Origin of the sequence: Blastococcus sp. CCUG 61487, from assembly GCF_005222955.1 — a bacterium.
In the GTDB taxonomy this organism is placed as follows: Bacteria; Actinomycetota; Actinomycetes; order Mycobacteriales; family Geodermatophilaceae; genus Blastococcus.
Map to the genome: position 1 here is coordinate 1 of NZ_LWUA01000278.1, position 57,671 is coordinate 57,671.

Annotated in this window: 50 protein-coding genes and 1 tRNA gene (1 of these 51 running past the window's edge); 43 read left to right on the top strand and 8 right to left on the bottom strand. The window is 73.4% G+C overall.

The genetic code is table 11. The features are described 5' to 3' along the window. Positions 1–528 (top strand): SPFH domain-containing protein (locus A6V29_RS18150; RefSeq protein ID WP_137161613.1); only part of this gene is annotated, 528 nt, incomplete at its 5' end. Between the two features lie 129 nt (positions 529–657). Next, complete coding sequence (locus A6V29_RS18155) at positions 658–1,236, top strand: hypothetical protein (protein WP_137161614.1); 579 nt, start codon at positions 658–660, stop codon at positions 1,234–1,236. Between the two features lie 25 nt (positions 1,237–1,261). On the opposite strand, the gene ileS is transcribed toward A6V29_RS18155, so the two are convergent. Beyond that, positions 1,262–4,444 (bottom strand): isoleucine--tRNA ligase, encoded by a 3,183-nt coding sequence (gene ileS / locus A6V29_RS18160; protein WP_170977951.1) that lies wholly within the window; start codon positions 4,442–4,444, stop codon positions 1,262–1,264. Positions 4,445–4,538: 94 nt separating this feature from the next. Between ileS and A6V29_RS18165 the strand changes: the two genes are divergently transcribed. The 12 genes from A6V29_RS18165 to A6V29_RS18220 all read left to right on the top strand — a co-directional run bounded on the left by A6V29_RS18165 (position 4,539) and on the right by A6V29_RS18220 (position 18,186). Beyond that, the gene (locus tag A6V29_RS18165) at positions 4,539–5,768 is read left to right on the top strand and encodes a DUF4032 domain-containing protein (RefSeq protein ID WP_137161615.1); all 1,230 of its coding nucleotides are present in this window, start codon (positions 4,539–4,541) and stop codon (positions 5,766–5,768) included. A 252-nt stretch (positions 5,769–6,020) separates the two neighbouring features. Then, positions 6,021–7,271 carry an extracellular solute-binding protein gene (locus A6V29_RS18170; protein ID WP_249933326.1) on the top strand — a complete coding sequence of 417 codons (1,251 nt, stop codon included), beginning with the start codon at positions 6,021–6,023 and terminating at the stop codon, positions 7,269–7,271. Beyond that, positions 7,268–8,230, top strand: coding sequence for a carbohydrate ABC transporter permease (locus tag A6V29_RS18175; protein WP_137161616.1), 963 nt, complete (start codon positions 7,268–7,270; stop codon positions 8,228–8,230). Before A6V29_RS18170 ends, A6V29_RS18175 begins: the two co-directional genes overlap by 4 nt. Then, on the top strand, positions 8,230–9,063 hold the full coding sequence (locus A6V29_RS18180; RefSeq protein ID WP_137161617.1) for a carbohydrate ABC transporter permease: 834 nt from the start codon (positions 8,230–8,232) through the stop codon (positions 9,061–9,063). The genes A6V29_RS18175 and A6V29_RS18180 overlap by 1 nt, the downstream gene beginning before the upstream one ends. A 49-nt stretch (positions 9,064–9,112) precedes the next feature. Continuing rightward, positions 9,113–10,393, top strand: coding sequence for an ABC transporter ATP-binding protein (locus tag A6V29_RS18185; RefSeq protein ID WP_137161618.1), 1,281 nt, complete (start codon positions 9,113–9,115; stop codon positions 10,391–10,393). 140 nt (positions 10,394–10,533) lie between these two features. Beyond that, positions 10,534–11,055 (top strand): signal peptidase II, encoded by a 522-nt coding sequence (gene lspA, locus A6V29_RS18190; protein ID WP_249933327.1) that lies wholly within the window; start codon positions 10,534–10,536, stop codon positions 11,053–11,055. Positions 11,056–11,104: 49 nt separating this feature from the next. Next, positions 11,105–12,040, top strand: a complete 936-nt coding sequence (locus A6V29_RS18195) for an RluA family pseudouridine synthase (protein WP_137161620.1) — start codon at positions 11,105–11,107, stop codon at positions 12,038–12,040. A gap of 10 nt (positions 12,041–12,050) precedes the next feature. Then, on the top strand, positions 12,051–12,836 hold the full coding sequence (locus tag A6V29_RS18200; protein ID WP_137161621.1) for a CPBP family intramembrane glutamic endopeptidase: 786 nt from the start codon (positions 12,051–12,053) through the stop codon (positions 12,834–12,836). Between the two features lie 8 nt (positions 12,837–12,844). After that, on the top strand, positions 12,845–13,300 hold the full coding sequence (locus A6V29_RS18205) for a GNAT family N-acetyltransferase (protein ID WP_249933328.1): 456 nt from the start codon (positions 12,845–12,847) through the stop codon (positions 13,298–13,300). A gap of 133 nt (positions 13,301–13,433) precedes the next feature. Then, entirely contained in the window at positions 13,434–16,997 is a 3,564-nt protein-coding gene (dnaE, locus tag A6V29_RS18210) for a DNA polymerase III subunit alpha (protein ID WP_137161622.1), read from the top strand. 76 nt (positions 16,998–17,073) lie between these two features. Then, positions 17,074–17,721 carry a hypothetical protein gene (locus A6V29_RS18215; RefSeq protein WP_137161623.1) on the top strand — a complete coding sequence of 216 codons (648 nt, stop codon included), beginning with the start codon at positions 17,074–17,076 and terminating at the stop codon, positions 17,719–17,721. Positions 17,722–17,778: 57 nt separating this feature from the next. Further along, positions 17,779–18,186: a VOC family protein gene (locus A6V29_RS18220; protein WP_137161624.1), complete on the top strand. Its 408-nt coding sequence runs from the start codon at positions 17,779–17,781 to the stop codon at positions 18,184–18,186. A 12-nt stretch (positions 18,187–18,198) separates the two neighbouring features. Here the strand turns inward: A6V29_RS18220 and A6V29_RS18225 are convergent, their stop codons facing one another. Then, positions 18,199–19,029, bottom strand: a complete 831-nt coding sequence (locus A6V29_RS18225; protein ID WP_137161625.1) for an LON peptidase substrate-binding domain-containing protein — start codon at positions 19,027–19,029, stop codon at positions 18,199–18,201. Between the two features lie 107 nt (positions 19,030–19,136). Between A6V29_RS18225 and hisD the strand changes: the two genes are divergently transcribed. From hisD to A6V29_RS18250, 5 genes are all read left to right on the top strand, one after another. Beyond that, positions 19,137–20,441 (top strand): histidinol dehydrogenase, encoded by a 1,305-nt coding sequence (gene hisD, locus A6V29_RS18230; protein ID WP_137161626.1) that lies wholly within the window; start codon positions 19,137–19,139, stop codon positions 20,439–20,441. Between the two features lie 5 nt (positions 20,442–20,446). Further along, positions 20,447–21,550: a histidinol-phosphate transaminase gene (locus tag A6V29_RS18235; protein WP_249933336.1), complete on the top strand. Its 1,104-nt coding sequence runs from the start codon at positions 20,447–20,449 to the stop codon at positions 21,548–21,550. Positions 21,551–21,555: 5 nt separating this feature from the next. Further along, positions 21,556–22,164: an imidazoleglycerol-phosphate dehydratase HisB gene (gene hisB / locus A6V29_RS18240; RefSeq protein ID WP_137161628.1), complete on the top strand. Its 609-nt coding sequence runs from the start codon at positions 21,556–21,558 to the stop codon at positions 22,162–22,164. A 3-nt stretch (positions 22,165–22,167) separates the two neighbouring features. Then, the gene (locus A6V29_RS18245) at positions 22,168–22,350 is read left to right on the top strand and encodes a hypothetical protein (protein ID WP_137161629.1); all 183 of its coding nucleotides are present in this window, start codon (positions 22,168–22,170) and stop codon (positions 22,348–22,350) included. 67 nt (positions 22,351–22,417) lie between these two features. Beyond that, positions 22,418–22,780: a nuclear transport factor 2 family protein gene (locus A6V29_RS18250; RefSeq protein WP_212719588.1), complete on the top strand. Its 363-nt coding sequence runs from the start codon at positions 22,418–22,420 to the stop codon at positions 22,778–22,780. Positions 22,781–22,857: 77 nt separating this feature from the next. Here the strand turns inward: A6V29_RS18250 and A6V29_RS18255 are convergent, their stop codons facing one another. Beyond that, a complete protein-coding gene (locus A6V29_RS18255) occupies positions 22,858–24,096 on the bottom strand; it encodes an HNH endonuclease signature motif containing protein (protein ID WP_137161630.1) in 1,239 nt (412 codons plus the stop codon). Between the two features lie 172 nt (positions 24,097–24,268). Here A6V29_RS18255 and hisH point away from each other — a divergent pair, with 172 nt between their 5' ends. Next, entirely contained in the window at positions 24,269–24,901 is a 633-nt protein-coding gene (hisH, locus tag A6V29_RS18260; protein ID WP_137161631.1) for an imidazole glycerol phosphate synthase subunit HisH, read from the top strand. A gap of 74 nt (positions 24,902–24,975) precedes the next feature. Then, positions 24,976–27,306: a M28 family peptidase gene (locus A6V29_RS18265; protein ID WP_137161632.1), complete on the top strand. Its 2,331-nt coding sequence runs from the start codon at positions 24,976–24,978 to the stop codon at positions 27,304–27,306. Between the two features lie 13 nt (positions 27,307–27,319). Here the strand turns inward: A6V29_RS18265 and A6V29_RS18270 are convergent, their stop codons facing one another. Continuing rightward, complete coding sequence (locus tag A6V29_RS18270) at positions 27,320–27,919, bottom strand: nitroreductase family protein (protein ID WP_137161633.1); 600 nt, start codon at positions 27,917–27,919, stop codon at positions 27,320–27,322. A gap of 65 nt (positions 27,920–27,984) precedes the next feature. Between A6V29_RS18270 and A6V29_RS18275 the strand changes: the two genes are divergently transcribed. Genes A6V29_RS18275 through hisF form a run of 4 tightly spaced genes read left to right on the top strand, consistent with a single transcriptional unit; the run spans position 27,985 to position 30,420 of the window. Beyond that, positions 27,985–28,497: a DinB family protein gene (locus tag A6V29_RS18275; protein WP_137161634.1), complete on the top strand. Its 513-nt coding sequence runs from the start codon at positions 27,985–27,987 to the stop codon at positions 28,495–28,497. A 35-nt stretch (positions 28,498–28,532) separates the two neighbouring features. Further along, the gene (priA, locus tag A6V29_RS18280) at positions 28,533–29,264 is read left to right on the top strand and encodes a bifunctional 1-(5-phosphoribosyl)-5-((5-phosphoribosylamino)methylideneamino)imidazole-4-carboxamide isomerase/phosphoribosylanthranilate isomerase PriA (protein ID WP_137161635.1); all 732 of its coding nucleotides are present in this window, start codon (positions 28,533–28,535) and stop codon (positions 29,262–29,264) included. Next, complete coding sequence (locus A6V29_RS18285; RefSeq protein ID WP_137161636.1) at positions 29,261–29,653, top strand: RidA family protein; 393 nt, start codon at positions 29,261–29,263, stop codon at positions 29,651–29,653. The genes priA and A6V29_RS18285 overlap by 4 nt, the downstream gene beginning before the upstream one ends. Continuing rightward, positions 29,650–30,420, top strand: coding sequence for an imidazole glycerol phosphate synthase subunit HisF (gene hisF, locus A6V29_RS18290; RefSeq protein WP_137161637.1), 771 nt, complete (start codon positions 29,650–29,652; stop codon positions 30,418–30,420). The genes A6V29_RS18285 and hisF overlap by 4 nt, the downstream gene beginning before the upstream one ends. Here the strand turns inward: hisF and A6V29_RS18295 are convergent. Then, a complete protein-coding gene (locus tag A6V29_RS18295) occupies positions 30,413–31,024 on the bottom strand; it encodes a TIGR03085 family metal-binding protein (protein ID WP_137161638.1) in 612 nt (203 codons plus the stop codon). The two genes, hisF and A6V29_RS18295, sit on opposite strands and share 8 nt — an antisense overlap. 137 nt (positions 31,025–31,161) lie before the next feature. On the opposite strand from A6V29_RS18295, the gene A6V29_RS18300 reads away from it, so the two are divergent. From A6V29_RS18300 to A6V29_RS18375, 16 genes are all read left to right on the top strand, one after another. Next, on the top strand, positions 31,162–32,916 hold the full coding sequence (locus tag A6V29_RS18300) for an ABC transporter ATP-binding protein (protein WP_249933329.1): 1,755 nt from the start codon (positions 31,162–31,164) through the stop codon (positions 32,914–32,916). Then, complete coding sequence (locus A6V29_RS18305) at positions 32,913–34,745, top strand: ABC transporter ATP-binding protein (RefSeq protein WP_170977952.1); 1,833 nt, start codon at positions 32,913–32,915, stop codon at positions 34,743–34,745. Before A6V29_RS18300 ends, A6V29_RS18305 begins: the two co-directional genes overlap by 4 nt. Before the next feature lie 23 nt (positions 34,746–34,768). Next, complete coding sequence (locus A6V29_RS18310) at positions 34,769–35,185, top strand: hypothetical protein (protein ID WP_137161640.1); 417 nt, start codon at positions 34,769–34,771, stop codon at positions 35,183–35,185. Between the two features lie 65 nt (positions 35,186–35,250). Further along, on the top strand, positions 35,251–36,912 hold the full coding sequence (locus tag A6V29_RS18315; RefSeq protein ID WP_137161641.1) for an FAD-binding dehydrogenase: 1,662 nt from the start codon (positions 35,251–35,253) through the stop codon (positions 36,910–36,912). A 67-nt stretch (positions 36,913–36,979) separates the two neighbouring features. Continuing rightward, entirely contained in the window at positions 36,980–37,684 is a 705-nt protein-coding gene (locus tag A6V29_RS18320) for a hypothetical protein (protein ID WP_137161642.1), read from the top strand. A gap of 26 nt (positions 37,685–37,710) precedes the next feature. Further along, positions 37,711–38,100, top strand: a complete 390-nt coding sequence (gene hisI / locus A6V29_RS18325) for a phosphoribosyl-AMP cyclohydrolase (protein WP_137161643.1) — start codon at positions 37,711–37,713, stop codon at positions 38,098–38,100. Beyond that, the gene (locus tag A6V29_RS18330; RefSeq protein WP_137161644.1) at positions 38,097–39,590 is read left to right on the top strand and encodes an anthranilate synthase component I; all 1,494 of its coding nucleotides are present in this window, start codon (positions 38,097–38,099) and stop codon (positions 39,588–39,590) included. Before hisI ends, A6V29_RS18330 begins: the two co-directional genes overlap by 4 nt. Then, entirely contained in the window at positions 39,587–40,240 is a 654-nt protein-coding gene (locus tag A6V29_RS18335; RefSeq protein WP_137161645.1) for a Trp biosynthesis-associated membrane protein, read from the top strand. Before A6V29_RS18330 ends, A6V29_RS18335 begins: the two co-directional genes overlap by 4 nt. Positions 40,241–40,395: 155 nt before the next feature. Continuing rightward, positions 40,396–41,205, top strand: coding sequence for an indole-3-glycerol phosphate synthase TrpC (gene trpC, locus A6V29_RS18340; RefSeq protein WP_137161646.1), 810 nt, complete (start codon positions 40,396–40,398; stop codon positions 41,203–41,205). A 17-nt stretch (positions 41,206–41,222) separates the two neighbouring features. Then, positions 41,223–42,569: a tryptophan synthase subunit beta gene (trpB, locus tag A6V29_RS18345; protein ID WP_137161647.1), complete on the top strand. Its 1,347-nt coding sequence runs from the start codon at positions 41,223–41,225 to the stop codon at positions 42,567–42,569. Positions 42,570–42,646: 77 nt separating this feature from the next. Then, positions 42,647–43,447 carry a tryptophan synthase subunit alpha gene (gene trpA, locus A6V29_RS18350; RefSeq protein WP_137161648.1) on the top strand — a complete coding sequence of 267 codons (801 nt, stop codon included), beginning with the start codon at positions 42,647–42,649 and terminating at the stop codon, positions 43,445–43,447. Then, positions 43,444–44,370 carry a prolipoprotein diacylglyceryl transferase gene (gene lgt / locus A6V29_RS18355; RefSeq protein WP_137161649.1) on the top strand — a complete coding sequence of 309 codons (927 nt, stop codon included), beginning with the start codon at positions 43,444–43,446 and terminating at the stop codon, positions 44,368–44,370. Before trpA ends, lgt begins: the two co-directional genes overlap by 4 nt. 388 nt (positions 44,371–44,758) lie before the next feature. Further along, positions 44,759–49,429 (top strand): glutamate synthase large subunit, encoded by a 4,671-nt coding sequence (gene gltB / locus A6V29_RS18360; protein ID WP_212719593.1) that lies wholly within the window; start codon positions 44,759–44,761, stop codon positions 49,427–49,429. Further along, complete coding sequence (locus A6V29_RS18365) at positions 49,422–50,924, top strand: glutamate synthase subunit beta (RefSeq protein ID WP_137161650.1); 1,503 nt, start codon at positions 49,422–49,424, stop codon at positions 50,922–50,924. Before gltB ends, A6V29_RS18365 begins: the two co-directional genes overlap by 8 nt. Before the next feature lie 45 nt (positions 50,925–50,969). Continuing rightward, positions 50,970–52,385 (top strand): pyruvate kinase, encoded by a 1,416-nt coding sequence (gene pyk / locus A6V29_RS18370; protein ID WP_137161651.1) that lies wholly within the window; start codon positions 50,970–50,972, stop codon positions 52,383–52,385. Beyond that, positions 52,382–53,257, top strand: a complete 876-nt coding sequence (locus A6V29_RS18375) for an acyl-CoA thioesterase (RefSeq protein ID WP_249933330.1) — start codon at positions 52,382–52,384, stop codon at positions 53,255–53,257. Before pyk ends, A6V29_RS18375 begins: the two co-directional genes overlap by 4 nt. Before the next feature lie 18 nt (positions 53,258–53,275). Here the strand turns inward: A6V29_RS18375 and A6V29_RS18380 are convergent, their stop codons facing one another. Continuing rightward, entirely contained in the window at positions 53,276–54,772 is a 1,497-nt protein-coding gene (locus A6V29_RS18380) for a pyridoxal-dependent decarboxylase (protein WP_249933331.1), read from the bottom strand. A gap of 217 nt (positions 54,773–54,989) precedes the next feature. Next, a tRNA-Leu gene (locus A6V29_RS18385) sits at positions 54,990–55,063 on the bottom strand. A gap of 72 nt (positions 55,064–55,135) precedes the next feature. On the opposite strand from A6V29_RS18385, the gene A6V29_RS18390 reads away from it, so the two are divergent. After that, a complete protein-coding gene (locus A6V29_RS18390; RefSeq protein WP_137161652.1) occupies positions 55,136–55,759 on the top strand; it encodes an ANTAR domain-containing response regulator in 624 nt (207 codons plus the stop codon). 185 nt (positions 55,760–55,944) lie between these two features. After that, positions 55,945–57,276, top strand: a complete 1,332-nt coding sequence (locus A6V29_RS18395) for an ABC transporter substrate-binding protein (protein ID WP_137161653.1) — start codon at positions 55,945–55,947, stop codon at positions 57,274–57,276. Between the two features lie 154 nt (positions 57,277–57,430). Here the strand turns inward: A6V29_RS18395 and A6V29_RS18400 are convergent, their stop codons facing one another. Further along, positions 57,431–57,671 carry the end of an ABC transporter ATP-binding protein gene (locus A6V29_RS18400; protein WP_212719595.1) on the bottom strand. 617 nt of this gene lie beyond the right edge of the window, so 241 of the gene's 858 nt are visible here — the last part of the coding sequence; its start codon lies off the right edge, out of view; the stop codon is at positions 57,431–57,433.

Here is a 57,671-nt window from a genome sequence, read left to right on the forward strand (position 1 = left end):
CCGCCGGCCCCCGCGCCCGCTCCCGCCGCGCCGCCGGCCCAGCAGCCCCGCGAGGACGACAGCGCCCGGGCCTCCCGGATGCTCGCGCTGGCGACCGAGACCGCGGACCGCTACGTCAACGAGGCCAAGACCCAGGCCGAGCAGATGCTCAGCGGGGCCAAGGCGAACAGCGAGCGGCTGATGAACGACGCGCGCGCCAAGAGCGAGCAGATGGTGGCCGAGGCCAAGCACCGCGCCGACGCGATGATCGGCGACGCCCGCACGCGGGCCGAGACGATGGAGCGCGAGGCGCGCGCCAAGGCCGCGGCGCTGGACCAGGACGCGGAGCGGCGCCACGTCGAGGTGATGGGCAGCCTCGAGGAGAAGCGCTCCAACCTGGAGCGCAAGATCGAGGAGCTCCGCACGATGGAGCGGGAGTACCGCACCCGCCTGCGGTCGTTCCTCGAGTCCAACCTGCGCGACCTCGACAGCCGCGGCTCGGCCGAGCCCGCCTCGAACGCGCGGCAGAACCAGCACGCCACCGCGTAGCGCGGGGCCGTGGAGCACGGCCGTCGCGACAGGCCCCCGGACGACGTCCGGGGGCCTGTCGCACGTCCGGGGACGGCGCGGGCGCGCTGGCCGGCGCGGGCGAGCCGCCGTGCCCCTATCCTCCGAGGCGTGATCCTGGGTGCGGCCCTGTTGCTGCTCGTCGGTCTCGGGCTGTTCGTCGCCGGCGTGCTCACCGGTGAGACGGCCTTCTACTGGTCGTGCGTGGGCGCTTGCGTGGTCGCGGCGGTCCTGCTGGTCATCGCGCGGGTCCGGATGGCGCCCGACCGGCCGGCCCGGAACCCGGCGAAGGACGCCGTGCCCGCAGGAGCGCCACGGCAGCCCGGCGGCAGCACCGCGGCCTCGGCCACGTCGCCCCCTGCCACGACGCCGTCCTCACCCCCCGCCACGTCCCCGGCCACGACGCCGGCCTCGACCGCCGCCGATCCGGTGGAGGCGGGGGAGCCCCCGGTCGAGGAGGTCGAGGTCACCGACCTGCTCCTGGTGGTCGACCTCCAGGACGAGGTCCTGGTCGTCGACGAGCACCCGCGCTACCACGTGGCCGGCTGCCGGCACCTGACCGGCCGGACGACCATCCCGATCCCGCTCGACGAGGCGCGCACCGACGGCTTCACGCCCTGCGGCGTGTGCCGTCCCGACGCGACGCTCGCCGCCCAGGTGCGCGCCCGCAAGCAGGCGACCGAGGACTGAGGCCCCCGGGCCCGACCCCTGGGCGCTACCCGGCGCGGGCGATCCGCATCTCGAGTCCGGCGGGCAGGCCCTCGACGACGGCGGTGTCCCCGTCGGCCGCCTCGGTGCCCGCGAGCACCGTCGTGGCGAGCACCTCGCGGGCGAGCTGGTCCCCGTGCTCGGTCAGCGCCCGGCGCAGCTGCTCGTCGTCGGTGCCCCACCACAGGCGGATCCGGTCGGTGACCTCCAGGCCGCTCTTCTTGCGGGTCTCCTGGACGGCGCGGATGACCTCCCGCACCAGCCCGGCCCGCTCCAGCTCGGGGGTCAGCGTCAGGTCCAGCGCCACGGTGAGCCCCGTGCCGCTGGCCACCGTCCACCCCTCGCGTGGCGTCTCGGTGACGATCAGGTCGCCGTCCGCCAGCGTCACCGGGGCTCCGTCGACATCCACGGTGGCCGTACCGGCGCGGTAGGCCGCGGTCAGCTCCGCCGGGTCGGCGGCGGCGACCGCCTGGGCGACGGCCTGCACCTGCTTGCCCAGCCGGCGCCCCACCGCGCGGAAGTCGACCTTCACGCTCACGTCGACGAGCTCGCCGACGGCCGACAGCTCGACCAGCTCGGTCACGTTGAGCTCGTCGGCGACCTCGGCCACCAGGTCGCGGGGGAGCTGCGCCCAGCCGGGGGCGGCCACGGCGGCCCGGGCCAGCGGTTGCCGGGTCCGGACCTTGGCGCCGGTACGCGCCGACCGGCCCAGCTCGACCAGCCGGCGGACGAGGTCGACCTGCGCCACGAGGGCGTCGTCCCGGGCGTCCTCGTCGACAGAGGGCCAGGCGGCCAGGTGCACCGAGTCCGGTGCGTCCGGCCCCAGCCCGGGCAGCACGGCTCGGCTCCAGACCTCGTCGGTCACGAACGGGGTGAACGGGGCCATGAGCCGGGTCAGGCCGTCGAGCACCTCGTGCAGGGTGGCGAGGGCGGCGGGGTCGCCGTCCCAGAAGCGCCGGCGGGACCGGCGGACGTACCAGTTCGACAGGTCGTCGACGAACCCGGCGAGCAGCCGGCCGGCGCCCTGGGTGTCGAAGTCCTCCAGGGCTCCGGTCACGCCGTCGGTGACCGCCGCGAGCCGGGCCAGCGCCCAACGGTCCAGCAGCGGCCGCTCGGCGCGCGCGGGCGCGGGCGTGGCGCGCGGGTCCCAGCCGTTGGCCTCCGCGTAGAGGGTGAAGAAGCTGGCCGTGTTCCAGTAGGTGAGCAGGACCTTGCGGACCACCTCGGACAGCGTCTCGTGCCCGACCCGGCGGGCCGACCACGGAGAGCCGCCGGCCAGCATGAACCAGCGGACGGCGTCCGCGCCGTGCCGGTCCATCAGCGGGATCGGCTCGAGGATGTTGCCCAGGTGCTTGCTCATCTTGCGGCCGTCCTCGGCCAGGATGTGGCCCAGGCACAGCACGTTCTCGTAGGAGCTCTGCTCGAACACCAGCGTGCCGACGGCCATGAGCGAGTAGAACCAGCCGCGGGTCTGGTCGATCGCCTCGCAGATGAACTGCGCCGGATAGGCCGCCTCGAACTCCTCCTGGTTCCGGAACGGTGCGCCCCACTGGGCGAACGGCATCGAGCCGGAGTCGTACCAGGCGTCGATCACCTGCGGCACGCGCCGGTAGGTGCCCTCCTCGCCGGGCACCGTGAAGGTCACCTCGTCGATGAACGGCCGGTGCGGGTCCAGGCCGGAGAGGTCGCGCCCGGTCAGCTCCGACAGCTCGGCGAGCGAGCCGACGACGACCATGCGCTGCGGGTCGGCGTCGTTGCGCCAGATCGGCAGCGGGGTGCCCCAGTACCGGTCGCGGGACAGCGCCCAGTCGACGTTGTTGTTCAGCCAGTCCCCGTAGCGCCCGTGCTTGATGCTCCCGGGGTACCAGTTCGTCTTCTCGTTCTCGGCGAGCAGCTGGTCCTTGATCGCGCTCGTCCGGATGTACCAGGACGGCTGCGCGTAGTACATCAGCGGCGTGTGGCACCGCCAGCAGTGCGGATAGCTGTGCTCGTACCGCTGCTCGCGCCACAGCAGGCCGCGGGCCTGCAGGTCCTCGACCAGCGCGGGATCGGCGGCCTTGAAGAAGTGCCCGCCGACGAGCGGGACGTCGGCCAGGAAGTGCCCCGTCGAGTCGATCGGGACCACCACGGGCAGGCCGTAGCTCCGGCAGACCGCGAGGTCGTCGGCGCCGAAGGCGGGGGACTGGTGCACCAGGCCCGTGCCGTCGTCGGTGGTCACGTAGTCGGCGAGCACGACGAAGTGCGCGTCCTCGCCGGCCGGGAACTCGACCAGCTCGAACGGCCGCTGGTAGTGCACCCGCTCCCAGTCCCGGCCGGACGTGCGGGCCAGCACCTCGACGTCGTCGAGCTCGCCGAAGACCGCGCCCAGCAGCGGCTCGGCGACGACGAGCGTGTCCTGACCCCGCCTCGCGACCACGTAGGTGACGTCCGGGTGCACGGCGACAGCGGTGTTGGAGGGCAGCGTCCACGGCGTCGTCGTCCAGATCAGCAGGTCGGCCCGGCCGGCCCACTCGCCGCTGGTCACCGGCATCCGCACGTAGACCGAGGGATCGGTCAGCGTCTCGTAGCCCTGGGCCACTTCGTGGTCGGAGAGCCCCGTGCCGCACCGCGGGCAGTACGGCGCGACCCGGTGGTCCTCGACGAGCAGGCCCTTGCGGTGGATCTGCTGGAGGGACCACCAGACGCTCTGGACGTAGCTGGAGTCCATCGTCCAGTAGGCGGTCGACATGTCGACCCAGTAGCCCATCCGGCGGGTGAGGTCGGAGAAGGCGTCGACGTGCCGGACGACGGACTCCCGGCAGCGGGCGTTGAATTCGGCGATCCCGTAGCGCTCGATGTCGGGCTTGCCCGCGAACCCGAGCTCCTGCTCGACCGCGATCTCGACCGGCAGGCCGTGGCAGTCCCAGCCGGCGCGACGGGGCACGTGCCAGCCCCGCATCGTCTTGAACCGGGGGAAGACGTCCTTGAACGCGCGCGCCTCGATGTGGTGCGTGCCCGGCCGGCCGTTGGCGGTGGGCGGACCCTCGTAGAAGTTCCACTGCGGCTTCCCGGCCGACGCCTCCAGGCTGCGGGCGAAGACCTTGTCGGCCTCCCACCGCTCCAGGATCTGCCGCTCGAGAGCCGGGAGGTCGACCTGCGGGGGCAGCGCGGAGAACGGGCCGGTGGCCGAGGGTGAACTCACGGGATCCATTCTCCCCGAACCGGCAACCGGGTTCGCACGCCGCACCTCGCGGCCGGTGCCCTTAGGATCCCCGCGAGGGCGTCGACCCCCGGAGGAGGGCCTGATGCGCTATCTCTTCCGCCCGCCGGCCACCGAGGCGGCCGGCCTGCTCAGCCTCCCGTGGCACCAGCCACTGGAGGAGTGGGACCCGGATCTGCTGCTCGACGTGCCCCAGCGGGGCATCTCGCGGCACGTCGTCAGGTTCGTGGCGACCGAGGGGCGGGTCTACGCGCTGAAGGAGATCTCCGAGCGGCTGGCCCGGCACGAGTACGCGCTGCTCACCGAGTTCGAGGCCGAGGGGCTGCCCGCCGTCCACGTGCTCGGGATCTGCGTGGACCGGCCCGACCACCAGGAAGCGATCCTGGTGACCCGGTACCTCGAGTACTCCATGTCCTACCGGTGGCTGTTCTCCCGCCCGCAGGGCGAGCACTCGACCGACAAGCTGCTGGACACGATGGTGGTGCTGCTCGTGCGGCTGCACCTCGCGGGCGTCTTCTGGGGCGACTGCTCGCTGTCGAACACGCTCTTCCGGCTCGACGCGGGCGCGTTCACCGCCTTCCTCGTCGACGCGGAGACCGCCGAGCGGTACCCGTCGCTGTCACCGGGCCAGCGCCGCTACGACGTCGACCTGGCGCGCGAGCGGGTCGGGGCGGAGCTGCTGGACCTGCAGTTCGGCGGCCTGCTGCCCGAGGGCGTCGACCCGATCGCCGCCGCCGACAGCCTGCCGCCGCGGTACGAGGCGCTGTGGGACGAGGTCACCCGCGAGGAGCTCATCGACCCCTCCGAGCAGCGGTACCGGGTCGCGGAGCGGCTGCAGCGGCTCAACGACCTCGGCTTCGACGTCGGCGAGGTGGAGCTGATCACCGGCGACGAGGGCACCCGGCTGCGCGTCGAGACGCGGGTGTCCGAGCCCGGGCACGACCGCCGGGAGCTGTTCCGGCTGACCGGGTTGGAAGTCCAGGAGCGGCAGGCGCAGCGGCTGCTCAACGACATCCGTGCCTACCGCGCCTACCTCGAGCAGCGGGACGGCCACCCGGTCTCGGACACCTTCGCCGCCCACCGCTGGCTGGCCGAGGTGTACCAGCCCGTCGTCGACGCGATCCCGCCCGAGCTCGCCGGCCGCCTGGCGCCGGCGCAGATCTTCCACGAGGTCCTCGACCACCGGTGGTTCCTGTCCGAGCGCGCCAAGCGCGACGTCGGGACGACGGAGGCCGCCCGCTCCTACTTCGAGCACGAGCTGCCCAAGACGCCCAGCGAGGTCACCACCCCGTCGGTGATGATCCGGCGCCGCTGACCGGATCGTCCGCCGTTCCCGCGGTGACGTCGGAAGACGTTCCGGTAACGGATGGATAGCGCCATGATTTGCGGGTCGTTGTGTGCTGCATCACGCTTCGGGGGCGGCGGCGACGGACCGCCGCCCCGGACGGAGCGGACGGAGGCGATGACCGTGCGGATGGCGGGGAGCCGGAGCCCTGGCGGAGGTCGGTACGGGGCGCTCCCGCCACCGGGCCGACGCCGGTCCCGCCGGGCGTTGGCGGGCACGGCGGTGTCGTTCGTCGCGGCGTCGGTCCTGTCCGGCTGCGGCGGGGGCACCGGCGGGTCGACGCTGGTCTGGTACACCAACCCCGACTCCGGCGGCCAGGCCGAGATCGCCCGGCTGTGCACGGAGGAGTCCGGCGGCGCCTACCGGATCGAGACCTCCCAGCTCCCGCGCGAGGCGTCGCAGCAGCGCGAGCAGCTCATCCGCCGGCTGGCGGCCAACGACAGCTCCATCGACCTGATGAGCCTGGACCCGCCGTTCATCCCGGAGTTCGCCCAGGCGGGCTTCCTCGCCCCGGTGCCGGACGGCGTGGCCGACCGGGTCACCGAGGACGTCGTGCAGAGCGCGATCGACGGCGCCATGTGGGACGACGAACTCGTCGCCCTCCCGTTCTGGGCCAACACCCAGCTGCTGTGGTTCAAGAAGTCGGTCGCCGAGGCCGCCGGCCTGGACATGGACCAGCCCGTCACGTGGGACCAGCTGGTGGACGCGGCCGAGCAGCAGGGCACGACGATCGCGGCGCAGGGCGCCCGGGCGGAGTCGCTGACGGTGTGGCTCAACGCCCTCATCGAGTCCGCGGGCGGGTCGATCATCGAGGAGAACTCGACCGACCCCGAGCAGATCCAGCTGGGGCTGGCCTCGGACGCGGGCATCCGCGCCGCCGAGGTCATGCGGCGGGTCGCGGAGGTGACCCCGCCGGCGTTCTCGACGGCGAACGAGGACGCCAACGCCACCGACTTCGAGCAGGGCGACGCCGCCTTCATGGTCAACTGGCCGTTCGTCTACCCCCGGGCGCTGGGTGCCGTGGAGGCCGGGACGCTCGACCCGTCGGTGCCCGAGGACTACGGCTGGGCGCTCTACCCCCGGGTCGACGAGGACGAGGAGAGCGCTCCGCCGCTCGGCGGGATCAACATCGCCGTCGGCGCCTTCAGCGAGAAGGTGGACGCGGCCTACGAGGCAGCGGAGTGCATCGTCTCGGCCGAGAACCAGGCGCGGTACTTCGTCAGCGACGGCAACCCGGCGGCGCACCGCGCGGCCTACGAGGACGAGGACGTGCTCGAGGCGTTCCCGCAGGCCCCGCTCATCCGCGACTCCCTCGAGCTCGCGGCTCCCCGCCCGCAGACGGTCTACTACAACGAGGTCTCCGGCGGCATCCAGCGCGAGTACCACCCCGTGAGCACGATCGACCCGGAGCGGACCCCCGAGTCGGCCGCCGAGCTCATCAGCGCCGTCCTCCGAGGGGAGCAGCTGCTGTGACCACCACGACGCTTCCGCCGAGCGAGAAGACCGAGCCGGTCTCGTCACCACCTGGGGGGCTGAGCGACAAGTCGAAGGCCGAGCGACGCCTCGGCTGGCTGCTCGCCGGCCCGGCGTTCGCGGTGATGCTCGCCGTCACCGCCTACCCGATCGCCCAGGCGGTCTACGACTCGCTGTTCTCCTACCGGCTCACCAACCCCGACGAGCGGGCGTTCACCGGGCTCAGCAACTACTGGGTGGTGCTGACCGACCCGCTGTGGTGGCAGGCGCTGGGCGTGACCCTGCTCATCACGGTCATCACCGTCGTCGTCGAGCTGGTCCTGGGCTTCGCCCTGGCGATGGTCATGGCCAAGGCGATGCGCGGTCTCCGGCCGGTGCTGCGCGCGGCGATCCTCATCCCGTACGCGGTCATCACCGTCGTCTCGGCCCTGGCCTGGCAGTTCATGTACGACATCAACACCGGGTTCATCAACAGCTGGTTCACCTGGTTGCCGGGTGTCGCCGAGAACACCGACTGGTTCGGCGACTTCGGGACCTCGATCTTCGTCATCTGCCTCGCCGAGATCTGGAAGACCACGCCGTTCATCTCGCTGCTGCTGCTCGCCGGCCTGGCGCAGGTGCCCGAGGTGCTGCAGGAGGCCGCCAAGGTCGACGGCGCCACCTGGTGGCAGCGGTTGTGGCGCGTGACGCTGCCCAACATGAAGGCCGCGATCATGGTCGCGCTGCTGTTCCGCACGCTGGACGCATTCCGGATCTTCGACTCGATCTTCATCATGACCAACGGCGCCAACGGCACCGAGTCGGTCTCGTTCCTGGCCTACCGGCAGACGATCTCCCGGCTGGAGATCGGCCTGGGCTCCGCGGTCTCCGTGCTGTTGTTCATCTCCGTGGTGATCATCGCCCTCGGGTTCATCAAGGGCTTCCGGATCGACCTGTCGCAGACGAGGGGTGACCGCTGATGTCCACGAAGGAGAAGGCGTGGTGGTGGGTCGGCGGCGCGCTGATCATCGTCTACTGCCTCTTCCCGATCGCCTGGATCGTCTCGCTGTCGTTCAAGGCGCCCTCCGACGTCAGCAACGGCTCGTTCCTGCCGACCGAGGCCACCTGGCGCAACTACGACGACCTGTTCACCGGCTCGGCCGGTGACCTGTTCCTGCCGGCGCTGCGCAACTCGTTCGGGATCTGCCTGATCGCGACCGCGATCTCCTGCCTGCTGGCCATGTTCGCGGCCTACGCCATCGCCCGGCTGGACTTCCGGGGCAAGAAGCTCATCCTGTCCACGGCGCTCGGCGTCGCGATCTTCCCGGTGATCTCGATCGTCACGCCGCTGTTCAACGTGTGGCGGCAGATCGGGCTCTACGACACCTGGCTGGGCCTGATCATCCCGTACCTGTCGCTGACCCTGCCGATCTCGATCTGGACCATGTCGGCGTTCTTCCGCGAGATCCCGTGGGAGATGGAGCAGGCCGCGCAGGTCGACGGCGCCACCAGCTGGCAAGCGTTCCGCCGCGTGATCGTCCCGCTGGCTGCGCCCGGCGTCTTCACCACCGCGATCATCGCCTTCTTCATCGCCTGGAACGACTTCGTCTACGGCATCTCGCTCACCTCGACCGATGCCGCCCGCCCCGTCCCGGCGGCGCTGGGCCTGTTCTCCGGCGCCTCCCAGTTCGAGGACCCGACCACGGTCACGGCGGCCGCGGCCGTCGTCGTCACGATCCCCGTCGTGGTCCTCGTGCTGCTCTTCCAGCGCCGGATCGTCGCCGGCCTGACCAACGGAGCGGTCAAGGGATGACCGCCGTCGTGACCACTGCTCCGCCGACCTCCCGAGGGGACGAGTACTGATGGCCTCCATCGAGATGCGCAACATCGTCAAGAAGTACGGCGACGGGTTCCCGGCCGTGAACGACGTCAGCCTGGACATCGCCGACGGCGAGTTCATGATCCTCGTCGGCCCGTCCGGCTGCGGGAAGTCGACGCTGCTGCGGATGATCGTCGGCCTGGAGGACATCACCAGCGGCGACATGATCATCGGCGGCAAGCGGGTCAACGACCTCGCCCCCCGCGACCGCAACCTGTCGATGGTCTTCCAGAACTACGCGCTCTACCCGCACATGACGGTGTTCGAGAACATCGCCTTCCCGCTGCGGCTGGCCAAGACGCCCGACGACGAGGTCAAGCGCCGCGTCCAGGAGGCCTCCGACGTCCTGGAGCTCGGCGAGCACCTGGAGCGCAAGCCGGCGAACCTCTCCGGTGGCCAGCGGCAGCGGGTGGCGATGGGCCGGGCGATCGTGCGCGACGCCGAGGCGTTCCTCTTCGACGAGCCGCTGTCCAACCTCGACGCGAAGCTGCGCGGGCAGATGCGCACCGAGATCTCGCGCCTGCAGCGCCGGCTGGGGATCACCACCGTCTACGTCACGCACGACCAGACCGAGGCGATGACCCTCGGCGACCGGGTCTGCGTGCTGCGCAAGGGGAAGATCCAGCAGGTCGCCTCCCCGCGCGAGCTCTACGAGCAGCCGGCCAACCTGTTCGTGGCCGGGTTCATCGGCTCGCCGCCGATGAACCTGCTCCCGGCGACGCTCGAGGGCAACGCGCTGACCACACGGTTCGGGAACATCGAGCTCGACGAGAAGCGGGTGGCCGCGGTCTCCGGCCACGACCTGCTCCTGGTCGGCATCCGGCCGGAGTACTTCGAGGACGCCTCGCTGGTCGACGAGGCCAAGCGCCCGGTCGGCTCGACGTTCACCGCCAAGGTCGACGTGACCGAGTGGCTGGGCGATTCCCAGTACGCCTACATCCCGTACGAGGCCCCGGAGTCCATCCAGGCCAAGCTGCGCGACCTCTCCCGCGAGCTCGACGCCGAGGAGCTCCGGACCCAGGCGATCGTCTCCATCGACTCGACCAGCCGGATCCGGGAGAGCCGCGAGGCCGAGTTCTGGCTGGACAGCCGCAAGGTGCACGTGTTCGACCCGGAGTCGGGGGAGAACCTGACCCGCGACGCCGAGGCGGGCGCCGAGCTCACGCGGATGGCCACGCAGGACCGGGAGGAGCAGCTCGAGGAGGTGCGCGGCGCGTCGGCCGGCGCCGGCCGGTCCGGCGGGGCCACCGCGGCCTCGGTCTGAGCCCGCTCCCGCGCGCGTCGTAGCCCCGGACGGGGCCGTCGCTATCGTCGGTGGCGGCGGCGCCGGACCGGCGCCGCCGCCGAGCCGAGGAGCGTCCCCTGTCCGAACACCACGAGTCCTCCGCCGGCGAGACCCCGGCGGTGAGCGGACGCCGGCCGCTCACCAGGCTGCTCCTGGCCCTCGCCGCGGCCGTGCTCGCGCTCGACCTGGCCACCAAGGTCGCGGTGGTCGCCACCGTGGAGCGCGGGGAGAACATCCGCCTCCTGGGCGGGGCGGTCTACCTCACCCACCTGCGCAACACCGGCGCGGCCTTCTCCTTCGCCGAGGGGTTCACGGTGGTCTTCACCGTGGTGGCGCTGGCGGTCGTCGTGGTCATCGTGCGGACTGCCCAGCGGCTGTTCTCGACCGCCTGGGCGGTGGCGCTCGGGCTGGTCCTGGGCGGTGCCATCGGCAACCTGATCGACCGGATCTTCCGCGAGCCGGGTTTCCTGCGCGGCGGCGTCGTCGACTTCGTGTCGGTCTTCGGCCCCAACGGCGAGGTGTGGCCGGTCTTCAACGTGGCCGACTCCGCGATCGTCTGCGGCGGCCTGCTGGGGGCCTTCCTCGCGCTGCGCGGCATCGACTTCGACGGCAGCCGGGCCAGCGCGGACGACGCCCGATAGCGACGGCTGCGGCTCCCCGCCCGTCGGGACCCGCACAATGGGGCCCGTGATGAGCTCTCCCGGGACGCACCGCGCCCTGCCGGTGCCCGACGGGCTCGAGGGGCAGCGGGTCGACCAGGCGCTCGCTCGGATGTTCGGGCTGACCCGCACCGCTGCCGCAGAGGTGGCCGACGCCGGCCACGTCGTCGTCGACGGCCGCGTGCGCGGCAAGGGCGACCGCGTCAGCGGAGGCAGCTGGCTCGAGGTCGAGCTCCCGCCGCCGCCGGGCGAGCCCGCACCGCCGCGGCCGGTCGAGGGCATGACGATCCTGCACGACGACGACGACCTCGTCGTCGTGGACAAGCCCGTGGGGGTGGCCGCCCACCCGAGTCCGGGCTGGGACGGCCCCACGGTGATCGGTGGGCTGGCGGCGGCGGGCTTCCGGGTCTCGACCTCCGGCGCCGCCGAACGGCAGGGGGTCGTGCACCGCCTGGACGCCGCCACGACGGGCGTGATGGTCGTGGCCAAGAGCGAACGCGCCTACACCGCGCTCAAGGCGGCGTTCAAGGAGCGGACCGTCGAGAAGGGCTACCACGCCCTGGTCCAGGGCCACCCCGATCCCTCGCGCGGCACGATCGACGCCCCGATCGACCGGCACCCGAGGCACGACTGGCGCTTCGCGGTGGTGCAGGGCGGCCGCCCGTCCGTCACGCACTACGAGGTCGTGGAGGCGTTCCCGGCGGCCAGCCTCGTCGACATCCGGCTGGAGACCGGGCGCACCCACCAGATCCGCGTGCACTTCTCCGCCCTGCGCCACCCCTGCGTGGGCGACACCACCTACGGCGCCGACCCGACGCTGGCCGCCCGGCTCGGCGTCGCCCGCCAGTGGCTGCACGCGGTGCGGCTGGGGTTCGCGCACCCGGCGGACGGCCGGTGGGTGGAGTTCACCAGCGAGTACCCGCCCGACCTCGCCGGCGCGCTGGCCGTCCTGCGCGCCGAGGCGTGACGCTGCTGCCGTGACCGCCCTGCCGGAGTCACTGGAGGCCTTCGGCCCGGCGGCCTTCGCCGCCGTCGTCGTCGCCGTGTACCTCATGGCGGGCGAGCCGGTCGCCGGGCACGTGCTGCACCGCCGCTTCGAGGGCCGGCTGCGCACCGATCCGGGGGCCCGCCGCTCCTTCTACGGCCGGCTGCTCGTCCTCGAGTGGGGCCTCGCGCTGCTGGCCCTGCTCGTCTGGCTCGGCGCGACCGACGTCGACGCGGCCGCCGTCGGCCTCACCTGGCCCACCTCGTGGCCGGAGCCGCTCACCGGGCTCGTGGTCCTGCTCGTGCTGGTCTTCGTCGTCGCCTCCACCCGGGCGCTGCGCGGCGGCGTGCTGCTGGAGGCCCCGCCGGCCCGCCGCCCACCGACCCGGGGGCGGCACGCCGAGCCCTCCGGGCACTCGACCCTGGCGCTGCTGCCCCGGACGCCGGGGGAGCGGCGGCTGTTCACCGTCGTCGGCATCACCGCGGGGGTCTGCGAGGAGTGGCTCTACCGCGGGTTCTTCCTCGCCGTGGTGGCGGCGGTCGCCGGAGGGTTGCCGGCCTGGGCACTCGTCGCCGTGGCCGCGGTGGCCTTCGGGCTGGCGCACGCCTACCAGGGCCGGGCCGGCGTCGTCCTCACCGGCGTCCTCGGCGGTGTGATGGCCGCGCTCTACCTGGACACCGGCTCGCTGCTGCTGCCCGTGCTGCTGCACGCCGCCATCGACCTGCGCTTCCTGCTGGTGCCCACGCGCGTGCTGCCCGACGGGCGGCCGGCGTGGTGAGCGCGCGGGTGGCGACGGCGGCGGACTGGCCGGAGGTCGTCGACCTGCGCACCCGCGTCTTCGTGCACGAGCAGGGCGTGCCGCCCGAGATCGAGCAGGACGAGCGCGACGCCGCGGCCGTGCACGCCCTCGCCCGGGACGACGACGGCCGGGTGGTCGCCACCGGGCGGCTGCTGCTGCCCGGCGACGGCGGGACGACGGCGTCGCTCGGTCGGATGGCCACCGACGCGCGCGTGCGCGGCCGCGGGTTCGGCGCCAAGGTGCTGGCCGAGCTGCACCGGCAGGCGCGGCTGCGCGGCGTCGAGGTCGTCGAGCTGCACGCGCAGGTCACCGCCCGGCGGTTCTACGAGCGGGCCGGCTACGCGGCCGTGGGGGAGGAGTACGAGGAGGCCGGCATCCGGCACGTGACCATGCGGCGGCGCCTCGGCTGTGAGCAGACACGTCCTGTCAGACCCTCGGCGTAGACACGAACCAGTGCGAGGATCGAGGCAACTCCGCAGGACCCGCTTCGGTACCCGCACCACCGGTCTTCCCCGCCGGTCGCAGGCCGGTCCTCGCCGGCCGGCACGCACGACCAGTTGAGGAGCTCGACCACCCGTGAGCAGCAGTTCGTCCTTCGCGCACCTCCACGTGCACACCGAGTACTCGATGCTCGACGGTGCCGCGAAGCTGCCCGAGGTGACGAAGGCGGCCGCCGAGCAGGGGATGCCGGCGCTGGCGATGACCGACCACGGCAACGTCTTCGGCGCCTACGACTTCTACAAGCAGGCGTCGGCGGCCGGCGTGAAGCCGATCATCGGCATGGAGGGCTACTACACCCCGGGCTCGCGCTTCGACCGCGCCCCGTTCGACTTCGGCGACAACCTGCTCGACGAGGAGGGCGACGGCGGCTCCAACCGCGGCAAGGCGGCCTACACGCACATGACGCTGCTGGCCCGCACGACCGAGGGGATGCACAACCTCTTCCGCATCTCCTCGCTGGCCAGCCTCGAGGGCCAGTACCGCAAGCCGCGCTTCGACCGCGACCTGCTGGAGCGCTACGGCAAGGGCCTGATCGCCACCACCGGCTGCCCGTCGGGCGAGGTGAACATGTGGCTGCGCGCCGGCAAGGAGGACAGGGCGCGCCAGGCGGCGGCGGACTTCCAAGACATCTTCGGGCGGGAGAACTTCTACGCCGAGCTGATGGACCACGGGCTGGCGATCGAGCAGAAGACCCGTCCCGCGCTGCTGGGCATCGCGAAGGATCTCGGCATCCCGCTGCTGGCGACCAACGACCTGCACTACACGCACAAGGAGGACGCCGACGCCCACGACGCCCTGCTCTGCATCCAGACCGGGTCGCGGCTCAACGAGCCGAACCGCTTCAAGTTCAACGGCGACGGCTACTACCTGAAGAGCGCCGCGGAGATGCGGGCCCTGTTCCCCGGCGAGCTGCAGGTGGCCTGCGACAACACCCTGCTGGTCGCCGAGCAGTGCGAGGTCACCTTCACCGAGGGCGCCGACCTCATGCCGCGCTTCCCGCTGCCGCCGGGCGAGGACGAGACGTCCTGGTTCATCAAGGAGGTCGAGCGCGGGCTGCACAAGCGCTACCCGAACGGCATCCCCGACCACGTGCGCAAGCAGGCGGACTACGAGGTCGGGATCATCTGCCAGATGGGTTTCCCGGGGTACTTCCTCGTGGTCGCCGACTTCATCAACTGGGCCAAGGACAACGGGATCCGGGTCGGTCCCGGTCGTGGGTCGGCCGCCGGCTCGCTCGCCGCGTACGCGATGGGCATCACCGACCTCGACCCGCTGCAGCACGGGTTGATCTTCGAGCGATTCCTCAACCCCGAGCGCGTCTCCATGCCCGACGTCGACATCGACTTCGACGACCGCCGCCGCGGTGAGGTCATCCGCTACGTGTCGGAGAAGTACGGCGAGGAACGGGTCAGCCAGATCGTCACCTACGGGACGATCAAGGCCAAGGCCGCGATCAAGGACGCCGCCCGCGTGCTCGACCGCCCCTACTCGGTCGGCGACGAGCTGACCAAGCTCATGCCGCCGGACGTGATGGGCAAGGGCATCCCGCTGTCGGGCGTCTTCGACCCGTCGCACCCGCGGTACAAGGAGGCCACGGAGTTCCGGGCCCGCTACGAGTCCGACCCGGGAGCGGCCGAGGTCGTCGACCAGGCGAAGAAGCTCGAGGGCCTGAAGCGCCAGTGGGGCGTGCACGCCGCCGGGGTGATCATCGGCCGCTACCCGCTGATCGACTCGATCCCGATCATGCGCCGCGAGGCCGACGGGGCGGTCATCACGCAGTTCGACTACCCGACCTGCGAGACGCTCGGCCTGCTCAAGATGGACTTCCTGGGCCTACGCAACCTCACCGTCATCGATGACGCGCTGCGTAACATCGTGGCCAACGGCAAGGAGCCGGTGGACCTGGATGAGATCAGCAAGGACCTGACCGACAAGGCCACCTACGAGCTCCTCTCGCGCGGGGACACGCTCGGCGTCTTCCAGTTCGACGGCGGGCCGATGCGCTCGCTGCTGCGGCTCATGCGGCCGGACAACTTCGAGGACATCTCCGCCGTCGGCGCGCTCTACCGCCCGGGCCCGATGGGCGCGAACTCGCACACCAACTACGCGCTGCGCAAGAACGGCCAGCAGGAGATCACGCCGATCCACCCGGAGCTGGCCGAGCCGCTGGAGGAGATCCTCGGCCAGACCTACGGCCTGATCGTCTACCAGGAGCAGGTCATGGCGATCGCGCAGAAGGTCGCCGGGTACTCGCTCGGCAAGGCCGACCTGCTGCGCCGCGCGATGGGCAAGAAGAAGAAGTCGGTGCTGGACGCCGAGTTCGTCGGCTTCGAGGCCGGGATGAAGGCCAACGGCTTCTCCGACGCGGCGATCAAGACGCTGTGGGACATCCTCGTCCCGTTCGCCGACTACGCGTTCAACAAGGCGCACTCGGCGGCCTACGGGCTGATCTCCTACTGGACCGCCTACCTCAAGGCCAACTACCCGGCCGAGTACATGGCGGGGCTGCTCACCAGCGTCCAGGACGACAAGGACCGCCGGCCGGTCTACCTGGCCGAGTGCCGCCGGATGGGCATCAAGGTGCTCCCACCGGACGTCAACGAGTCCTCCTGGGACTTCACCGCCGTCGGCAACGACATCCGCTTCGGCCTGGCGTCGGTGCGCAACGTGGGGCACAACGTCGTGGACTCGATCGTGAAGGCGCGCGAGGAGAAGGGCGCCTACAAGGACTTCGCCGACTTCATGAAGAAGATCGACACGGTGGCCTGCAACAAGAAGGTCATCGAGTCCCTCGCGAAGGCCGGCGCGTTCGACTCCCTCGGCCACTCCCGGCAGGGCATCGTCGCCATCCACGCGCAGGCCGTCGACTCCGCGATGGGGCTCAAGCGCAAGGAGGCCGAGGGGCAGTTCGACCTGTTCGGCAGCTTCGGCGGCGACGGGGACGGCGCAGCCGACGACCCGTTCGGCAACGCCCTGGACATCGTCATCCCGACGGCCGACTGGTCCAAGAGCGAGCGGCTGGTCTTCGAGCGCGACATGCTCGGGCTGTACGTCTCCGACCACCCGCTGCACGGCGTCGAGCACGTCCTGGCCGCCAACGCCGACACCCCGATCGCGGAGATCAACGCCGGCGGCGTCGAGGACGGCGCCAACGTGACGATCGCCGGCATCCTCACCTCGGTCGCCCCGCGCACCAACAAGCAGGGCGCGCCGTGGGCGATCGCGACGCTGGAGGACCTGGAGTCCGGCATCGAGGTGCTGTTCTTCCCGAAGACCTGGGCCGAGGTGTCCGAGAAGGTCGTCCGGGACCAGATCGTCGTCGTGAAGGGCCGGATCAGCCGGCGGGACGACCAGCCCTCGCTGTTCGGCTCCGAGGTGATCATCCCCGAGCTCACCGAGGGTCCCCGCGGCCCGGTGCTGGTGTCCATGGCCGCGGCCCGCTGCACCCCGCCGGTGGTGGAGCGGCTCCGTGAGGTGCTCGGCAGCCACCCCGGCACGACCGAGGTGCAGCTCAAGCTGGTCAACGGCAGCCGCGAGACGGTGCTGCGGCTGGACCAGGGGCTGCGGGTCCGGCCCAGCACGGCCCTGATGGGCGACATCAAGGCGCTGCTGGGACCGACCAGCGTCGCGCTGCTGTGACGGACCGACCCCTGCCCCCTGTCGCGCGCGAGTCCGCGGCAGGTCCCGGCAGCGGGACATGCGGTTCACTGGGGCGGTGAGCACGCCACCCGTCGCGCCCGATCGTGCCCCGGACGCGACGCCTCTCCTGCCGGCACCGGCCGACAGGTGGTGCGGTCGGGCAGAGCTGCGGGCCGACCTGCCGCGGGCAGCGTGGCTGGCCCTCGGCCTGGCCGTCGCCGGCGTCCCGGCAGGGTTGCTCTGGTGGGCCATCGCCCCGCGGGCGGACTTCCGGATCACCGAGGACGGGCCGGCGGTGATCGGGACGCCGTCGGTCGAGGTGCAGATGGCCGGCGACGGCATCTTCGTGCTGGTCCTCGCCGGGGTGGGGGTGCTGGCCGGCCTGGTCGCCTGGGCCGTGCGCCGCGCCCGGGGCGTCACGATCCTCGCCGGGCTCGCCGTCGGCACCCTCCTGACCGGTCTGGTCGCCTGGGGCGTCGGGACGCTCCTGGGACGCGGCCCCTCGGAGGCCGAGCTCGCCGAGGTGGGCGCGGTGGTCACCACCCCGCTCGGGCTGGACTCCGTCGCCGCGCTCGCGGTGGCGCCGTTCGTGGCGCTGCTGGTGTACCTGCTCGGCGTGATCCTCAACGCCGAGGACGGGCTGGGGCGGACCGAACCCGGACCCGTGCCGCCGCCGGCCCCGCCGCCCGAGGTCCCGGCGTCGCTCCCGCCCGCTGCTCCCTGAGGCCGGAGCGGGCGGACGACGGGCCCCCGGGCAAGGCTGCCGTGCCACGATCCGGCGATGACGTCCTTCGTGTCGCACACCAGCATCGACTGCGCCGACGCGTACGGCCTGTCCCGCTGGTGGCAGGCCGTCCTCGACTACGTCGAGGACCCGGACGACCCGAACGAGCCCGGGCACGAGGAGTGCCCGATCAGCTCGCGCGACGGGGCGCACCGGCTGCTGTTCATCGAGGTGCCCGGGGCCAAGCAGGTCAAGAACCGGGTGCACCTCGACCTGCGACCGCGCGATGGGTCGCGGGACGACGAGTTCGCGCGCCTCCTCGCCCTCGGCGCGACCACGCTCGCCGACCGCCGCAACCCCGACGGCACCGGCTGGGTCGTACTGGCCGATCCCGAAGGCAACGAGTTCTGCATCCTGCGCAGCGAGGCGGAGCTCGCCGGGAGGCGCGAGCCTGACGCGGGGTGAACGCGCGTCGGGCTAGTTGACGGTCATCGGGGTGGCGAACCGCTGCAGCGGGACGGGCACCGCCCCGAGTTCGCGCAGCAGCGCCAGTTCGCGGCGGAGCAGCCTGGTCTCCGCGGCCAGCCGGCGGCGGGTCGCGGACTCCGCGAGCAGCGCCTGACGGTCCTCGGTGGTGAGCAGGGCCGCGGAGGCGACCAGCCAGGACAGTGCGGCCGGGTCGTCGGCCACCGCGGCGAGCAGGGCCGCTCGTTCGGCGTCCTCGCCGCCGGTGCCCGCCCCGAGCTCGGCGACCTCGGCGACGTAGTCGGTGAACAGCTCCTCCACGCCGGCGGCCAGCAGTGCGAGGGAGTCGTGGGCCACCGACGCGACGACCTCGTCGAGCGCCTCGTCGCACGGCGGGGTGCCGTTCCCGGCCGGACCGTGGCCGCTGCCGGGGTGGACGGTGCCCTCGGCGTCGCCGGCCGCCTCCTCGGCGGCCTCCTCGTCGGCGAGCCACTCCACCTCGCCCTGCAGGTACGGCGGGTCCTCGCCCACGACGACGTCGCGCAGCCGGAAGCGGTCGCCCCCGACGGTGACCACGCGGAACCCGCCGTCGGGCTGCGGCCGGACGAGCTGCAGCCGGGCCGTGCAGCCGATGTCGTAGAGCGCCTCGGCGGGCGCGACGCGCTCCACCTCCCAGCCCTGCCGGATGGCGACGACGCCGAAGAACCGGCGTTCGTCCTCCTCGGAGAGCGCCAGCAGGTCGTGCACCAGCCGGCGGTACCGCGGTTCGAAGACGTGCAGCGGCAGCACCACACCGGGGAACAGGGGAGTTCCCAGCGGGAACAGCGGGATGAGCTCGCCCATCCCGGCAGCCTACGACCGGGTGGGGGGTCCGTGCCGGGCGCGACGGGGTGCCCGGCGGCCGCTGGCTACGCTGGGAGTTCCCGTTCCACCGCCACCGGAGGCCACCCGTGCTCGCCCGCATCGACCTGCGCGGCTCCGCGCTACCGGGAAACCGCGATCTCGCCGGCCTCCTGCCGCGCGCCGCCACGGACATCGACTCCGTGCTCGCCACCGTGCGCCCGCTGTGCGAGGACGTCCGCATCCGCGGCGCCCAGGCGGTCCGGGAGATCACCGCCCGCCTCGACGGCGTGGACAACGAGGACTTCGCCGTCCCGACCGAGGCGCTGGACCGGGCGCTGGCCGAGTGCGACCCGACGCTGCGCGCGGCGCTCGAGGAGGCGATCGCCCGGGTCCGGAAGGTGCACGCCGACCAGCGGCGCACCGACGTCACCACCGAGGTCGTGCCCGGAGGCACCGTCACCGAGCGCTGGGTGCCGGTCCGCCGGGTCGGCCTGTACGTGCCCGGTGGGCTCGCGCCACTGCTGTCCAGCGTCGTGATGAACGTCGTGCCGGCGCAGATCGCCGGCGTCGAGTCGATCGCCGTCGCCTCACCGCCGCAGCGCGACCACGGGGGGCTGCCCGACCCGGGCGTGCTCGCCGCCTGCGCGCTGCTCGGCGTCACCGAGGTCTACGCCGTCGGCGGGGCGCAGGCCGTCGCCGTCTTCGGTTACGGCGCGGGCTCCTGCGAGCCGGTCGACATGGTGACCGGGCCGGGCAACGTCTACGTCACCGCCGCCAAGCGCCTGCTGCGCGGGCTCATCGGCATCGACTCCGAGGCCGGCCCCACCGAGGTGGCCATCCTCGCCGACGACACCGCCGACCCCGCGCACGTCGCCGCCGACCTGATCAGCCAGGCGGAGCACGACCCGCTGGCCGGGGCGGTGCTGGTCACCGACAGCGAGGCGCTCGCCGACGCCGTCCTGGCGCTGGTGCCCGGTCAGGTGACCGCGACCAAGCACTCCGACCGCATCACGACCGCCCTGGAGGGCAGCCAGTCGGGCATCGTCCTGGTCGACGACGTGGACGCCGGGCTGCGGGTCGTCGACGCCTACGCGGCCGAGCACCTGGAGATCCAGACCCGGAACGCCCGCGAGGTGGCCGGGCGGGTGCGCAACGCGGGAGCGATCTTCGTGGGCGCCTTCTCGCCGGTCTCGCTGGGCGACTACGCCGCCGGCTCCAACCACGTGCTGCCCACGGGCGGGTGCGCCAGGTTCTCCAGCGGCCTGTCGGTGCAGTCGTTCCTGCGCGGCATCCACGTCGTGGAGTACGACGAGCAGGCGCTGGCCGACGTCGCCGGCCACATCGACGCCCTCGCCGGCGCCGAGGACCTGCCCGCCCACGCCGCCGCGGTCCGGATCCGGCAGCGCTCGTGACGTCGATGGACGAGCTCCCGCTGCGGCCGGAGCTGCGGGGACGCACGCCCTACGGCGCGCCGCAGGTGCCGGCCGAGCACCGGCTCAACACCAACGAGAACCCGCACCCGCTGCCCGACGAGCTGCTCGCCGACCTCGGCGCGGCGCTCGGGCACGCGGCGCTCGACCTCAACAGGTATCCCGACCGGGACGCCCGCGAGCTGCGCGCGGACCTCGCCGCCTACCTCTCCCGGTCGGCCGGGACGACGGTGCGGCCGGAGCAGGTGTGGGCCGCGAACGGGTCCAACGAGGTGCTGCAGCAGATCCTGCAGGCCTTCGGCGGCGCCGGGCGGACGGCGCTGGGCTTCACGCCCTCGTACTCGATGCACCCGATCATCGCCGCCGGGACCGGCACCGGCTGGGTGGACGGGCACCGCGAGGAGGACTTCACCATCGACGCCGCGGCCGCCGCGGCGCAGGTGCGTGAGGTCGATCCCGAGGTGGTCTTCGTGACCAGCCCGAACAACCCGACCGGCACCGCCGTTCCGCTCGGAACGATCGAGGCGATCTACGAGGCCACCTCCGGCGTGGTCGTCGTGGACGAGGCGTACGCGGAGTTCGCGCGGACCGGCACCCCGTCGGCGCTGAGCCTGCTGCCCGGCCGGCCCCGGCTGGTCGTCAGCCGCACGATGAGCAAGGCGTTCGGCATGGCCGGGCTGCGGCTGGGCTACCTGGCCGCGGCCCCCGCGGTGGTCGACGCGTTGCAGCTGGTGCGGCTGCCGTACCACCTGAGCTCGTTGACCCAGGCCGCCGCGCGGGCGGCGCTGGCGCACACCGACGCCCTGCTGGCGACGGTCGACGCGGTGCGCGCCCAGCGCGACCGGATCGTCGCCGCGCTGCCGGAGATGGGGCTGACCAGCGTGCCCAGCGACGCCAACTTCGTGCTCTTCGGCCGCTTCGACGACCAGGCGGAGGCGTGGCAGGCGCTGCTCGACCGCGGCGTGCTGGTGCGCGACGTCGGACTGCCCGGCTGGCTGCGCGTCACCGCGGGCACCGAGGCGGAGACGAGCGCCTTCCTCACCGCGCTGGGTGAGGTCGCGCGGGATCGACGCAGCACTCTGGGAGACTGAACAGCATGACCGCACCTGCACGCCGCACCGCCCGGGTGGAGCGCGAGACCAGCGAGACCAAGCTGGTCGTCGAGCTCGACCTCGACGGCACCGGCACCAGCTCGATCAGCACCGGCGTCGGCTTCTACGACCACATGCTGACGGCGCTGTCGAAGCACAGCGGCATCGACCTCACCGTGCGGGCCGACGGCGACCTGCACATCGACGCCCACCACACGGTCGAGGACGTCGCGATCGCGCTGGGTCAGGCCTTCGCGCAGGCGCTGGGCGACAAGCGCGGGATCACCCGGTACGGCGACGCGACCATCCCGATGGACGAGGTGCTCGCCCAGGCGGCCGTCGACCTCTCCGGCCGGCCGTACTTCGTGCACGCCGAGCCCGAGAACATGACGCCGATGATCGGGCCGGACTACCCGACCTCGCTCACCAAGCACGTGCTCGAGTCGTTCGCGTTCAACGCGCGGATCAGCCTGCACGTGCGGGTGCTCTACGCGGGCCGCGACGCCCACCACATCGTCGAGGCGCAGTTCAAGGCGCTGGCGCGGGCGCTGCGCGTCGCTGTGGCGCTGGACCCGCGGGTGACCGACGTCCCCTCCACCAAGGGCGCTCTGTAACCGGTGACCTACGGGCTTCTCCTGCTGCTGCTCGGCGGCTTCCTGCTGGGCGGCACCTGGAGCGTCTTCCAGCTGGGGCAGGACGAGGGCGAGCCGCGGTCGACCACCCAGATCGTGATGGCGGTGGTCCTCCTCGTCGCGGCGCTGCTGGCCAGCGCGGCAGGAGTCCTCTACCTGATCGGCTGAGGCATGTCGGCGCAGCAGGCTGGATCGACGGTCCTGACGTGGCCCGATCGTCGGTAACGTCGCCTTCGTGACCGGCGTCCTCGAGGAGCTCAAGGCGTTGGAGCCGCTGTTCCACCGGACCGAGCACGGCACCACGCGCGGAGCCTTCGAGGCGATGACAGCTCCCGACTTCTGGGAGGTCGGCGCCTCCGGGGCCCGCTACGACCGCGAGTTCGTCTGGTCGGTTCTGGAGCGGCGCTACGCAGAGGACGCTCCCGACGAGTGGGAGACCAGTGACTTCGCCTGCCGCCCCCTCGGTGGTGAGACCTACCTGCTCACCTACCGGCTGCGCCAGGGGTCACGCCTCTCCCGCCGGGTGACGGTCTGGGAGCGGGCGGACGCTGGTTGGCGCGCCGTCTACCACCAGGGCACCGGGCTCGCACCGGGCTGAGCGCTACCCCGGAGGCAGTGCGCCCGACCAGCCCGCGCGGGGTGTCCCGGCGGGCTGGTCGGTGGAGCGGGGTTGTGTCAGGCGGGGATGAGGAACGGGTCGAGGACGAGGATCTCGGTGCCGTCGGGGCGGTAGGTGCGCCATCGGCCGTCGGGTTGTCGTTCGATGCGGAAGCCGTGGTGGACCTTGGTGTGGTGCCGTTCGCAGAGGAGCCCTGAATTCTCCAGTGAGGTGTCTCCGCCGTCGGCCCAGTGCACGAGGTGGTGGATGTCGCACCACCAGGAGGGGGCGTCGCAGCCGGCGAAGACGCAGTGCTGGTCGCGGGTCTCCACGGCGCGGCGCAGGTGGGGCGGGAAGAGCCGCTTGCTGCGGCCGACGTCCAGGGGTTGGCCGTCGGGGCCGATGACGATGCGGGTGACGTTGCCGTCGCAGGCCAGCCAGCGGGCCTTGGCGGCGGAGATGATGCCGCCGAAGCCGGTGCGGGCAGCGCCGGCCCCGGGGTGGGGGTCGACCAGGTCGTCGAGGTCGATGGTGACCACGACGTGCGGCTTGTGCCCGCGCAGCACCGGCAGGTTCCCCGAGGCGAGCGCGTTGTCGCAGAGCTGGACCAACGCGTCGCCGGCCTGCTGGGCGCGGGTCCGCAGGTCCCCGGCGGGGCGGGAGGCCTGCAGGATCGATTCGATCGCGGCCTGGAACTTCTCCCCGCCGATGGCGTCGAGCCGGCCGTGGAAGGAAAGCGTCCCGTCGGTGTGCTTGCTGAAGAAGATGGAGCGCTGGCCGGTGGGGTCCGGTTCGGTGCCATCGGGGTCCAGCCGGTCCAGGTAGTGCCCGACGGCTTGGCGGAGGTCGGCGTGCGGCCGGGTGGCGGCGATCTCGGTGAGCAGGGCGTCGATCTCGGGCAGATCCACCCCCTGCGCCTGCGCCCGGGCAACGTTGACCTCCGAGGCGACCGGGGCGATCACCGCGACCGCCTCCGGCGGCACCACGCCCTCGGCGGCCGCCGCCGCCAAGGCGGGTAGCTGCTGCAGGGCCCGGCCGGTGCGCACCAGCTGCGAGGCGACGGCCTGCGGCAGCCGGTGATGCCCGCGCAGCCAGGAGGCCATCGTGGCCTTGCCGTCGTGCTCCGGGGCCTGGGTGAGCTCGCACTCCCGCACGGTGCGGGCCAGATCGGCGGCCAGCACGTTCCGGGCCCGCGCCAGCACCCCGGCCCGCTCCAGCATCGCGGGGCCGAACGAGGACGTCAGGTCCTGACCGGACAGCGCCCGCAGCGCGCCGGTCAGGCACTCCAGCGGCGTCTCACACCCGGTCGAACACATGTACGAATGCTACCGCAGCGAGCACGCCTCGACCATCCGAATCCCCAGGTCAGAAGCTTGTCCACAGATGCCGACAAGGCCTTGACAGCGTCCCGCGAAGCCATCACCCGGCCGGCGCACAGTCGTGGGAATCACGGCGGGGCCTGCTGCGCTGGTCGGTAGCGTGACAGGCGTGAAGAAGGTGGCGGTCCTCGACTACGGCTCGGGCAATCTGCGCTCGGCCGAACGCGCGCTCGCGCGCGTGGGCGCCGACGTCACTGTCACCTCCGACGCGCAGACGGCCCTGGAGGCCGACGGCCTCGTCGTCCCGGGCGTGGGCGCGTTCGCCGCCTGCATGGCGGGGCTGAAGGCGGTCGACGGCCCGCGCATCATCGGCCGCCGTCTCGCCGGCGGCCGGCCGGTGCTCGGCATCTGCGTCGGCATGCAGATCCTGTTCGAGCACGGCGTCGAGCACGGCATCGACGCGGAGGGCTGCGGGGAGTGGCCCGGCGTGGTGGAGCAGCTGCACGCCCCGGTCCTCCCGCACATGGGCTGGAACAGGGTCGAGGCGGCGCCCGGCAGCGTGCTCTTCGACGGTCTCGAGGACGAGCGCTTCTACTTCGTGCACTCCTACGGCGTCCGGAAGTTCCCCCTCGAGCAGGACGGCGGCCCGCTGGCACCGCCCAAGGTCACCTGGGCCGAGCACGGCGACAGGTTCGTCGCCGGCGTGGAGAACGCGGCACTGTCCGCCACGCAGTTCCACCCGGAGAAGAGCGGTGACGCCGGCGCCCAGTTGCTCACCAACTGGTTGCGCAGCCTGAACTGAGCCGCCTCCACGGAAAACGGCGCGTCTGCACCTAGGGTGACCGCGTCTGTCCTTCCCGTGGTCAGGAGGACGCCGTGCCGAGTGGACGCGCCGCCCACTGGCGGCCGAGTCGCGCCGCGGGCGGGATCCTCCTGGCAGTGCTCGTCGGCCTCGGCGCCTGGAGCGTGGGAGCGATCGGCGCGCCGGACCCGCGGGCAGCCGACGCACCGGCGACCGACTTCAGCGCGTCCCGAGCGCTCGAGCACGTCCAGCGGATAGCCGGCGAGCCGCACGTCCCCGGCAGCGAGGCCGCCGACCGTGTCGTCGACGATCTCGTCGCCACGCTGACCGCGCTGGGGCTGGACACGCGCGTGCAGAACGCCGTCGGGGCCGGGCGGCACGATGCCGGCCGGGCGGAGCTGGGCCGCGTCCGCAACGTCGTCGCCGTGCTCCCGGGCACCGAGTCGACCGGCCGGCTGCTCCTCTTGGCCCACCACGACTCGACTGCCACGGGCCCGGGTGCGGCCGACGCCGTCGGGGTGGCGACGGTCCTCGAGACGGTCCGTGCGCTGAGCGCCGGCCCACCGCTGCGCAACGACGTCCTCGTCGTGCTCACCGACGGCGAGACGGCGTGCGCGTGCGGCGCGGAGGCGTTCGCCGCCTCCCACCCACTGGCCCAGGACGGCGGCGTCGTGCTGTCGGTCGAGGCCCGGGGCTCCCGCGGCAGGCCGGTCCTGCTGGCCACCTCACGGGGCGCTGCGGACCTCACCACGCTCCTGGCCGGCGCGGCATCGCACGTCGCGGCCGGGAGCGCCGCCGTCGAACTGCACCGCAGGCTGGACGACGGGCCGGGCGCGAATGCGCTCCTCGAGGATCCGCGCTACACCGGCTTCCGTCTCGGCCTCGTCGACGGCACCGCCGCGCGGCACACCGCGCAGGACCTGCCCGACCGGCTCGACCCGGGGGCCCTGCAGGCGTTGGGGGACGACGCCCTGGCGGTGGCCCGGGCACTCGGGGGCGAGGACCTCCTGCAGGTGGCCGGCGAACCCACCGACGCGACGCTGTTCCCGGTGCTGGGCCGTCAGGTGCACTGGTCGGCCACCGCTGCGCGGCCGCTCGCCGTCGCGGTCCTGGCGCTGGTCGCCGTCGGCGGCCTCGGCTGGCTGTCGGTACGGCGGGGGTTCACCTGGCCGCGCCTGGCGGCGGCCGGGACGGCCCTGGCCGCCGTCCCCCTCGTGCTGGGACCGCTGGCGGTCGTCGGTCTGTGGCGCCTGCTCGTCGCCGTCCGTCCCGGCTACGGCGGGATGGCCGATCCCTGGCGCCCCGGCTGGTACCGCCTCGCGGCCGTGGTGCTCGTCCTCGCCGTCGTCCTCGCCTGGTACGCGCTCCTGCGTCGGAGGTTCGGGGAGACGACGTTGCTGCTCGGCGGGCTCGCCTGGGTCGCGGTGCTGGCCGTGGTCCTGGCGGTGGTTGCTCCGGGGGCGGCCTACCTGGCCGCTCTGCCCGTGCTGGCCGGTGCGGCGGCGGGCGCGGTGTGCGCGGTGACCACGTCGCCCGCCGTCCGCGTCGGTGCCGCGTTCCTCGGCGGAGCCGTCGCCGTGGTGCTGCTCGCGCCCGCCCTCGCGGTCAGCTTCCCGGCGCTGGGGCTCTCCGCGGGGGTGCTCCCGGGTCTCGTCGCCACGGCGCTGGCGCTCGCGCTGCTGCCGGCGCTCGAGCTGGTCTTCCCCGATCCGGACGAGCCCCGCGTCGCCCCGGTGGCCGTCGTCCCGCTCGTCGCGCTCGTCGTCGCGGGGGCCTGCGCCCTGGTCGGGCTGCAGGTGGACAGGTTCGACGTCGCGCATCCCCAGCCCAGCCGGCTGGCCTACGCGCTGGACACCGACGGGCGGCAGGCGTGGTGGGTGAGCCCCGACCCGGCCCCGGGCGGCTACGCCGCCGGCTACGTCGACCGGCGGGGCGAGCTCACGGTCGACTTCCCGTACCTCGCCGGGCGACAGGTGGCGTTCGGCTCGGCCGCGCCGGCCGGCCTGGCCGCTGCCCGCGTCGAGACCGTCCACGACGCCGAGGTGGGCGGCCGGCGCGAGCTCACGGTGCGGGTCACGCCCCAGCGGCCCGGCGTCCGGCTGATGGCCCTGCACCTGAGCGCGGGCGACGGGACCGTCGCCCGCGCGAAGGTCGCCGGTCGGGGAGTGGGCGAGGACGCACTCGGCGGCAGCTCGCTGGAGCTGCTCGTCCACGCGCCCCCGGCCGATGGCGTCGAGGCATCGTTCAGCATCGAGGGCGGGGCCGCGGTCACCCTCCGCGTGGTCGACGGCAGCGACGGGCTCGACGGCCTGCCCGGCCACGCCCCGCGCCCGGACGGCGTCACGGCGGCCGGCAGCCCCGAGTCAGACCTCCTGCTGGTCTCCGGGACGACGTCCCTCGGCTGACCGGGGCCGCGCCTCACCAGCGGCCGCGGTGGACGACCTCCTCGACCGGCCGCCGCCCGCGGCGCAGCGAGGGGGAGCGGCGGTCGCCGTCGCCGGGGTAGCCGACCGAGATGCACCCGACCGGCCGGTACTCGGCCGGCACCCCGAACGCGGCCCGCAGCGCGGCCACCTTCTCCGGCGGCACGCCGAAGAAGCAGGCGCCGAGGCCCTCGTCGACGGCGGTCAGGAGCACCAGCAGGGACGCCATGCCGGCGTCGACGTCCCAGTAGGGGACCGGCCACCGCGATTCGTCGCGGTCGGTCCAGCCCTTGTCGGGCTGCGCGTAGCGATCGAGGTAGGCCTGCTTGTTGGAGAACGGCAGGATCAGCAGCGGCGCGCGCCGCATCCTGGTGAGCCACCCGTCCGGTGCGCCGGCGTCGGTGGTGGCGGCCCAGAAGCGTTCCCGCTCCTCCGGCGACTCCAGCACCAGGAAGGCCCAGCCCTGGGTGAAGCCGGCCGACGGCGCGCGGACGGCGTGCTCCAGCAGCCGGTCGCGCACCTGGGGCGGGACCGGCCGGTCGGGGTCGTAGTCGCGGACCATGCGGCGCCGGCGGACGACGTCGGCGAACTCCACCCGGCCACCCTGCCACCCGCCGGAAACCGGCTGACGGGGGGACCGGACGGCGCTACCGTCCTCACGTGCCACCGCCCCGCGAGCGCCCACCCGGCGACGGCGACGAGCGCGCCCAACTGGTCGGCTGGCTGGACCTGCAGCGCGCCGTCGTCCACGCCAAGTGCGAGGGGCTCGCCGAGGACGACGCCCATCGCGCGCTGCTGCCGACGTCCCCCCGCATGACGGTGGCCGGGCTGGTCTCCCACCTGCGGTGGACCGAGCACTGCCGGTTCGAGGTGCTGCTCCAGGACCGCGGCGCGGCGCTCAACCCGCAGTTCGGCGACGTCGAGGACGCTGACTTCGTCGTCGACGGCGTGCCGCTGGCGCGCCTGCTCGAGGACTACGACCGCCAGTGCGCCGCGTCGAACGAGGTGGTCGCGGCGACGCCCCTCGACGCGTTCGGGCGGAACACCGAGTACCGCGCCGACACGCTGACCTTGCGCTGGATCCTCACGCACATGATCGAGGAGACGGCCCGCCACGTCGGCCACCTCGACCTGCTGCGCGAGCAGCTCGACGGCAGCCGCAGCTACTACTAGGACGGCCGTCGGGAGACGGCTCCTAGGCTGGTCCCGTGCCCAAGCTGCAGCTGCTCCCCGCCGTCGACGTCGCCGACGGCCAGGCCGTCCGTCTCGTGCAGGGGGAGGCCGGCAGCGAGACCTCCTACGGCGACCCCCTCGAGGCCGCGCTGCAGTGGCAGCGCGACGGCGCCGAGTGGGTGCACCTGGTCGACCTCGACGCCGCCTTCGGCCGCGGCTCCAACCGCGAGCTGCTGGCCCGCGTGGTGGGGGAGCTGGACGTCGACGTCGAGCTCTCCGGCGGGATCCGCGACGACGAGTCGCTGGCCGCCGCCCTGGCGACCGGCTGCCGGCGGGTCAACCTCGGCACCGCCGCACTGGAGTCCCCGGAGTGGTGCGCCCGCGCCATCGCCGAGCACGGTGACCGCGTCGCCGTCGGCCTCGACGTCCGGGGCACCCGGCTGGCCGCCCGTGGCTGGACGAAGGAGGGCGGCGAGCTGTTCGAGACCCTCGCCCGCCTGGACGCCGAGGGCTGCGAGCGGTACGTGGTCACCGACATCACCAAGGACGGCACGCTGAAGGGGCCGAACCTGGATCTGCTGCGCGAGGTCTGCGCCGCGACCCCGCGCCCGGTCATCGCCTCCGGCGGCGTGAGCTCCCTCGACGACATCCGGGCGCTCGCCGGGCTGACCGCCGTCGGCGTCGAGGGCGCGATCGTCGGCAAGGCGCTCTACGCCGGTGCGTTCACCCTGCCGGAGGCCCTCCGGATCACCGAGGAGCTCGCGTGAGCGTGGTGCGGCTGGGTTCCGGCAGCCCGTGGGAGTCGGTCGTCGGCTACAGCCGGGTCGTCGTCCGGGGTGACACGGCGTGGGTGAGCGGCACGACCGCCACCGAGGACGGCGTCGTCGTCCACCCCGGTGACGCCGCCGCCCAGACCCGCCAGGTGCTCACCAACGTGCAGCGGGCGCTGGAGCGGGCCGGGTTCGCCCTGGCCGACGTCGTCCGCACCCGCATGTTCGTCACCGACATCTCCCGGTGGGAGGAGGTGGGCCGGGTGCACGGCGAGTTCTTCGGCGAGATCCGGCCCGCGACCTCGATGGTCCAGGTGGCCGCGCTCATCGACCCCGCGATGCTCGTGGAGATCGAGGCCGACGCGGTGCGCGGGGTGCCCGCGTGAGCCTCTCGGTGCGCGTCATCCCGTGCCTCGACGTCGACGCCGGCCGGGTGGTCAAGGGCGTCAACTTCGTCGACCTGCGCGACGCGGGAGATCCGGTCGAGATGGCCCGCGTCTACGACGCCGAGGGGGCCGACGAGCTGACCTTCCTCGACATCACCGCCAGCTCCGGGAACCGCGAGACCACCTACGACGTCGTCCGCCGCACCGCCGAGAGCGTGTTCATCCCGCTCACCGTCGGCGGGGGCGTGCGCGGGGTCGAGGACGTCGACAGGCTGCTGCGCGCCGGTGCGGACAAGGTCGGCGTCAACACCGCCGCCGTCGCCCGGCCGGAGCTGATCAGCGAGATCAGCCAGCGCTTCGGCAGCCAGGTGCTCGTCCTGTCGGTCGACGCGCGCCGGGTGCGCGACGGTGCCGCCACCGACTCCGGGTTCGAGATCACCACGCACGGCGGACGCCGCGGCACCGGCCGCGACGCGGTCGAGTGGTGCGTGCGGGCCGCCGAGCTCGGGGTCGGCGAGATCCTGCTCAACTCCATGGACGCCGACGGCACGCAGGCCGGGTTCGACACCGAGCTGGTCCGGCTGGTCCGCAGGGAGGTCAGCGTGCCGCTGATCGCCAGCGGGGGAGCGGGCGCCGCCGAGCACTTCCCGCCCGCCGTCGAGGCCGGTGCCGATGCGGTGCTCGCCGCGAGCGTCTTCCACTTCGGGCAGCTGCGCGTCGGCGACGTCAAGGCCGAGCTCGCGCGGGCAGGCATCCCCGTCAGGTGACGGTGACGCGGGCGACGTCCCGGCGGCCCGAGGCCCAGAGCAGCAGCTCCAGCGGCTCACCGGTGACCGTGCGCCCGCCGGCCCCGAACCGCTTCTCCGCGCCGTCGACGTCGCTGCGGCGCAGCACCAGCCCGTGCCGGCCGGCCGCGCGACGCCCGTGCAGGCCGGCCGCGGTCCACAGCTGGTCCTCCGCCCCTGCCGGCAGTGCCCGCGGCGTCCAGCCCGGCTGGGCCCGCCGCACGTCCTCGTGGTGGATGGCGAACTCCGGCACGTTCAGCCGATCGGGCCCGGGCCACGCCAGCGGGCTCCACGCCGGAGGTCCGCTGCGCACCAGGGCGACCAGGTCGGCGTAGGAGGAGCGCGCCCGGGTCCGGTCCTCCACGGTGTGCGCCCAGGCGCCCAGCCGGGACAGGCCCGGCAGCAGCTCCAGGGCGTAGCCCGGCATCGCGTCGGGACGGCGGTCCCGCACCACCAGGTGCGCCGCGAGGTGCGCCGTGGACCACCCCTCGCACAGGGTCGGCGCGTCCGGACCGAGCTCGTCCAGCAGGTCGGCGAGGTCGCGGCGCTCGAGGGCGGCGAGGGAACCGGCGTCGGAAGCTGTCACCGCTCGACGGTAGCGAGCGGCGCGCGGCTGGAATATTCGAATACCGTTCGGTCCACGCCGCCTGCCACCGTACGATGCGACAGTCCCCCTGTCCGACCCCGAGGAGACCCGTGCCGCGCCGCCGTCGAGATGCCGTGGTGCGGCGAGGGATCCGGCACATCGGCCGGGCCATCAGGCTCCAGCCCGGGATCTTCACCGCCGCCCTGGTGTCCAGCAGCCTGTTCGCGGTGATGACCGTGGCCAGCGCCTACGTGATCGGCGAGATCACCGACCGCGTGGTGCTGCCTTCCTTCGAGGAGGACTCCGCCTCGGGCGCGGCGCTGACCCTCGCCGTGGTCGCCATCGTCGCGGTCGCGGTCCTGCGGATCATCGGCATCGTCGGCCGCCGGCTGCTCGCGGGCATCATGCAGTACCGGCTGCAGGCCCGGCTCCGCCGGGAGGTGACCGGCCAGTACCTGCGGCTGCCGCTGTCCTGGCACCAGCGCCATCCCACCGGACAGCTGCTGTCCAACGCGAACTCCGACGTCGAGGCGGCCTGGTTCTTCGTCGCGCCGCTGCCCTTCGGCCTCGGGGCGGTCGTGATCATCGTGATCACCGCCGTCGCCATGGTGGTGACCGACCCGCTGCTGGCGCTCATCGGCCTGGTCGTCTTCCCGCTGGTGTTCGTGATCAACGCCTTCTACTCGCAGGTGATGGGACCGCGGCAGCAGCGCGCCCAGCAGCTGCGCGCCGAGGTCAGCGAGATCGCGCACGAGAGCTTCGACGCCGCCCTGGTGGTCAAGACCCTGGGGCGCGAGGAGTCCGAGACCGAGCGCTTCCGCAGCCGGGCCGAGGAGCTCCGCGACGGGCTGGTCTCGGTCGGCCGGGTGCGCGGCCTGTTCGATCCGATGATCGAGTCGCTGCCCAACCTCGGCACGCTGGCCGTCCTGCTGGTCGGCGCGCACCGCGTCACCAGCGGCGCGATCGACGTCGGCCAGCTGATCTCCATCGCCTACCTGTTCACCCTGCTGGCGTTGCCGATCCGCGCCATCGGCTGGGTGCTCGCCGAGCTCCCGCGGGCGCTGGCCGGCTACGACCGGGTGACCCCGGTGCTCGAGGCCACCGGCGAGACGCCGTACGGCCCGGACGCCGCGGCCGCGGGCGCCGGCGGGGCGGGGCTCGGCCTGCAGTCGGTGGCCTACCAGTTCGAGGGCACCGACCGGCCGACCGTGCAGGACGTGACCTTCGACGTCGCGGCCGGCCGGACCGTGGCCGTCGTCGGGCCCACCGGCTCGGGCAAGTCCACCCTCGCCGGGCTGCTCGTCCGCCTCGTCGACCCGGTCGACGGCGCGGTCCTCCTCGACGGGCTGGACCTGCGCCGGCTGCGCGAGGGAGTGGTCAGCGACGAGGCCGCGTTCGTGGCCCAGCAGGCGTTCCTCTTCGACGACACGGTGCGCGGCAACATCACGCTGGGCGCGCCCTACAGCGATGACGAGGTCTGGACGGCGCTGCGGGTGGCCGCGGCCGACGACTTCGTCGGCGCGCTGCCCGAGGGCCTCGACACCCGCGTCGGGGAGCGCGGCGCCTCGCTGTCCGGCGGGCAGCGGCAGCGCCTCGCGCTGGCCCGCGCCATCGTGCGCAAGCCGCGGCTGCTCGTCCTCGACGACGCGACCAGCGCCGTCGACCCCGCCGTCGAGGCCCGCATCCTGGACGCACTGCGCGCGAGCGAGTCGCCCGCGACGGTCGTGGTGGTCGCCTACCGCCAGGCCACGATCGGCCTGGCCGACGAGGTGGTCTGGTTCGAGCAGGGCTGTGCGGTGGCCCGCGGCAGCCACGAGCAGCTGCTCGCCGAGGTGCCGGGGTACACGGCGCTGGTCCGCGCGTACTCGCAGGCGCAGGGGGTGCCGGCGTGACGCTCGCGCTCCCCGACGAGGACCGCCGCGAGGGCGCGTTCCGGACGCTGGCCCGCGGCCTGCGGATGATGCCGGAGTTCCGGCGCGGCCTGCCCGTCACGTTCCTGCTCGCGCTGCTGGCCACGGCCGGCCGCGTCGCCGTCCCGATCGCCGTCCAGCAGGTCATCGACCGCGGCCTGGGTGCCGAGGGCGGCCCGGATCTCGACCTGGTCACCTGGGTCGTCGCGGGCTGCGCGCTGGTCGTGGTCGTGACCGCCGTGGCGGTCTACCGCATGAACGTGCGGCTGTTCAAGACCACCGAGACCGCCCTGGCCGGGCTCCGCGTGCGCGCCTTCCGCCACGTGCACGACCTGTCGGTCCTGCACCAGCAGGGGGAGCGGCGTGGCTCGCTGGTCTCCCGGGTCACCAGCGACGTCGACCAGCTGTCCCAGTTCATGCAGTGGGGCGGCGTGCTCGGGCTGGTCAGCATGGGCCAGCTCGCCGTCGCCACCGTGGTCATGGCCATCTACTCCTGGCAGCTGACGCTTGTGGTGCTGGTCTGCTTCGTGCCGCTGGGCATCGCCGTCCGCTGGTTCGCCAAGCGGCTGGCCATCGTCTACGGGATCGTCCGGGAGCGGGTCGGTGACCTGCTGGCCGCGGTCGCCGAGTCCGTCGTCGGGGCGCCGACGGTGCGCGCCTACGGCGTCCGGGCCCGCACCGCCGAGCGGATCGACGCCGCCATCGACCGGCACTACCGCGCCGCGGTGAACGCCCAGAAGGTGGCGGTCGGGGTCTTCGTCAGCGGCGAGTTCGCCGCGGCGTTCGCCAACGCCGCCCTCGTCGTGGTCGGGGTCTACCTCGGGCTGGCCGGCGACATCACCGCCGGCACCCTGGTCGCCTTCCTCTTCCTGGTCACCCTGTTCGTCGCGCCGGTGCAGACCGCGAGCGAGGTCATCAACGAGGCGCAGAACGCCGTGGCCGGGTTCCGCCGGGTGCTCGACATCATCGACACCGAGCCCGACGTCCGCGACCCCGCCGTCGACGCCGACACCGGCGCCACCCATCTCCCCGAGGGCGTGCTCGGCGTCCGCTTCGAGCACGTCACCTTCCGCTACTCGCCCGACGCCCGCCCCGCGCTCGACGACGTCGACCTGACCATCGAGCCGCGCCGGCGCGTGGCGATCGTCGGAGAGACCGGCTCCGGCAAGACCACGTTCGCCAAGCTGGTCACCCGCCTCATGGACCCCGTGGACGGCCGGGTGCTGCTGGGCTCCGACGCGCTCGGCTGGGTGCCGCTGCGGGACGTCGCGTTCACCTCGCTGCGCGAGCGGGTCGTCATGGTGCCGCAGGACGGCTTCCTGTTCGACGCCACGGTGGCCGACAACGTGCGCTACGGGCGGCCGGGGATGAGCGACGACGAGGTCGCGGCCGCCTTCGACGAGCTCGGCCTCACCGCCTGGGTCGAGGGCCTGCAGCGCGGCGTCGCGACCCCCGTGGGACAGCGCGGCGACTCGCTGTCGGCGGGAGAGCGGCAGCTGGTCGCCGTCGCGCGCGCCTACGTCGCCGACCCCGACCTGCTGGTGCTCGACGAGGCCACCAGCGCCGTCGACCCGGCCACGGAGCAGCGGCTCACCCGCGCGCTGGACACGCTCACCGCCGGGCGGACGACGCTGACGATCGCGCACCGCCTGTCCACCGCCGAGCGCGCCGACGAGATCCTCGTGGTCGACGGCGGCCACGTGGTGCAGCGCGGCACGCACGCCGAGCTCGTGGGCGTGGACGGCACCTACGCGCGGCTGCACGCCTCGTGGCGCCGCTCGTCGGCCGGCGAGCCGGAGCCCGTGGGCTGACCGCCGCCCCTAGGCTGCGCCGCGTGATCCCAGCGTCGGCCGGCACCCAGTCGTCCCGGCCACCGGCCGCCGCGGTGCTGGCGGCGGTGCTGGCCATGCTCAGCGCGCTCGCTCCGGGCCTGTTCTTCCTGATCGCGTTCGGCTTCTCCGGCGGCTCCCCGTCCGGGCAGGAAGTGCTCGTGCTGCTCGTGCCGCTGGTCCTGGCGCTCGGCCTGGTCGTGGGGGCCGTGCTGCTCCTCATCGGCCGGTCGTGGCTCGTGGTCGCCGCGGCGGGGGCGGTGCTCGGGCTGATGATCATCGGGGGCACGGTGTTCGGCGGATGGGCCGACGGCGCGGCGGGGATCGGGCTCGCCATGGGCCTGCTGCCGGCAGTGGCCGCGGTGCTGGCGGCGCTGCCCGCCGTCCGCGGCTGGGTCGCGGCGCGCCGCCCGGCACGCTAGGAGCGATGCGCCGCGGACCGCGGGCCACGTCACCTCGGAGTGACCGGCCCGATAGCGTCCGGGCCGTGGAGAACATCACCGAGGCAGACGTCGTCGTCGTGGGTGCGGGCCTCGCGGGGCTGGTGGCCACCGCCGAGCTGGCCGACGCCGGCAAGCGGGTCGTGCTGGTCGACCAGGAGCCCGAGGCGTCGCTGGGCGGGCAGGCGTTCTGGTCGTTCGGCGGGCTGTTCCTCGTCGACTCCCCGGAGCAGCGCCGGCTGCGGGTGCACGACTCGCTGGAGCTGGCCCGGCAGGACTGGTTCGGCACCGCCGCCTTCGACCGCACCGAGGACCACTGGCCGCGGCAGTGGGCGGAGTCCTACCTGCAGTTCGCCGCCGGCGAGAAGCGCGCCTGGCTCAAGGAGCAGGGCGTCGGGTTCTTCCCCGTCGTCGGCTGGGCCGAGCGCGGTGGTTACACGGCCACCGGCCACGGCAACTCGGTGCCGCGCTTCCACATCGTCTGGGGCACCGGCCCGGGCATCGTCGCGCCGTTCGAGCGGCGTGTGCGGGCAGCGGCCGAGCGGGGCCTGGTGGACCTGCGCTTCCGGCACCGGGTGGCCGAGCTCGTCGTCACCGACGGCGCCGTGACCGGCGTGCGCGGGGCCGTGCTGGAGCCGAGCGGTGTCGCGCGCGGCGAGGCCAGCTCCCGCGTGGAGGTCGGCGAGTTCGAGATCGCGGCCCAGGCGGTCGTCGTCACCTCCGGCGGCATCGGCGGCAACCACGACCTGGTGCGGAAGAACTGGCCCGCCCGGCTCGGCCCGGCACCGCAGCGGCTGCTCTCCGGCGTGCCCGCCCACGTGGACGGCCTCATGCAGCAGGCGGTGGTCGAGGCCGGCGCGAGCATGGTCAACGGCGACCGGATGTGGCACTACACCGAGGGCATCGCCAACCACTCGCCGGTCTGGGACAAGCACGGCATCCGCATCCTGCCGGGGCCGTCGTCGATGTGGTTCGACGCGACCGGCCAGCGGCTGCCCGTGCCGCTGTTCCCGGGCTTCGACACCCTCGGGACGCTGGCCCACATCGGCACGACCGGGTACGAGCACACCTGGTTCGTCACCACGAAGAAGATCGTCGAGAAGGAGTTCGCCCTGTCGGGCTCCGAGCAGAACCCCGACCTCACCGGCAAGGACGTCAGGCTCCTGGTGAACCGGGCCCGCGCCGGCGTCGCCGCCCCGGTGCAGGCGTTCCTCGACAAGGGCGAGGACTTCGTCGTCGCGAGCACCCTGCCCGAGCTGGTCGCCGGCATGAACCGCATCACCGGGGGGACGCCGGAGCTGGACCTGGCCCAGCTCGAGCGGGAGATCGTGGCCCGGGACAGGGAGATCGCCCACCCGTTCACCAAGGACCTGCAGATCACCGCCATCCGTGGTGCCCGCAGCTATCTCGGGGACAAGCTGATCCGCGTCGCCCAGCCGCACCGCATCCTCGACCCGGAGGCCGGGCCGCTGATCGCCGTCCGGCTCAACATCATCACGCGCAAGAGCCTCGGCGGGCTGGAGACCGACCTCTCCGCGCGCGTGCTGCGCCCGGGCGGCGAGGTGTTCCCCGGGCTGTACGCCGCCGGCGAGGTCGCCGGCTTCGGTGGCGGCGGCGTGCACGGGTACCGCTCGCTCGAGGGCACCTTCCTCGGCGGGTGCCTGTTCTCGGGACGGACGGCGGGCCGGGCCGTCGCGGCGGCCCTGTGAGCGGACAGGCAGCGAGGAACGAGCGGTCCGCGGGAGCGAGGGCGGCATCGAGCGGACACTGGGCAGCGTGAGCAATCCCTGGGCGGACCCCGACCGGCCGCCGGCCGAGCCCTACGGCGGTCCGCCGCCCACGGTCCCGCAGCCCCCGCCGCACGCCGGGGCATACGGCCCGCCGCCTCCGACCTGGCAGCAGCCGAGCTGGCAGCAACCGGGGTGGCAGCAGCCGGGTTGGGGCCAGCCGGGCTGGGGACCGGCCCCCTACCCGGCGCCCTGGGGGCCGCCGCGACCGCCCGGGCCCCGGCTGCCGGCGCAGGTGACCACCGCCGCCGTGCTCGCCTTCGTGCAGGGGCTGGTCGTGCTGATCGCGTCGCTGTACCTGTGGTTCTTCGCCTCGATCGCCGACGTCGCGTCGAGCGGCCGCCCCGACGTCTACACCTCGGCGACCGCGCGGCAGCTGGCCACCGAGGGGACGGTGCTGGCCGTCGTCCAGCTGGGGTCGGTGGTCGCGCTGGTCGTCGGCGGGCTGCTGGCCCTGACCAAGCGGACGCCCACCGCCTACCGGGTGCTGGCCGGCGCGCACATCGTCCAGCTGCTCATCGCGTGCTACTGGGCCGCGCGGCTGCTCGACGTCCTCGGGGACCTGCCAGGGAACAACGGCGAGGGCTCGCTGGCGGCCTTCTCGCTGTTCTTCGTCGCCGCTCCGGCGGTCTCCCTCGGGCTGCTGCTCAGCGGGGCGGCGCGGCGCTGGTTCACCGGCACCCCACCGGCCTGACCGGCGGGCACGGCAGACTGACGGGTATGCCCGCCGTCCCGTCCGAGCCCGCCCTCCACCCCGAGGTCGCCGCGCTGCTGCGCCGCGACCGCGACGGCCTGGTGGCCGCGGTCGCCCAGCAGCACGACACCGGCGAGGTGCTCATGGTGGCGTGGATGGACGAGGAGGCGCTGCGCCGCACGCTGACCACGGGGCGGGCGACGTACTGGTCGCGCAGCCGGCAGGAGTACTGGACCAAGGGGGAGACCTCCGGGCACCGCCAGTGGGTGCGCGAGGTCCGGCTGGACTGCGACGGCGACGCGCTGCTGCTCCTCGTCGACCAGGAGGGGCCGGCCTGCCACACCGGGGAGCGCAGCTGCTTCCACCGGCCGCTGCCCGTCACCTCCGGGACGGCTGCCCGGGAGGCCGGGGCATGAGGCCCGGTATCGCGACGCCCACCCGCGAGGAGTTCGCCTTCGACCGGCCCATGGTCCCGGTGGTGCGCAAGCTGCTGGCCGACAGCGAGACCGCCGTCGGCGTCTACCGCAAGCTCGCGGGCAACCGCCCCGGCACGGTGCTGCTCGAGTCCGCCGAGCAGGGCAAGCGCTGGGCGCGCTACAGCTTCGTCGGCGCCCGCAGCGCCGGCGTCCTGACCGAGCGCGGCGGCCGGACGCTGTGGCTGGGGGAGGAGCTCCCCGGCCTCACCGACGACCTGCCGGACGATCCGCTGGCCGCCGTCCGCACCCTGGCCCGCCGGCTGCGCTCGCCGCGCACGCCCGGCCTGCCCCCGCTCACCGGAGGGCTGGTCGGCTACCTCGGGTACGACGTCGTCCGGCGCCTGGAGCGGCTGCCCGAGACCAGCACCGACGACCTCGGCATGCCCGAGCTCGCGATGATGCTGGTGACCGACCTCGCGGTGCTCGACCACGCCGACGGGTCGGTGCTGCTCATCGCCAACGCGCTGCGCGGCGGCGCGGACGGGTACGACGACGCCGTCGCCCGGCTCGACGCGATGGCCGCCGACCTCAACCGGCCGGCGCCCCCGGGGGTCGCGGTGCTCGGCGAGGCCGCGGTACCCGCTCCGGCCAGCAACATGGCGCCGGGGGAGTACGAAGCGGGTGTCGAGCGGATCCGCGAGCACATCCGGGCCGGGGACGCCTTCCAGGTCGTGCTCGCCCAGCGCTTCGCGGTGCCGACGACGGCCGACGCCCTGGACCTCTACCGGGTCCTGCGGGCCACCAACCCGTCGCCGTACATGTACCTGCTCCGCTTCGCGGGTCGCGAGTCGCCGTTCGACGTCGTCGGTTCCTCGCCCGAGGCGCTGGTCACGGTGACCGGCTCCTCGGCGGTGGTGCACCCGCCGGCCGGCACCCGCCCCCGCGGAGCCACCCCCGAGGAGGACGCGCGGCTGGCGGAGGGGCTGCTCGCCGATCCGAAGGAGCGGGCCGAGCACGTGATGCTGGTCGACCTGGCCCGCAACGACCTGGGCCGGGTGTGCGTGCCGGGCTCGGTCGAGGTCCCCGACTTCATGCGGGTCGAGCACTACAGCCACGTGATGCACCTGGTGTCTACGGTCGCCGGCGAGGTCGCCCCCGAGCACGATGCCCTCGACGTCTTCGACGCCACCTTCCCGGCCGGCACCGTGTCGGGAGCGCCGAAGCCACGGGCCATGGAGATCATCGAGTCCCTGGAGCCGACGCGACGGGCGCTCTACGCGGGCACCGTCGGGTACGTCGACGCCAGCGGCGACATGGACATGGCCATCGCGATCCGCACCGCGGTGCTGCACGAGGGGCACGCCTACGTGCAGGCCGGCGCCGGGGTGGTCGCCGACAGCGACGCCGCTGCCGAGGAGGCCGAGACCCGGCACAAGGCGCGCGCCGTGCTCTCCGCGATCGCACGAGCCGAGAGCCTGCGGGAGCTGTGACCGCCCGCAAGGAGCTGACGACCGCCGTCCTGGGTGCCGTGCTCGCCGGCGCGCTGGCGCTGATCGCGGGCGGCCAGTCGTGGGCCTCGGTGACCGCCGAGCGCCGAGCTCCGCTCCCGCCGGCGTCGGCCGCCCTGTCCGGCGCCGACGCCGCTCCGCTGGTCCCGGCCGCGGGCCTGGTGCTGCTGGCCGCCACGGTGGCGCTGCTCGCGGTGCGCGGTGCCGCCCGCGTCGTCGTCGGCCTGCTCGCCGCCGTCGCGGGCGGGGCGCTGGTCTGGTCCGGCGTCCGCGCGCTGACCGGCGGGTTGGACGACGCCGCCGCCGACCTGCCGGGTCTGTCCGGCGCGACGGTGACGGGGACGTCGAGCGACGTCGTCGCGACGTGGCCGCTGCTCGCCGTGGTCGCCGGCCTGATCGGCGTGGGCATCGGTGCCCTCAGCGTCCTCCGCGGCCGGGCCTGGCCGGCCATGGGCCGCCGCTACGAGCGGCCGGGCGCGGAGCCGGGTGGGGCCCCGGCCGGCGGGCCCTCGCGCAGCGCCCCCACGGCCAGCGACGAGGATCGCGCCGTCGAGGCGTGGAAGGCGCTGGACCGGGGAGAGGACCCCACCACCGGCCCCACCGCGGACCCCGCCGACGGGCGCGACGTATAGCGGAACCGGCGCGGCTCGCCTCGTCCGCCCCCCGGCCGGACCCGGTCACCGCCGCCTCTAGAGTGGTTCCACCGATCCGGCTGGTGAGGGGACGACGTGCGACAGGCAGTGGTGGTGGGCAGCGGAGGCGCATCCGCGCCGTCAGGGGCGATCCGGTGAATGTCCTCGACGAGATCGTCGCCGGCGTCCGCGAGGACGTCGCCGCCCGTGAGTCGCTGACCCCGCTGGCCGAGGTCAAGGCCGCTGCCCTCGACGCCCGCCCCGCGCTCGACGCCCTCGCCGCGCTGCGCGCCCCCGGGGTCGGCGTCATCGCCGAGGTCAAGCGGCGCAGCCCCTCGAAGGGGGAGCTGGCCGACATCCCCGACCCCGCCGAGCTGGCGAGCCAGTACGCCGCCGGCGGCGCCCGGGTGATCTCCGTCCTCACCGAGCGCCGGCGCTTCGGCGGCTCGCAGGCGGATCTCGCCGCCGTCCGCGCCGTCGTCGACGTCCCGATCCTGTGCAAGGACTTCGTGGTCAGCAGCTACCAGGTGCACGAGGCCCGTGCGCACGGCGCCGACGTCGTCCTGCTGATCGTCGCCGCGCTCGAGCAGAACGTGCTCGTCGGCCTGCTCGAGCGGGTGGAGTCGCTCGGGATGACGGCGCTGGTCGAGGTGCACACCGAGGCGGAGGCCGACCGCGCGCTGGACGCCGGCGCGTCGGTCATCGGCGTCAACGCCCGCGACCTCACCACGCTGCAGGTGGACAGGTCGACGTTCGAGCGGATCGCACCGGGCCTGCCCTCGACGGTGGTCAAGGTCGCCGAGTCCGGCGTCCGCGGGCCGCACGACCTCATCTCCTACGCCGCGGCCGGCGCCGACGCCGTGCTCGTGGGGGAGGGGCTGGTCACGGCCGGCGACGCCCGCCAGGCCGTGGCCGACCTGGTGACGGCGGGGGCGCACCCCGCGACGCCGCGCACCACCCGCTGATCCCTAGGCTGGGCGGCATGACCGCCAGTTCGCTGCCGCCCGGAGACCTCTCCCTGCCGGCGCGCCCGGGCTGGCCCGACGCCACCGGCCACTTCGGCGTCTTCGGCGGCCGGTTCGTCCCCGAGGCGCTGATCGCGGCGCTCGACGACCTCACCGAGGCCTACGAGGCGATGCGGGTCGACCGCGCCTTCCTCGCCGAGTTCGCCGCGCTGCAGCGCGACTACACCGGCCGGCCCAGCGCGCTCACCGAGGTGCCGAAGTTCGCCGAGCACTGCGGCGGCGCCCGGGTGCTGCTCAAGCGCGAGGACCTCAACCACACCGGCTCGCACAAGATCAACAACGTGCTGGGGCAGGCGCTGCTGACCAAGCGGATCGGCAAGACGCGGGTGATCGCCGAGACCGGCGCCGGGCAGCACGGGGTGGCGACGGCGACGGCCGCGGCGCTCATGGGGCTCTCCTGCACCGTCTACATGGGCGAGGAGGACACCCGGCGGCAGGCGCTCAACGTGGCCCGCATGCGGCTGCTCGGCGCCGAGGTCGTCCCGGTGGCCACCGGCTCCCGCACGCTCAAGGACGCGATCAACGAGGCCTTCCGCGACTGGGTCACCAACGTGGAGACGACGAACTACGTCTTCGGCACCGTCGCCGGCCCGCACCCGTTCCCGGCGATGGTGCGCGACTTCCAGCGGGTGATCGGCGACGAGGCCCGCGCCCAGGTGCTCGAGCGCGAGGGCCGGCTGCCCGACGCCGTCCTCGCCTGCGTGGGCGGCGGCTCCAACGCGATCGGCATCTTCACCGCGTTCGTGCCCGACGACGGCGTCCGGCTGATCGGCCTCGAGGCCGGGGGAGACGGCGTCGACACGGCCCGGCACGCGGCGACGATCACCGGCGGCACGCCCGGCGTCCTGCACGGCGCCCGCTCCTACCTGCTGCAGGACGAGAACGGCCAGACCATCGAGTCGCACTCGATCAGCGCCGGCCTGGACTACCCCGGCGTCGGGCCGGAGCACTCCTACCTGCACGACATCGGTCGCGCCGAGTACCGCCCCGTCACCGACGCCGAGGCCATGGAGGCATTCGCGCTGCTCTGCCGCACCGAGGGCATCATCCCGGCGATCGAGTCGGCGCACGCGCTGGCCGGCGCGATGGCGCTGGGCCGCGAGCTGGGGCCGGACGCGCTGCTGCTGGTCAACCTCTCCGGCCGCGGCGACAAGGACGTCGAGACCGCCTCCCGCTGGTTCGGCCTCGGCGACCGCGACGAGGTGGACCCCGGCCCGGGCCTGGACACCGACCAGAACCCGACCGAGGGCGCGGTCAGCAACGACGAGGCCGTGAGCGGTCCCGAGGCGGGGGAGACGGCGTGAGGCCCGAGAGCGACGCCGGAGTGAGCATCGCAGCGAGCGCCAGCGAGCGAGGAGCGGAGCGAGGGCGGAGCCGAGCCATGTCACAGCTGGACCGGCGGATCGCCGCGGCGAAGGACGAGGGGCGCGCGGCGCTCGTCGCCTACCTGCCCGTCGGCTACCCCGACGTCGACGCCTCGATCGGCGCGATGGTGGCGGCCGTCGAGGCCGGGGCGGACGTCATCGAGATCGGCGTCCCCTACAGCGATCCCGGCATGGACGGCCCCGTCATCCAGCAGGCCGTGGACGTCGCGGTCCGCGCCGGTGTCGGCCTGCGCGACGCGCTGCGTGCGGTCGAGGCGGTCGCCGCCGCCGGAGCGGTCGCCGTGGTGATGAGCTACTGGAACCCGATCGAGCGCTACGGGGTGGATCGCTTCGCCGCCGATCTCGCCGCCGCGGGGGGAGCCGGGGCCATCACGCCCGACCTCATCCCCGACGAGGCGGCGGAGTGGATCGCCGCCTCCGACGCGCACGGCCTGGACCGGGTCTTCCTGGTCGCGCCGTCGTCCACCGACGCGCGGCTGCGCTCCACGACCGCCGCCTGCCGCGGCTTCGTCTACGCCGCGTCGACGATGGGCGTGACGGGCACCCGGGCCACCGTGGGCAACGCCGCCGAGGCACTGGTGGCACGCACCCGGGCGGCCGCTCCCGACCTGGCCGTCTGCGTCGGCCTGGGCGTCTCCGACGGGAACCAGGCGGCCGAGGTGGCCGCCTTTGCCGACGGGGTGATCGTGGGATCGGCCTACGTCCGCGAACTGCTCGAGGGCCGCGGGGCCGACGGCGTGCGCGCGCTCACCACCGACCTCGCCGCGGGCGTCCGCCGGGCGGGAGTGCAGGCGTGACCGTCCTGGCGGCCATCCCGAGCCCGTCCCAGAGCGTCTGGGAGCTCGGGCCGTTCCCGCTGCGCGCCTACGCGCTGGCCATCATCGCCGGCATCGTGGCCGCGATCTGGCTGACCGACCGGCGCTGGCGCGCCCGCGGCGGCGCGCCGGAGGACGTGCTCGACATCGCGATGTGGGCGGTGCCGTTCGGGATCGTCGGCGGACGCATCTACCACGTCGTCACCAGCCCGCAGGCCTACTTCGGCGAGGGCGGCGAGCCGCTGGAGGCCTTCGCGATCTGGAACGGCGGTCTGGGCATCTGGGGCGCCATCTTCTTCGGCGGGATCGGCGCCTGGATCGCCTGCCGCCGCCGGGGCATCCCGCTGCCCGCCTTCGCCGACGCCATCGCTCCCGGCCTGCTGGTCGCCCAGGCCATCGGCCGGCTCGGCAACTGGTTCAACCAGGAGCTCTACGGCCGGCCCACCGACCTGCCCTGGGGCCTGGAGATCGACCCGCAGTACCGGCAGGACGGCTACGAGGCGTTCACCACGTTCCACCCGACGTTCCTCTACGAGCTGCTGTGGAACCTCGCCGCCGCTGCGGTGGTCATCTGGGCCGACCGCCGCTTCCGGCTCTCCCACGGCCGCGCCTTCGCCCTCTACGTCGCGCTCTACTGCACCGGCCGGCTCTGGATCGAGCTGCTGCGGATCGACGACGCGAACCGGATCCTCGGCGTCCGGGTCAACGTGATCACCGCGATCGTCGTCGGCCTGCTCGCCGTGGCCTACCTGGTGTGGCAGCGGGGCCGGCCCCGCGAGGTCATCACCCGCGGCGAGGAGTACGCCGCCCGGGCGCTCGCCGAGAGCGAGGGGACGACGGCGGACCCGACCGCGACGAGCACGCGACCGGCCGAGGGCGACCGGCGACCACGCGATCCGGACTGACGTCGCGCCGGAGCTGCCGGGCGCCGGAGTGACAGGCGCCGTGTGATCGGCGCCTGAGTGAGCGGCGCCGACGCGCGGAATGTGATGTTTTCCGACGTGGCGGTGGTGTTACGGCTGTGTACCCTTCGCACGGACCCGTCGGTGATCCCGGCCGGGTCCTCACCGTCGGAACCGGGCCAGCGTTGCCCCGCGCACGACAGCCAGGCCGGGCACCTCCCGGTCGGGCTCGCGAGTCAGTCGCCGGTAGCCGGGACGTAGGTCCCCCGCCGACGGCCGCACTCGCCCCACGTGCCGCCAGCTACCCCCGACCCTCGACCCTCCGGCCCCCGGGCCCTCTGCCCCGTCCGTCCCCTCGTCGGGACCGGACGTCGCCGACGACGGGAGTGACATGTCCCAGCCGCCCGCCACCACCGCCGTCCCCACCTCGGCGCTGCCCGCCGCTGTGCCCTTCTCGGCGCTGCCCGCCCCCACCGGCCTCTACGACCCGGCCAACGACAAGGACGCCTGCGGTGTCGCCTTCGTGGCCGACGCCCGGGGCCGGCGCTCGCGCGACATCGTCGCCAAGGGCCTGACCGCGCTGCACAACCTCGACCACCGCGGTGCCGCCGGCGCCGAGCCGAACTCGGGCGACGGCGCGGGCATCCTCACCCAGGTGCCCGACGCGCTCCTGCGCGGCAGCGTCGAGTTCGAACTGCCGCCGGCCGGCGAGTACTCCGTCGGGATCGCCTTCCTCCCCACCGACGAGGCCGAGCGCGCCGCCCGAGTGGCGGACGTCGCCCGCCTGGCCGCGGAGGAGGGGCTGACGGTCCTGGGCTGGCGGGACGTGCCGATCGACCCGGACGGCGCCGACCTCGGCCCCACCGCGCGCGCGGTCATGCCGCACTTCGCGCAGCTGTTCGTCGCCGAGACGATGGGCGCGCGGGCCGACGGGAGCGCCTTCGGCGGCAACGTCACCTGCCACGGCGTCACCCGGCTCGAGCGCCGCTCGTTCGTGCTGCGCAAGCGCGCCGAGCGCGCCGCCGTCGACGCGGGGAGCTCGCTCTACATCGCCTCGCTCTCGTCGCGGACGATCACTTACAAGGGCATGCTGACCACCGACCAGCTGCCGCTGTTCTTCCCCGACCTGCGCGACGAGCGCTACGAGTCGGCGCTCGCGCTCGTGCACAGCCGGTTCTCGACGAACACCTTCCCGAGCTGGCCGCTGGCGCACCCGTTCCGCTTCATCGCGCACAACGGCGAGATCAACACGATCAAGGGCAACCGCAACCGCATGCGGGCCCGCGAGGCGAAGCTCGCCACGGAGCTGTTCGACGGCCCGGCCGGCCCCGCCTCCGAGCTGGGGCTGGAGCGGATCTTCCCGGTCACCGCCAGCGACTTCAGCGACTCGGCGACCTTCGACGAGGTCCTCGAGCTGCTGCACCTCTCGGGCCGGTCGCTGCCGCACGCCGTCCTCATGATGATCCCGGAGGCGTGGGAGAACCACGACGAGATGGACCCGGCCCGCCGGGCCTTCTACCGGTTCCACGCCTCGATCATGGAGCCCTGGGACGGCCCCGCCGCGGTCTGCTTCACCGACGGCACGCTCATCGGCGCCGTCCTCGACCGCAACGGCCTGCGCCCGGGCCGCTGGTGGCACACCAAGGACGACCTGGTGGTCCTCGCCAGCGAGGTCGGCGTCCTGGACATCCCGGCGGCCGACGTCGTCGCCAAGGGCCGGCTGCAGCCCGGCCGGATGTTCCTCGTCGACACCGCGTCGGGGCGGATCGTCTCCGACGAGGAGGTCAAGGGCGCCCTGGCCGCCGAGCACCCCTACGACGACTGGCTGCACGCCGGCCTGGTGCAGCTGCCCTCGCTGCCCGAGCGCCGCCGCGCCCGACCCAGCCACGAGTCCGTGGTCCGCCGGCAGACGATGTTCGGCTACACGGAGGAGGAGCTGCGCGTCCTCGTGCAGCCGATGGCGGCCAGCGGCGCCGAGCCGATCGGCTCGATGGGCACCGACACCCCGATCGCGGCCCTCTCCGACCGCTCCCGGCTGCTGTACGACTACTTCGGCCAGCTGTTCGCACAGGTGACCAACCCGCCGCTGGACGCGATCCGCGAGGAGCTCGTCACCAGCCTGGGCCGCACCTTCGGGCCCGAGCAGAACCTGCTCAAGGCCACCCCCGCCTCGGCGCGGCAGGTGTACCTGCCGTTCCCCGTCATCGACAACGACGAGCTGGCCAAGATCCTGCACATCGACGACGACGGCGACCTGCCCGGCTACGCCGCCGTCCGGATCACCGGCCACTTCGACGTCACCGGCGGCGGCCCCGCGCTCGCGCAGGCGGTCGAGGAGCTGCGCACGAAAGTCAGCAAGGCGATCGCGGCCGGCGCCCGGATCATCGTGCTCTCCGACCGCGACTCCGACGAGCAGCGCGCGCCGATCCCGTCGCTGCTCATGACCGCCGCGGTCCACCACCACCTCGTGCGGGAGAAGACCCGCATGGAGGTCGGCCTGGTCGTCGAGTCCGGCGACTGCCGCGAGGTCCACCACGTCGCCCTGCTGCTGGGCTACGGCGCGGCCGCGGTCAACCCGTACCTGGCCTTCGAGTCGATCGAGGACCTGATCCGCGACGGTCAGCTCACCGGCGTGGAGCCCGCCCAGGCCGTGCGCAACATGGTGAAGGCGCTCGGCAAGGGCGTGCTCAAGGTGATGAGCAAGATGGGCATCAGCACCGTCGGCTCGTACACGATGGCGCAGATCTTCGAGGCCGTGGGCCTGTCGAAGGAGCTCGTCGACGAGTACTTCACCGGCACCTCGTGCCCGATCGACGGCGTCGGCATCGACGTGCTCGCCGAGGAGGTGGCCATCCGCCACCGCCGGGCCTACCCGGAGAACCCCACCGAGACCGCGCACCGCCGGCTCGAGGTGGGCGGGGAGTACCAGTGGCGCCGCGAGGGCGAGGTGCACCTGTTCAACCCCGAGACGGTGTTCCTGCTGCAGCACGCCACCCGGTCACGGCAGTACGAGGTGTTCCAGAAGTACACCGACACCGTCGACCGGCTCTCCGAGGAGGCCGGCACGTTGCGCGGGCTGTTCGGGCTGCGAACGGGCGTGCGCCCGCCGGTGCCGCTCGACGAGGTGGAGCCGGTGAGCGAGATCGTCAAGCGGTTCCAGACGGGTGCGATGAGCTACGGCTCGATCTCGCAGGAGTCGCACGAGACCCTGGCGATCGCCATGAACCGGCTGGGCGGCAAGTCCAACACCGGTGAGGGCGGCGAGGACCCCGACAGGTTCACCCGTGACCCGAACGGCGACCTCCGCCGCTCCGCGATCAAGCAGGTGGCCAGCGGCCGGTTCGGCGTCACCAGCGAGTACCTGGTCAACGCCGACGACATCCAGATCAAGATGGCCCAGGGCGCCAAGCCCGGCGAGGGCGGCCAGCTGCCCGGCGGCAAGGTCTACCCGTGGGTGGCCCGCACCCGGCACTCGACGCCGGGGGTGGGGCTGATCAGCCCGCCGCCGCACCACGACATCTACTCGATCGAGGACCTCAAGCAGCTCATCCACGACCTGAAGAACGCCAACGACCAGGCGCGGATCAACGTCAAGCTGGTCGCCGAGGTCGGGGTCGGGACCGTCGCGGCGGGGGTCAGCAAGGCCCACGCCGACCTGGTGCTCATCTCCGGCCACGACGGCGGGACGGGTGCCGCCCCGCTGACCTCGCTCAAGCACGCCGGCTCCCCGTGGGAGCTGGGCCTGGCGGAGACCCAGCAGACGCTGCTGGCCAACGGGCTGCGGGACCGCATCGTGGTGCAGGCCGACGGGCAGATGAAGACCGGGCGGGACGTGATCGTCGCGGCGCTGCTGGGTGCGGAGGAGTTCGGCTTCGCCACCGCCCCGCTGGTCGTCTCCGGCTGCGTGATGATGCGGGTCTGCCACCTCGACACCTGCCCGGTCGGCGTCGCGACGCAGAATCCCGAGCTGCGCAAGCGGTTCACCGGCCGGCCCGAGTTCGTCGTCACCTTCTTCGAGTTCCTCGCCCAGCAGGTGCGCGAGTACCTGGCCGAGCTCGGGTTCCGGTCGCTGGACGAGGCGGTCGGCCACGCGGAGCTGCTGGACACCCGGCCCGCGGTCCACCACTGGAAGGCCGCCGGACTCGACCTCGCCCCGCTGCTGGTCGTGCCCGAGCTGCCCGAGGGGACGCCGCGGCGCAAGGTGCGCGACCAGGACCACGGTCTCGACGTCGCGCTGGACCAGACCCTGATCCAGCTGTGCGAGGGGGCGCTGCTCGACGCGCAGCCGGTCACCCTCGAGCTGCCGGTGCGCAACGTCAACCGCACCGTCGGCACGATGCTCGGCTCGATGGTCACCCGCCGCTTCGGCGGCGAGGGGCTGCCCGACGGGACGATCGACCTCACCTTCGGTGGCTCGGCCGGCCAGTCCTTCGGCGCGTTCGTGCCGCGGGGGATCACCATGCGGCTCTACGGCGACGCGAACGACTACGTCGGCAAGGGGCTGTCCGGTGGCCGCATCATCGTGCGGCCCTCGCGCGAGGCGACCTTCGCCGCGGAGGACAACGTGGTCGCGGGCAACGTCATCGGCTACGGCGCGACCGGCGGGGAGATCTTCCTGCGCGGCCGGGTGGGCGAGCGGTTCTGCGTCCGCAACTCCGGGGCGCTCGCCGTCGTCGAGGGCGTGGGCGACCACGCGCTGGAGTACATGACCGGTGGCCGCGCGGTGATCCTGGGCCCGACGGGTCGCAACATCGCGGCCGGCATGTCCGGGGGCATCGCCTACGTGCTGGACCTGGCCCGGCACCGGGTCAACCCGGAGATGGTCGACGTCGAACCGCTGGACGGCGAGCAGTCCCAGTGGCTGCGGGACGTGCTGGTGCGCTACGCCGGGGAGACCGAGTCGCCCGTGGCGCACGCGCTGCTGGCCGACTGGGGCCGCTGGTCGGAGCAGTTCAGCGTGATCATGCCGAGGGACTACCGCCGGGCCATGGACGCGGTGCGCATGGCCGAGGCCAACGGGACCGACGTCGACCTGGCAGTGATGGAGGCAGCGCGTGGCTGACACGACGGGATTCCTGAAGTTCGAGCGGGAGCTCCCGCCGCGGCGGCCCGTGGAGGTCCGCATCCGGGACTGGAAGGACGTCTACTCGGCGCGCCAGAACGGCGAGGATCCGCTGTTCCCGACCGCCGAGGTGCGCAAGCAGGCGGCGCGCTGCATGGACTGCGGCATCCCCTTCTGCCACCACGCGTGCCCCGTGGCCAACCTGATCCCCGAGTGGAACGACCTGGCCCGGCGGGACGACTGGCACGACGCGATCGAGCGGCTGCACGCGACCAACAACTTCCCCGAGTTCACCGGGAAGCTGTGCCCGGCGCCGTGCGAGGGCTCCTGCGTGCTCAACCTGCAGGAGTCGCCGGTCACCATCAAGCAGATCGAGTGGGAGATCATCGACCGCGCCTGGGACGAGGGCTGGGTCGCCCCGCTCGCGCCCACCGAGCGCACCGGCAAGTCGGTCGCCGTCGTCGGGTCGGGCCCCGCCGGCCTGGCCGCCGCCCAGCAGCTGACCCGTGCCGGTCACGACGTGACCGTCTTCGAGCGCGCGGACCGCATCGGCGGGCTGCTGCGGTACGGCATCCCCGAGTTCAAGATGGAGAAGGCCGTCCTCGACCGGCGGCTGGACCAGATGCGCGCCGAGGGCACCCGGTTCGTCACTGGCGTCGAGGTGGGCGGCAGCGCCGAGGCCGACCTGTCGGTCGAGCAGCTGCGAGGCGACTTCGACGCCGTGGTGCTCGCCGGCGGGGCGACGGTCGGCCGCGACCTGCCGGCCCCCGGCCGCGAGCTGGCCGGCATCCACCTGGCCATGGAGTACCTGTCCTACGGCAACCTGCAGGCGCTGGGCGAGCTCGACGAGCCGCCGATCGACGCGGCCGGCAAGCACGTCGTGATCATCGGCGGCGGCGACACCGGTGCCGACTGCCTCGGCACCGCGCACCGCCAGGGGGCGGCGTCGGTGACCCAGCTGGAGATCATGCCGGCCCCGCCGGACAGCCGGGACCACGGCAGCAACCCGTGGCCGACCTATCCGCTGATCATGCGGGTCTCCAGCGCCCACGAGGAGGGCGGCGAGCGGCTGTACTCGGTGAACACCGAGCGGTTCCTCGGTCATGAGGAGGGCCCCGCCCGCGGCACCGTGCGCGCCCTGCTGCTGCACGAGGTCGAGCGCGTCGACGGCCGGTTCCAGAAGGTCGAGGGCACCGAGCGCGAGCTCCCGGCGGATCTCGTCTTCCTGGCGATGGGCTTCACCGGTGCCCAGCGCGAGGGCTGCGTCGACGGGCTCGGGGTCGCGGTCGACGACCGCGGCAACGTCGTCCGGGACGGCGAGTTCATGTCCACCGTGCCCGGGGTCTTCGTGGCCGGGGACATGGGCCGGGGGCAGTCGCTCATCGTGTGGGCGATCGCGGAGGGCCGGGCGGCCGCCGCGGCCGTCGACACCTGGCTCACCGGCAGCTCGATGCTGCCCCGCCCCGTCACGCCCACGGCCGTGGCTCTCCGTTAACCGCCCCGCCCTGCTCCCGTCCCCGACCACCACTAGCTTGGAGCCATGTCCCGCCGCGCCAAGATCGTCTGCACCCTGGGTCCGGCCACCGCGTCCGCCGAGCAGGTGATCGCGCTCGTCGAGTCGGGCATGGACGTCGCCCGGCTGAACTTCAGCCACGGCGCGCACGCCGACCACGCCGCTGCCTACCGCCTGGTGCGGGAGGCCTCCGACCGCACCGGCCACGCCGTGGCCGTCCTCGCCGACCTCCAGGGTCCGAAGATCCGGCTCGGCACCTTCGCCGACGGCCAGGTGGAGTGGCCGACCGGCAGCCAGGTCGTCATCACCGTCGACGACGTCGAGGGCACCGCCACCCGCGTGTCGACGACGTACAAGGACCTGGTCAACGACGTCTCGGTCGGCGATCGGCTGCTCGTCGACGACGGCAACCTGGCGCTGACCGTGCTCTCGGTGGAGGGGCCCGACGTCACCTGCCTGGTGGTGGAGGGCGGCCCGGTCTCCAACAACAAGGGCCTCTCGCTGCCCGGCGTCGCGGTGAGCGTCCCCGCGCTGTCGGACAAGGACGCCGACGACCTCCGGTTCGCGCTGAACCTCGGCGTGGACTTCATCGCCCTGTCGTTCGTCCGATCGCCGGACGACGTGGAGCTGGTGCGGCGCATCATGCGCCAGGAGGGCATCGAGGTGCCCGTCATCGCCAAGCTCGAGAAGCCCGAGGCCGTCGAGCGGCTGGACGAGATCGTCGAGGCGTTCGAGGGGCTCATGGTGGCCCGCGGCGACCTGGGCGTGGAGCTCCCGCTGGAGCAGGTGCCGCTGGTGCAGAAGCGGGCGATCCAGTCGGCGCGCGAGCGCAACAAGCCGGTCATCGTCGCCACCCAGATGCTCGAGTCGATGATCACCAACTCGCGGCCGACCCGTGCCGAGGCCTCCGACGTCGCCAACGCGGTGCTCGACGGCGCGGACGCGGTGATGCTGTCGGGGGAGACCTCCGTGGGCGCCTACCCGATCGCCGCCGTCCGCACGATGGACCGGATCATCGACGCGGTGGAGGTCGACCACGCGCCCGTGCCGGAGGTCGCCCGCCGCTCGCGCTCGCGGTCCGGCGCGATCGTCCGCGCCGCCCGCGACGTCGGGGAGGCGCTCGACGTCAAGGCGCTGTGCACCTTCACGCAGACCGGCGAGACGACCCGTCGGCTCTCCGCGCTGCACCCCCGGCAGCCGCTGCTCGCGTTCACCGTGGACGCCCGGGTGCGCAGCCAGCTGGCGCTGTCGTGGGGGGTCGAGACGTTCCTCGTCCCGCAGGTCGAGCACACCGACGACATGATCGCCCAGGTGGACTTCTCGCTGCTCTCGATCGGCCGGCTGCAGGTGGGCGACCGCGTGGTGGTCGTGGCCGGCAGCCCGCCGAACACCGTCGGATCGACCAACCTGATCCGCGTGCACGAGGTCGGTACCGACTCGTGAGCGAGGAGACCGTGCCGACGTCGCAGGCCGCCGCGCTCATGGCCGTCCTGGCGCTGGAGGAGCGCGAGCCCGACGTCTTCGTCGGCCAGACGCCGCGCACCAGGATGCAGCGCATCTTCGGCGGGCAGGTGGCCGGGCAGGCGCTCATGGCGGCGACCCGCACCCTGCCGGAGGGGCGTGCGGTGCACTCGCTGCACTCCTACTTCCTGCGCCCGGGTGATCCGAACGAGGAGATCCGCTACGCCGTCGAGCGGATGCGCGACGGCCGGACCTTCAGCACCCGCCGGGTGGTCGCCTGGCAGCGCCGGGCCGACAAGGACGCCGCGATCTTCGTGCTCACCGCGGACGCGTCGGCGGGGGAGGCCGCGGTGGCCGAGCACTCCCTGCCGATGCCCGACGTGCCGGATCCCGAGAGCCTGCCGTCGTTCATGGACCTGATGGCCGCCCGCGGCGAGACGCGGGTGTCCCGCAGCCTGGGCGAGGCGGTGGAGCAGCGGCTGCTCGAGCACCCGTGGGACCGGCCGCCGAAGACCTACCCCAACACGAAGTCCTGGGCGTGGATGCGGGTGTCCGGGCAGCTGCCCGACGACCAGCCCGTGCACGCGGCTGCGCTGACGTTCGCCAGCGACCTCAGCCTGCTCGGTGCGGGCACCGCCCGCCTCGGCGGCGGCTGGGGCAAGACGGCGGGCTCGAGCCTGGACCACGCGGTCTGGTTCCACCAGCCGGTGCGGGCCGACGAGTGGTTCCTCTACGAGACCGACAGCCCCGCGGCGTCGCACGGGCGGGCGCTGTGCTTCGGCCAGATCTGGGCGGCCGACGGCACCCACGTCGCCACGGTCACCCAGCAGGGCCTCATCCGCTCGCTCGAGTAGGGCCCCCTCCGCAGCAGGTCACCTGCGGGCCGCCGCCTGCTCGGCGGCCCGGGTGGCGAAGTCGGCGGCCAGCCAGTCGTGGCCCTCGCACAGCAGCGCCCAGGCCCGCTCGACGTGCGTCCGCGTCGTCGTCGGTGAACCGACGGCGATCCGCAGGACCGCGCGTCCGCCGACGGTGGTGTGGGTCAGGAAGACCTCGCCGCTGTCGTTGAGCCGCTCGAGCAGGGTCATGGTCGCGACGTCGGCGTCCACCTCGGCCGGCCAGCGGGGCGTGAGGCACACCAGCGACAAGGGGTGGGGCTGCAGGACGTCGAAGCGCTGGTCGGCCTCGGCCCAGCCGGCGAGCTCCTGGGCGAGCGCGACCGAGCTGCGGATGTGCGCGCGCAGCCCCTCGGCGCCGTACCAGCGCAGGACGAACCACAGCTTCAGCGCGCGGAACCGCCGGCCCAGCGGGATCTGCCAGTCGCGGAAGTCGACCACGGCGCCGGCGTCGGTGGCGGCGTTGCGCAGGTACTCGGGGAGGATCGCCAGCGCCCCGGTGAGCGCGGCCCGGTCGGCGACCCAGAACAGGGTGGCGTCGAAGCCGGTCAGCAGCCACTTGTGCGCGTCGGTGGTGTAGCTGTCGGCCCACTCGACGCCGGCCTGGAGCTCGCGCAGCTCGGGGACGAGCGCGCTGACGCCGGCGTAGGCCGCGTCCACGTGCAGCCAGGCGCCGTGCTCGCGGCAGATCGGGCCGAGCGCGGCCAGCGGGTCGACGGCCGTGGTGGACGTCGTCCCGACCGTCGCGCACACCAGCACCGGCGTGTAGCCGCGGGCCACGTCCCGCGCCATCCGGGCGGCCAGCGCGCCGGGATCCATCGCGAGGTCGCCGTCCACCTCGACGATGCGGACCGCGTCGCTGCCCAGGCCCGCGACGCGCACCGCCTTCTCCATGGAGGAGTGGGTCTCGGCGGAGACGTAGACGGTGGCCCGGTCGGGCTCGACACCGCAGCGGACGGTGCCGCCGCCGCTGGCGCGGTGCAGCGCGGCCAGGAGCGCGACCAGGTTGGCGCCGGAGCTGGAGTCCTGGACGACGCCGCCGCCGGAGCCGGTGGAGCGGAAGGACGCCGGCAGGCCGAGCAGTTCGGCGAACCAGTCCATGACGTGCTGCTCGAGCTCGGTGGCCGCGGGGCTGGTCACCCAGGACATGCCCTGCACGCCGAGGCCGGCCGAGACGAGGTCGCCGAGGACGGAGGGGCCGGAGGTGTTGGCCGGGAAGTACCCGAAGAAGCCGGGGTGCTGCCAGTGGGTGAGCCCGGGGACCACGACGCGGTCGAGGTCGGCCAGCACGTCGCCGAAGGGCTCGCCCTGTTCCGGGGGAGCCGGCGGCAGGGCGGCGCGCACGTCACCGGGCGCTGCCGTCGACCGGACCGGGAAGGTGCCGATCCGCGACCAGTAGTCGGCGATCCAGTCGACGACCTCGTGGCCGTGCTGCCGGAACTGCTCGGGAGTCATGTGCGGAGCGGGCTCGGTCACCCCCTCACCGTATTGCCCGCGAGGAGCGGGGCCCGAAGGGTCCCCGACGAGCGAGGCGGCGCAAGACGAAGACGCCGGGACAGGAGCCGCTCCGCGAGACGGCGTGAGGAATGGGGCCCGGAGGGTCCCGTGACGATCGCCAGGGGTGGGCTCGACGCCAGTGGGGAACGGCACGTGGCCGCGGTGCCGATCCGGAGGATCGGCAAATCCAGCACAGTGCCCCCGGTGCGACTCGAACGCACACTGCGCGGGTTTTGAATCCGCTCCCTCTGCCGATTGGGGTACGGGGGCGCGCCGGGGTGGCCGGCCGCCGCGTCAGCCTAGCCGGGGCCCTGTCGGGGACGACGTCGCTAGGCTCGGCCGGTGAGCAGCGCGCCGGCCAGGGTCCTCATCGCCGAGGACGAAGCACTCATCCGCCTCGATCTGAAGGAGATGCTCGAGGAGGAGGGGTACGAGGTCGTCGCCGAGGTCGGGGACGGGCAGCAGGCGGTGGATCGGGCCCGTGAGCTGTCGCCGGACCTGGTCGTCCTCGACATCCAGATGCCGGTGCTGGACGGCCTGTCGGCCGCCGAGCAGATCGCCTCGGCCCGCATCGCCCCGGTGATCGTGCTCACCGCGTTCAGCCAGCGCGAGCTCGTGGAGCGGGCTCGGGACGCGGGTGCGATGGCCTACCTGGTCAAGCCGTTCTCGAAGACCGATCTGGTGCCGGCGATCGAGGTGGCCCGGGGCCGCTTCGCGGAGATGACGGCACTGGACGGCGAGGTCCGCACCCTGGAGGAGCGCCTGGCGGCACGCAAGGTGGTGGAGCAGGCGAAGGGGTTGCTCATGCAGCGTGCGGAGTGGAGCGAGGCCGACGCCTTCCGCGCCATCCAGCGCGCGGCGATGAACCAGCGCACGTCCATGCGGGCCGTGGCGGAGGCCCTGCTCGCCCCCGGCGCGTCGGCGGATCAGGTGCTCGGGAACGAGGGGCGTAGCCCGACCGGGTGACGAAAATGCGTGCAGGCGGTGCTCCTGGGGTGTCCCAGGTCACGACCTCATCACGGTGAGTCCGACGCCGGGTCCAGGCGGGTGATCCGCGGCTAGGTTCGGCGCACCGATCGGGCGTCCGAGCGGCGGGATCCTCCTGTGGGCCCGCACGGCGACGTCCAGCAGCACACACAGGGAGTTCCTTGATGCGCACAGGCACCACAGCCCGCGCCATCGCCGTGACCGGCGTCGCCCTGCTCGCCATCTCCGCCTGTGGCGGCGACGACGACGGCGACTCGGCGGCCAGCGGCGGCAACGGCGGCGGCGACAAGCAGGTCAACATCTACGGCGTCGACGGCAACATGGGCAACGCCCTCGGTGAGGACTTCGAGGAGGAGGGCGCCCTCGCGGGCATGAAGGGCACCACGCCCCTCACCGAGCTCTCCGGCGACTTCAAGGAGCGCCTCGAGGGCGTCTACCCGGGGCTGCAGGACTACAACTACGCCGGCGAGACCTACGACGCCATCATCATCAGCGCGCTGGCCGCGCAGGCGGCCGGCACGAACGACGCCAACGTGTTCAAGGACTACGTCAACGGCATCACGTTCGGCGGCGACAAGTGCGAGGACTTCGCGTCCTGCATCGAGATCATGAACGGCGGCGGCAACGTCGACTACGACGGCATCTCGGGTCCGCTGAGCTTCGCCGACGCCGGTGAGCCGGCGCAGGCGAGCTTCGGCCTGCTGCAGTTCGGTGACGACAACGCCCTCGACGACGACGCGACCGAGTACGTCATCGCCGGCGACGAGGCCGACGCCGCCACCGACGAGGGCCCCGCCTACGCCCCGGCCGGGACCACCGGTGGTCCGCTGATCGTCGGCACGCTGCTGCCCGAGACCGGCAACCTCGCCTTCCTCGGCCCGCCGGAGATCGCCGGTGCGCGACTGGCGCTCGAGGACATCAACGCGGCCGGTGGCGTGCTGGGTCAGCCGATCCAGCTCATCGAGCGCGACTCGGGTGACCCGACCACGGACATCGCGACGCAGTCGGTCGACCAGCTGATCCAGGCCGGTGCCAACGTGATCGTCGGCGCCGCTGCCTCGGGTGTGAGCCTCACCGTCATCGACGCGATCACCGGCGCGGGCATCATGCAGATCTCGCCGGCGAACACGTCCGACCAGTTCACGACGTACGACGACAACGGCCTGTACTTCCGTACCGCTCCGCCGGACACGCTGCAGGCTCGTGCGCTCGCTGACCTGATCATCGACGACGGCAACAACACCGTCGGCGTCCTGGCGCTGAACGACCCGTACGGCACGGGCCTGGCCCAGAACACCGTGGACAACCTGATCAGTGCCGGCCTCTCCGAGGACGACATCGTCAGCATCACCTACGACCCGCAGGCTGCGAACTTCGACTCCGAGGTCCAGCGGATGGTGGACTTCAACCCCGACGCCATCGTGGTCATCGGGTTCGAGGAGTCCTCGAAGATCATCCAGGGTCTGAACTCGAACGGCATCGGCCCGCAGCGGTGACAACCCGTACCGGGTCGCTGACCCGGTAGCGAGCCACCAGTGGCCCGGCACCGACACGGTGCCGGGCCACTGTGCTGTCTCGGGACGTGCTGGAGCGGCCGCGCTTCAGGGGCCCGCGCCGAGCTTGCGAGGCGTGGGGGGAAGCGTGGTCCTTCTACTGGGCCTTGGCCAGCGTCCCCAGGTACAGCTCGATGACCTTCGGGTCGTTCATCAGCGACTGGCCGCTGGCGGTGTAGGCGTTGCGGCCCTGGTCGAGCACGTAGCCGCGGTCGCAGATCTGCAGGCACCGCCGGGCGTTCTGCTCCACCATGATGATCGAGACGCCGGTGGCGTTGATCCGTCGGCAGCGGATGAACACCTCGTCCTGGTAGGCGGGGGAGAGGCCGGCCGAGGGC

Bases quoted from the DNA above. Each gene is read 5' to 3' on its own strand.
- A6V29_RS18165 (WP_137161615.1), top strand. From the start codon at position 4,539: ATGCGCTATCTCTTCCGCCCGCCGGCCACCGAGGCGGCCGGCCTGCTC.
- pyk (WP_137161651.1), top strand. From the start codon at position 50,970: ATGTCCCGCCGCGCCAAGATCGTCTGCACCCTGGGTCCGGCCACCGCG.
- hisB (WP_137161628.1), top strand. From the start codon at position 21,556: ATGACCGCACCTGCACGCCGCACCGCCCGGGTGGAGCGCGAGACCAGC.
- A6V29_RS18220 (WP_137161624.1), top strand. From the start codon at position 17,779: ATGACGTCCTTCGTGTCGCACACCAGCATCGACTGCGCCGACGCGTAC.
- A6V29_RS18395 (WP_137161653.1), top strand. From the start codon at position 55,945: ATGCGCACAGGCACCACAGCCCGCGCCATCGCCGTGACCGGCGTCGCC.
- A6V29_RS18225 (WP_137161625.1), bottom strand. From the start codon at position 19,029: ATGGGCGAGCTCATCCCGCTGTTCCCGCTGGGAACTCCCCTGTTCCCC.
- hisI (WP_137161643.1), top strand. From the start codon at position 37,711: ATGCCCGCCGTCCCGTCCGAGCCCGCCCTCCACCCCGAGGTCGCCGCG.
- trpB (WP_137161647.1), top strand. From the start codon at position 41,223: ATGACCGCCAGTTCGCTGCCGCCCGGAGACCTCTCCCTGCCGGCGCGC.
- A6V29_RS18235 (WP_249933336.1), top strand. From the start codon at position 20,447: ATGGACGAGCTCCCGCTGCGGCCGGAGCTGCGGGGACGCACGCCCTAC.
- ileS (WP_170977951.1), bottom strand. From the start codon at position 4,444: ATGGATCCCGTGAGTTCACCCTCGGCCACCGGCCCGTTCTCCGCGCTG.
- trpA (WP_137161648.1), top strand. From the start codon at position 42,647: ATGTCACAGCTGGACCGGCGGATCGCCGCGGCGAAGGACGAGGGGCGC.
- A6V29_RS18185 (WP_137161618.1), top strand. From the start codon at position 9,113: ATGGCCTCCATCGAGATGCGCAACATCGTCAAGAAGTACGGCGACGGG.
- A6V29_RS18255 (WP_137161630.1), bottom strand. From the start codon at position 24,096: ATGTGTTCGACCGGGTGTGAGACGCCGCTGGAGTGCCTGACCGGCGCG.
- gltB (WP_212719593.1), top strand. From the start codon at position 44,759: ATGTCCCAGCCGCCCGCCACCACCGCCGTCCCCACCTCGGCGCTGCCC.
- A6V29_RS18330 (WP_137161644.1), top strand. From the start codon at position 38,097: ATGAGGCCCGGTATCGCGACGCCCACCCGCGAGGAGTTCGCCTTCGAC.
- A6V29_RS18180 (WP_137161617.1), top strand. From the start codon at position 8,230: ATGTCCACGAAGGAGAAGGCGTGGTGGTGGGTCGGCGGCGCGCTGATC.
- A6V29_RS18195 (WP_137161620.1), top strand. From the start codon at position 11,105: ATGAGCTCTCCCGGGACGCACCGCGCCCTGCCGGTGCCCGACGGGCTC.